Origin of the sequence: Falseniella ignava (assembly GCF_002847645.1) — a bacterium.
Classification (GTDB): Bacteria; Bacillota; Bacilli; order Lactobacillales; family Aerococcaceae; genus Falseniella; species Falseniella ignava.
Window position 1 is genome coordinate 1 of the sequence record NZ_PKHE01000008.1, and the last position, 57,671, is coordinate 57,671.

40 protein-coding genes and 1 pseudogene (1 of these 41 running past the window's edge) are annotated in these 57,671 nt (G+C 40.0%); 35 read left to right on the plus strand and 6 right to left on the minus strand.

The annotated features are described in order from the left end of the window. The first annotated feature begins 572 nt into the window (after nt 1-572). From CYJ57_RS04070 to CYJ57_RS04130, 13 genes are all read left to right on the plus strand, one after another. On the plus strand, nt 573-1,505 hold the full coding sequence (locus CYJ57_RS04070; RefSeq protein ID WP_101954179.1) for a nuclease-related domain-containing protein: 933 nt from the start codon (nt 573-575) through the stop codon (nt 1,503-1,505). A gap of 270 nt (nt 1,506-1,775) precedes the next feature. Then, on the plus strand, nt 1,776-9,254 hold the full coding sequence (locus CYJ57_RS04075; RefSeq protein ID WP_101954180.1) for a G5 domain-containing protein: 7,479 nt from the start codon (nt 1,776-1,778) through the stop codon (nt 9,252-9,254). A gap of 582 nt (nt 9,255-9,836) precedes the next feature. Then, the gene (locus CYJ57_RS04080) at nt 9,837-11,747 is read left to right on the plus strand and encodes an ABC-F family ATP-binding cassette domain-containing protein (protein WP_101954181.1); all 1,911 of its coding nucleotides are present in this window, start codon (nt 9,837-9,839) and stop codon (nt 11,745-11,747) included. Between the two features lie 11 nt (nt 11,748-11,758). After that, complete coding sequence (locus CYJ57_RS04085; protein ID WP_101954182.1) at nt 11,759-12,247, plus strand: dihydrofolate reductase; 489 nt, start codon at nt 11,759-11,761, stop codon at nt 12,245-12,247. A 72-nt stretch (nt 12,248-12,319) separates the two neighbouring features. Next, nucleotides 12,320-12,532, plus strand: a complete 213-nt coding sequence (locus tag CYJ57_RS04090) for a YozE family protein (RefSeq protein WP_006701207.1) — start codon at nt 12,320-12,322, stop codon at nt 12,530-12,532. 14 nt (nt 12,533-12,546) lie between these two features. Then, on the plus strand, nt 12,547-13,272 hold the full coding sequence (deoD, locus tag CYJ57_RS04095) for a purine-nucleoside phosphorylase (RefSeq protein ID WP_101954183.1): 726 nt from the start codon (nt 12,547-12,549) through the stop codon (nt 13,270-13,272). A 14-nt stretch (nt 13,273-13,286) separates the two neighbouring features. Continuing rightward, nucleotides 13,287-14,738 carry a S41 family peptidase gene (locus CYJ57_RS04100; RefSeq protein WP_101954184.1) on the plus strand — a complete coding sequence of 484 codons (1,452 nt, stop codon included), beginning with the start codon at nt 13,287-13,289 and terminating at the stop codon, nt 14,736-14,738. A gap of 59 nt (nt 14,739-14,797) precedes the next feature. Beyond that, entirely contained in the window at nt 14,798-15,670 is an 873-nt protein-coding gene (gene ylqF, locus CYJ57_RS04105) for a ribosome biogenesis GTPase YlqF (protein WP_101954185.1), read from the plus strand. Further along, a complete protein-coding gene (locus tag CYJ57_RS04110) occupies nt 15,660-16,457 on the plus strand; it encodes a ribonuclease HII (RefSeq protein WP_101954186.1) in 798 nt (265 codons plus the stop codon). Before ylqF ends, CYJ57_RS04110 begins: the two co-directional genes overlap by 11 nt. A gap of 107 nt (nt 16,458-16,564) precedes the next feature. Beyond that, nucleotides 16,565-17,479: a DNA-processing protein DprA gene (dprA, locus tag CYJ57_RS04115; protein WP_101954187.1), complete on the plus strand. Its 915-nt coding sequence runs from the start codon at nt 16,565-16,567 to the stop codon at nt 17,477-17,479. A 93-nt stretch (nt 17,480-17,572) separates the two neighbouring features. Continuing rightward, nucleotides 17,573-19,636 (plus strand): type I DNA topoisomerase, encoded by a 2,064-nt coding sequence (gene topA, locus CYJ57_RS04120; RefSeq protein ID WP_101954188.1) that lies wholly within the window; start codon nt 17,573-17,575, stop codon nt 19,634-19,636. A 223-nt stretch (nt 19,637-19,859) separates the two neighbouring features. Then, a complete protein-coding gene (locus CYJ57_RS04125; protein ID WP_002311824.1) occupies nt 19,860-20,156 on the plus strand; it encodes a hypothetical protein in 297 nt (98 codons plus the stop codon). 6 nt (nt 20,157-20,162) lie between these two features. Beyond that, nucleotides 20,163-22,115, plus strand: a complete 1,953-nt coding sequence (locus tag CYJ57_RS04130) for a hypothetical protein (RefSeq protein ID WP_000163792.1) — start codon at nt 20,163-20,165, stop codon at nt 22,113-22,115. A gap of 71 nt (nt 22,116-22,186) precedes the next feature. On the opposite strand, the gene dfrG is transcribed toward CYJ57_RS04130, so the two are convergent. Next, nucleotides 22,187-22,684 (minus strand): trimethoprim-resistant dihydrofolate reductase DfrG, encoded by a 498-nt coding sequence (gene dfrG, locus CYJ57_RS04135; protein WP_000868795.1) that lies wholly within the window; start codon nt 22,682-22,684, stop codon nt 22,187-22,189. 435 nt (nt 22,685-23,119) lie between these two features. On the opposite strand from dfrG, the gene xerC reads away from it, so the two are divergent. The 5 genes from xerC to CYJ57_RS04165 all read left to right on the plus strand — a co-directional run bounded on the left by xerC (nt 23,120) and on the right by CYJ57_RS04165 (nt 28,044). Then, complete coding sequence (xerC, locus tag CYJ57_RS04145) at nt 23,120-24,028, plus strand: tyrosine recombinase XerC (RefSeq protein WP_101954189.1); 909 nt, start codon at nt 23,120-23,122, stop codon at nt 24,026-24,028. A gap of 2 nt (nt 24,029-24,030) precedes the next feature. Beyond that, the gene (gene hslV, locus CYJ57_RS04150) at nt 24,031-24,561 is read left to right on the plus strand and encodes an HslVU peptidase proteolytic subunit (RefSeq protein ID WP_101954190.1); all 531 of its coding nucleotides are present in this window, start codon (nt 24,031-24,033) and stop codon (nt 24,559-24,561) included. Nucleotides 24,562-24,569: 8 nt separating this feature from the next. Next, nucleotides 24,570-25,976 (plus strand): ATP-dependent protease ATPase subunit HslU, encoded by a 1,407-nt coding sequence (hslU, locus tag CYJ57_RS04155; protein WP_101954191.1) that lies wholly within the window; start codon nt 24,570-24,572, stop codon nt 25,974-25,976. A gap of 165 nt (nt 25,977-26,141) precedes the next feature. Beyond that, a complete protein-coding gene (locus CYJ57_RS04160) occupies nt 26,142-27,239 on the plus strand; it encodes an alpha/beta fold hydrolase (protein WP_006701217.1) in 1,098 nt (365 codons plus the stop codon). A 10-nt stretch (nt 27,240-27,249) separates the two neighbouring features. Continuing rightward, nucleotides 27,250-28,044 (plus strand): glutaminyl-peptide cyclotransferase, encoded by a 795-nt coding sequence (locus CYJ57_RS04165; RefSeq protein ID WP_101954192.1) that lies wholly within the window; start codon nt 27,250-27,252, stop codon nt 28,042-28,044. A 67-nt stretch (nt 28,045-28,111) separates the two neighbouring features. Here the strand turns inward: CYJ57_RS04165 and plsY are convergent, their stop codons facing one another. After that, a complete protein-coding gene (gene plsY / locus CYJ57_RS04170) occupies nt 28,112-28,732 on the minus strand; it encodes a glycerol-3-phosphate 1-O-acyltransferase PlsY (RefSeq protein ID WP_180764384.1) in 621 nt (206 codons plus the stop codon). Nucleotides 28,733-28,828: 96 nt separating this feature from the next. Between plsY and parE the strand changes: the two genes are divergently transcribed. The 3 genes from parE to CYJ57_RS04185 are packed head-to-tail and all read left to right on the plus strand — an operon-like array spanning nt 28,829 to nt 34,375. Then, on the plus strand, nt 28,829-30,895 hold the full coding sequence (parE, locus tag CYJ57_RS04175) for a DNA topoisomerase IV subunit B (RefSeq protein ID WP_101954194.1): 2,067 nt from the start codon (nt 28,829-28,831) through the stop codon (nt 30,893-30,895). Nucleotides 30,896-30,899: 4 nt separating this feature from the next. Continuing rightward, nucleotides 30,900-33,401 (plus strand): DNA topoisomerase IV subunit A, encoded by a 2,502-nt coding sequence (gene parC / locus CYJ57_RS04180; RefSeq protein WP_101954195.1) that lies wholly within the window; start codon nt 30,900-30,902, stop codon nt 33,399-33,401. Between the two features lie 44 nt (nt 33,402-33,445). Beyond that, nucleotides 33,446-34,375: a manganese-dependent inorganic pyrophosphatase gene (locus CYJ57_RS04185; protein ID WP_101954196.1), complete on the plus strand. Its 930-nt coding sequence runs from the start codon at nt 33,446-33,448 to the stop codon at nt 34,373-34,375. An 865-nt stretch (nt 34,376-35,240) separates the two neighbouring features. Here the strand turns inward: CYJ57_RS04185 and CYJ57_RS04195 are convergent. Next, on the minus strand, nt 35,241-36,944 hold the full coding sequence (locus CYJ57_RS04195; protein ID WP_101954198.1) for an Rqc2 family fibronectin-binding protein: 1,704 nt from the start codon (nt 36,942-36,944) through the stop codon (nt 35,241-35,243). A gap of 30 nt (nt 36,945-36,974) precedes the next feature. Then, complete coding sequence (locus tag CYJ57_RS04200) at nt 36,975-38,138, minus strand: helix-turn-helix domain-containing protein (protein ID WP_101954199.1); 1,164 nt, start codon at nt 38,136-38,138, stop codon at nt 36,975-36,977. A 186-nt stretch (nt 38,139-38,324) separates the two neighbouring features. On the opposite strand from CYJ57_RS04200, the gene CYJ57_RS04205 reads away from it, so the two are divergent. The 7 genes from CYJ57_RS04205 to CYJ57_RS04235 all read left to right on the plus strand — a co-directional run bounded on the left by CYJ57_RS04205 (nt 38,325) and on the right by CYJ57_RS04235 (nt 45,742). Next, entirely contained in the window at nt 38,325-39,602 is a 1,278-nt protein-coding gene (locus CYJ57_RS04205; protein ID WP_180764385.1) for a Y-family DNA polymerase, read from the plus strand. Between the two features lie 94 nt (nt 39,603-39,696). Continuing rightward, on the plus strand, nt 39,697-40,842 hold the full coding sequence (locus CYJ57_RS04210) for a CapA family protein (protein ID WP_101954201.1): 1,146 nt from the start codon (nt 39,697-39,699) through the stop codon (nt 40,840-40,842). A 76-nt stretch (nt 40,843-40,918) separates the two neighbouring features. Continuing rightward, on the plus strand, nt 40,919-42,490 hold the full coding sequence (locus tag CYJ57_RS04215; RefSeq protein ID WP_101954202.1) for a hypothetical protein: 1,572 nt from the start codon (nt 40,919-40,921) through the stop codon (nt 42,488-42,490). A 96-nt stretch (nt 42,491-42,586) separates the two neighbouring features. After that, nucleotides 42,587-43,918, plus strand: coding sequence for a MurT ligase domain-containing protein (locus CYJ57_RS04220; RefSeq protein WP_180764386.1), 1,332 nt, complete (start codon nt 42,587-42,589; stop codon nt 43,916-43,918). Continuing rightward, nucleotides 43,911-44,537 carry a class I SAM-dependent methyltransferase gene (locus CYJ57_RS04225; protein ID WP_219525565.1) on the plus strand — a complete coding sequence of 209 codons (627 nt, stop codon included), beginning with the start codon at nt 43,911-43,913 and terminating at the stop codon, nt 44,535-44,537. The genes CYJ57_RS04220 and CYJ57_RS04225 overlap by 8 nt, the downstream gene beginning before the upstream one ends. 2 nt (nt 44,538-44,539) lie before the next feature. After that, on the plus strand, nt 44,540-45,211 hold the full coding sequence (locus tag CYJ57_RS04230; RefSeq protein ID WP_006701231.1) for a uracil-DNA glycosylase: 672 nt from the start codon (nt 44,540-44,542) through the stop codon (nt 45,209-45,211). A 72-nt stretch (nt 45,212-45,283) separates the two neighbouring features. After that, complete coding sequence (locus CYJ57_RS04235) at nt 45,284-45,742, plus strand: hypothetical protein (RefSeq protein ID WP_006701232.1); 459 nt, start codon at nt 45,284-45,286, stop codon at nt 45,740-45,742. A 570-nt stretch (nt 45,743-46,312) separates the two neighbouring features. Here the strand turns inward: CYJ57_RS04235 and sdaAB are convergent. Together sdaAB and sdaAA are read right to left on the minus strand one after the other, a co-directional pair. After that, nucleotides 46,313-47,020: an L-serine ammonia-lyase, iron-sulfur-dependent subunit beta gene (gene sdaAB / locus CYJ57_RS07975; RefSeq protein ID WP_280522418.1), complete on the minus strand. Its 708-nt coding sequence runs from the start codon at nt 47,018-47,020 to the stop codon at nt 46,313-46,315. Further along, nucleotides 46,997-47,875 (minus strand): annotated as a pseudogene (gene sdaAA / locus CYJ57_RS07980) (L-serine ammonia-lyase, iron-sulfur-dependent, subunit alpha); the annotation flags it as partial. The pseudogene sdaAA and the gene sdaAB, both read right to left, overlap by 24 nt. Before the next feature lie 262 nt (nt 47,876-48,137). Here sdaAA and lpdA point away from each other — a divergent pair. From lpdA to CYJ57_RS04275, 7 genes are all read left to right on the plus strand, one after another. Next, the gene (lpdA, locus tag CYJ57_RS04245; protein ID WP_006701238.1) at nt 48,138-49,535 is read left to right on the plus strand and encodes a dihydrolipoyl dehydrogenase; all 1,398 of its coding nucleotides are present in this window, start codon (nt 48,138-48,140) and stop codon (nt 49,533-49,535) included. Between the two features lie 9 nt (nt 49,536-49,544). After that, nucleotides 49,545-50,285: an alpha/beta hydrolase gene (locus CYJ57_RS04250; protein ID WP_101954206.1), complete on the plus strand. Its 741-nt coding sequence runs from the start codon at nt 49,545-49,547 to the stop codon at nt 50,283-50,285. Between the two features lie 231 nt (nt 50,286-50,516). Then, complete coding sequence (locus CYJ57_RS04255) at nt 50,517-51,716, plus strand: TIGR04086 family membrane protein (protein ID WP_006701240.1); 1,200 nt, start codon at nt 50,517-50,519, stop codon at nt 51,714-51,716. A 220-nt stretch (nt 51,717-51,936) separates the two neighbouring features. After that, complete coding sequence (locus CYJ57_RS04260; protein WP_180764387.1) at nt 51,937-54,018, plus strand: 5'-nucleotidase C-terminal domain-containing protein; 2,082 nt, start codon at nt 51,937-51,939, stop codon at nt 54,016-54,018. A gap of 171 nt (nt 54,019-54,189) precedes the next feature. Continuing rightward, complete coding sequence (argF, locus tag CYJ57_RS04265; RefSeq protein WP_006701242.1) at nt 54,190-55,182, plus strand: ornithine carbamoyltransferase; 993 nt, start codon at nt 54,190-54,192, stop codon at nt 55,180-55,182. Between the two features lie 206 nt (nt 55,183-55,388). Beyond that, complete coding sequence (locus CYJ57_RS04270; protein ID WP_101954208.1) at nt 55,389-56,549, plus strand: CD0519/CD1768 family membrane protein; 1,161 nt, start codon at nt 55,389-55,391, stop codon at nt 56,547-56,549. A 2-nt stretch (nt 56,550-56,551) separates the two neighbouring features. After that, on the plus strand, nt 56,552-57,671 hold the start of the coding sequence (locus CYJ57_RS04275; RefSeq protein ID WP_101954209.1) for an ATP-dependent Clp protease ATP-binding subunit. Its footprint extends 1,397 nt past the window's final position; the window shows 1,120 of its 2,517 coding nt (coding positions 1-1,120); the start codon lies at nt 56,552-56,554; its stop codon lies off the right edge, out of view.

A 57,671-nucleotide genomic window follows, 5' to 3' on the forward strand; every position in this document is an offset into this window, starting at 1 on the left:
CCCAGTTGGCAGAGCAAGTGTACTTACATTATTGAACCGCCGTATACGAGAACCGTACGTACGGTGGTGTGAGAGGACGACTAATCAACTAATGATTAGTCTCCTACTCGATTGTGTAGGGTGTAGCGTGGTTTAAGTTGGTTTGGCGATGCAGTTTTGGTGGGCTCCGGCTTAGCTTCGACGGGATTTCGACGCGTTTTCTGTTTGTGTCGGCTCATAAACAGAAACCTGTGTTGCTTTTCAGTTTATGGTGACTCATAAACAGAAACCTGTGTTGCTTTTCAGTTTGTGGTGACTCATAAACAGAAACCTGTGTTGCTTTTCAGTTTATGGGAACTCATAAACAGAAACTTTTGCGTGTTTTCAGTTTATGGCGACTCATAAACAGAATCTTTTGTGGGTTTTCAGTTTATGGCATCTCATAAACAGAAAGCGTCGGTTGGGTCTCTCTGTTTGCGAACCCAGTCACAATCTCAATCAACGTATTCCTTTTCACAAAATCATCAAAAAATCAAAATCGTACAAAGATTTTAGGAGATTTGGTGTATTTATTATGAGAAGGAGGGAAAATTATGTCTGAGTTAAACTATTTACTCTATCGCATGTTTCGTGGTGACGAGGTCAGCAAGCTGGACAACTTAGTGAAGGGATACAGAGGTGAACAGGACTTCGCGCAGATTGTGCAGCAGTTCCTGCCATCAAACTCACTCTACATGCAAGACTTTATCTTTGAAATGCCGGGTTACGCACAAATCGACGGCTTACTAATCACACCGACGGAGATTCATTTATATGAAATCAAGAATTACGACGCGCACTGTTCCATTCAAAACAACCGGCTCTATTATAACGAGCACCATCTGCAACACAACCCAATGATCCAACTGATGAGAGCGACGGATTCGTTCAACAATATCTTAATAAAGGAACAAATCCCAATCACAGTACACCCGCACCTTGTACTCATCCATCCATATGGAACCTTTGAAACGGATGGTTCATCGGAAATTTCCGTCCTCACGCGACACCAGTTGCGCCACCACTTCCAACAAATCGGGCAACGCGCCAACGCAAAATGGATTATCAATCCTAACAAACTAGCACAAATCTTAGCCGATTACAGAATCGTCGACTGGCACGATTATCACACAGACTTACCACTTGACCCAACCAAGTTGAAACGTGGAATCTACTGTCTGCACTGTGGTAGTTACAGAATACAAGCCAGCAAACATAACTTAAGGTGCGAGCATTGTAAGAGTCAGACCCCCAAAAAAGAAGTGTTGAAATACTTAATCCACGAGTGCTCCACACTGACATCGGGTGAGATACTTAGACCAGACATCCTATTCGATTTATCTGAAGATATCTTCAATCGAAAGTGGGTCTACAAAATCCTTAGCGAGACACTACCTAAACACCATCGAGGGCAGTATCACAAACCCACTGCAACCCCATACCTGCCCATCATGCTAGACCTGTACGATAGGTTAGGAAAGAATTGAAAAAGCAGCCCGTAAAAATTCGTTTAGTGGAAGCTTCATAACACGATAACTTGCTATTTTTTCGGTTTGCGACACCTCATAACACGAAAATCACGGTCAAAGAGATTAAAGGTTAATGATTCATTCACATATGAAAACAGAATCATTAAAAATATAAATTACACAAAAAACATGGATTGAATATGCTAAATAGTTGGTAGCGGTGATATTATGTGTTATAATTAATTACATTTATAACGTAATTAAAAATATAAGTAAGAGGTAGGATATATGGACAAACAATACAGATATACATTACGTAAGTCAACCTTAGGGTTAGCGAGCGTGGCGATTGCTGCGTTTCTAGCCGGGCAAGCGCCAACCGTTTTAGGCGCGGAGGAAGCGGAGCACGTCGTTAACGAAACCGTACTTCCCCCAGAAGAAGCGGATGCTTCCTTAACGTTAGAAGAAACAGCAGTATCTGCTAATTCTGACGCGCACTCACTTGAGAAAGCGGAAGCATCAAATGATGAAATTACGCCAATGTCTGATGCGACCGAGATGCTTGAAAACGATACGGCGGAAGATGTTTTCAATTACGCAAACGATGAAGCGGAAATTAAAGATTTTAACGAAGAAGAACGCTATCGCTCCACGCAATTAGAACAAGGTGGGGGAACTAGAAAAGATTTTAGAGACACACCCAGTCTCGATAAACATGTAGACGGTTTCAAATATAATACCGCAGAACCAAGTGTAACCTCTCCTGATAAAACCCGATGGGGTGTTCAAATTGAGTTTGATAAAGAAAAAGGGCAACGAACCTATACTGATTTCTACTTTACTAACGGAGGTAAGCTTGGCCATGTATTAGATACCGGAAGCGTTTCAGCCAATGAAGTAGGCGATAAAATACTTGATAACTCTGAAGCGCCGAATTATAAGGCTAAGACTGAAATAAATATAAACGGATCTAGAGATCAGAGAAATATAAATCTTTATGCTACCGAAGAAGATTTAAAGTACTTAAATGACAAAGATAATAGTAAAGTCATCATGGCTTGGGAGAGTCATTATAGAAAAGACAACCCGAATGGTTTAAAAGCCACCCAGGGAGAATCCTCTGCCTTCGGATTCTCAGTCAACCCATGGCCAAATGAAAATGACCAGCTTTCACTGATAACTTTAAGTGGTAGCCATGATGAAAAAGTATATGTCAACGGTCAGACTTTCACAACCGGCGTAACTGTATCAAACCTTGATGCCAACGCTAGAGAAAGACTAGTCGGCCAAGTCTACCATCCAGAAACAGGCCAAGTTGTCCCAGGTGCTAGAGCCTACATCAATGACCAAGACAAAGTTGTCATTGAAATGCCACAAGGTGCCGTAAATGCCGATGGGACTGTCAACGAAGACTCTATCTTCTACAAGGATAAAAACTATAAGGGCCTTCAAAGCCTTAAGGTAAAATTCTTTGCCCGCCCAAGAACAGCTGAAGAATTTAAAACTATTGCTGAGTCAAATGAAGGAATCTACACAGAAACTGGTGCAGGCACAGCTACAATCAGCCACAAAGGCCAAGATGTAGTTATCAACAAGCAAGGTATAGCTCGTTACGACCACTACAATAAAGTAGGAGAATTCACTCTAAACCTTGACGATACCAAACACCATGACCAAGACTATGTTGACCAAGATGGAGATCTCACAGAATCTGAATCTGCATCATATGTTAAACCAGGTGTCCCTTATAAGGTAAACAACAACAATGATGATTCAATAAAAGATATTACAGAAGCAGTAAATAAAGGCCATGCTCATGCTGCTCTTGACCTTAGCCTTATAGAAAAAATAAACGCAGGTAAAGATCCAGAGGATCAATGGCAGGTAAAAGGTACTGATGGAGCCTTAACTGAAATTATCATTACTGCACCTAAAAGTGCAAAAGCTGGGGACTTTGTGTCATTTTCTGTCAAATACACCTATACAAATGGTTCTGTAGACACTCATAAGATGGTATTTGTCGTAAAAGAATCTGGCAACAATATACCACAGTACTATTCACAAGTCTTATATCCGACAGAATCAGCAACATCTCTGCCTCATCTTTCTATTGAAGCAAACGACCAAGATAAGAGGAAACCAGTTAAATATTCAATAGAGAAAAGCCCATATACTGATGACCACGGAAACGAATGGACTGCTTCAATCGATCCTGAAACAGGAATGGTTACTGCAACGCCGAAGGTTGCAAAAGATTTTATCGGTGGTGAAAAGCTAGTTGTCCCTGTCACAGCCCATTATGAAGAAGAAGGAAATCCAGAAATAACATTCACTGAGCAGGCAAGGGCAGCATTCATTATAAAACAAAAAGATAATCTACCACCAAGATATGATGCCAAAAATGGTAAGGCTGGCGATACTTTAACTTCTACTCCTATCGTAAAACAAGATGGCGGTATCGATACTAGAACGCCAGTAAGTTATTCAATAGATAAAACAGAGTACACAGATAACAAGGGTAATACTTGGACAGTGTCAATTGATGAAAAAACAGGTGTGGTAACAGCAAATATCCCTAATATAAAAGATGGAGATAAGCTAGACGGGACTATCATCTCCGTGCCAGTCACAGCTCACTACGTAGAAAATGGGCAAGATGTTGGGACTGAAGTAGCAAACGCTCAATTCTTAGCCTCTGGGACAAATAATATAATAGAACACGTAGAAAAAATCCCATTTGAAGTAAAAGTTGAAGAAAACAAAGAACTAGCAAAAGGCGAATGGAGATATAAAAAAGTTGACGGTGTAGAACAAACAGGTCAAGAAGGTGAAATTAAAACTACTTGGACAATAGAAAACTCTAAAGTAGTAGATACAAAGGTTGAGAGAACAGAACCAGTTGCTGCTATCATTGAAGTCGGTAGCAAAGACTTTGAAGGCACCCTTGAATACGTCGACAAGGACCCAATTCCATTTGAAACTGAAGTAATTGTCGATCCAAGCCTTGCACCAAATGTAATCGTAGAAGATCAAAAGGGTGAACTTGGGGAAAAACAAACGCCAGTAACCAGAGAAATCAAAAATGGAGTGGCTGGAGAAGAAAAACGTGGAGAAGCAACAGTTACTAAGGAACCTGTTAAAAGAAAGATAAGAGTTGGTTCCAATACTAAAGGCCAATACAAGGAAACAGAAATCATTCCATTTAAAACGGAAGTCAAAAAAGATCCAACGCTTAAAAAAGGTGAGTGGAAATACGCTGAAGTTGATGGTGTTCCTCAAACTGGTGAAAATGGTCTGAAAGAAAGAATTGTTACTATAGAAAATTCTCAGGTAACTAATGAGTCAGAATATAAGACAATTAAAGAACCTAAGAATGCTGTTATCCTAGTAGGTGACGAAGACTTCACTGGCAAGGTTGAATATGTAGACAAAGACCCAGTACCATTTGAAACTGAAGTAACAATTGATCCTAGCTTAGAACCAAACCAAATTGTGGAAGACCAAGCCGGAGTTCTTGGTGAACAAGAAACCAAGGTTACAAGAGAAATCAAGAATGGGGAAGCTGGAGAAGAAGTACGTGGAGAAACCACACAAACTAGACTACCAGTAAACAGAAAAATCAGAATAGGTGCCAAATCTAATGGTACACACACAATTGAAGAAAAAGTAGAAGTACCATTTGAAGTTGAAATCCAATTTGACGACAGACTAAAACCAGGAGAACAAAAAGTAACTCAAGAAGGTATACCTGGAGAAAAAACCAGAACTACTACTCTAACAATAGTAAACGGTGAGGTAACTAAAACTCAATCAGGTGAATTTACTGAAACCAAGGCTCCTACAAAGAAAATTATTAAAGTAGGTAGAAATACTGAAGGGGAAGTAAAACACGTAGAAGAAATACCATTTAAATACGAAGTTAAAGAAGTAGACACTCTCAAAAAAGGTGAATATAAGATTGAAAAACCTGGTAAAGTTGGAACAAAAATAACAACATGGACCATCAAAAACTCTCAAGTAGATGGTGAACCTAAGGTAGAAATAGTAGAGCCAGAAGATGCTCTAATCTACGTAGGTAAGGGGACAAATAGCGGTACTCACGACGTAGTAGAAAAAGTTCCAGTACCATTTGAAACCATTATCGAATTTGATGACAGTCTTGCACCAGGTGAAACAAAAGTAGTAACTGAAGGTTCACTTGGAGAGAAAACAAGGACAAACACTCTAACTATTGAAGATGGTAAAGTTACAGAAACCAAAGAAGGAACATTTGAACAAAATATAGCTCCTGTAAATAGAGTTATAAAAGTTGGTAGAAACACTGACGGAGAAGTAGTCCACAAGGAAGAAATACCATTTAAATACACTGTAGAATATGATCCTAGCGTTGAAGCAGGAAAATATGTAGAAGAAACTCCAGGTAAAGTCGGCCAAAGAATTACCACTTGGACGATTAAAAATTCTAAAGTTGTTGGCGAGCCATCTGTAGTAGAAACTAAGCCAGTTGATGCAGTAATCAAAGTTGGTAGCAAAGACTACACAGGTACTTTCACAACAACAAAGACAGAAGCTGTTCAATTTGAAACAGAATATGTTGTTAACACTGAATTAAAGCCAGGCGAAGTAAATGTAAAACAAGAAGGACAACTTGGTCAAAAAGAAACACAAGTTACTCATACCATCGTGAATGGTGAAGTAACCGAATCAAAAGAAGGCGAAACAAAACAATCTATAGCTCCAATTAAGAGGATTGTAGAAATTGGTCCTGGAAAAACAGATGGAACTCACACTTATACAAGCAAAAAGCCATTTGAAGTAGAAGTAAGAGTAAACCCAGAGCTTCCAAAAGGTGAATACAAGGTAGTTCAAAAAGGTGTTGAAGGTGAAGAAGAATATACCATTACGATTGAAAACTCAAAAGTAACCAACACTTCAGAACCAAGAGAAACTAAAGCACCAGTTAACGAAATTATCGAAGTGGGTAGCCAAGACTTCACGGGTACTCATGAAACCAAGAAGACAAGACCTATTGAGTATGAAACAGAATACGTTGTAGATAATTCACTAGAACCAGGTACAACTGTAGTTGAACAAGAAGGATCATTAGGTGAAGAAACAATCACGGTTACTCATACAATCGTAAATGGTCAAGTTACAGAGTCAAAAGAAAGCGATCCTGTACAAATCAAAGCTCCAGTTAAGAGAATCGTAAAAGTTGGAGCAGCTAAGACTGATGGAACTCATGAATACACAAATAAGATTCCTTATGAAGTGGAAATTAGAGTAAATCCTAATCTTAAGAAGGGTGAACGTAATGTCATCCAAAAAGGTGAAGTTGGTGAAGAAAAATATACTCTAACGATTGAAAACTCTAAGGTAACCAATACGACTGGCCCAGTTAGAACAAAAGAACCTAAGCCAGAAATCATCGAAGTTGGTAGTGCAGACTACACAGGTGAGTTTGAATATATTGATAAGGAAGTGATTCCATTTGATACCAAGGTTACTATCAATCCAAACCTTGCACCAAATGAAATCAAAGAAATTACACCAGGTGAAGTTGGTTCTAAAGAAAGAAAAGTAACTCAAAAGTACACTAATGGTGAAAAAGGTGAATTAGTTGTTGGTGAATACGAAACAACTAAAGAACCTGTAACTAGAGTTATAGAAGTTGGATCTAAGACTGATGGTCAATACAAGGAAACTCATGTAATTCCGTTTGAAACAGAAGTTAGAACAGATTCTTCAATTCCAAAAGGAGAGTGGAGATATGCTATAGTTGAGGGTGTTCCTCAAACAGGTGAATCTGGACTTAAAGAAAGAACTCTTGCAATTGTCAACTCAAAAGTAACAGAAGAATCTGAATTTAAGACTACTAGAGAGCCTAAGAATGCTGTAATTCTTGTTGGTGAAGGCTCTACTGACGGCCAAGTAAAACACACAGAAGAAATTCCATTTGGATATAAAGTAGAAGAATCAGACGAACTTAAACCAGGTGAATACAAGATTGTAAAACCAGGCAAGGTTGGAACAATAACTACAACATGGACTATCAAAGATTCTAAAGTTGTTGGCGAACCTCACGTAGAAAGAGTAGAAGCAGAAGATGCTCTTATCCAAGTAGGCAAGGGAACTCCTGATGGTACTCACGATTTCAAAGAAAAGAAAGAACTTCCTTTCGAAACAATTATAGAATATGATGATTCCTTAGAGCCAGGCGAAGAAAAAGTTGTTCAAGAAGGTAAGCCAGGTGAACAAGAAAGAACTAATACTATCGTTATAAAAGATGGTAAGGTTGTTGAAATCAAAGAAGGCGAGTTCAAGACAACTACAGAACCTGTTAATAAGATTATTAAAATTGGTAGAAAAAAACCTGAAGGTGAAACTACTAAAGAAGTTGAAAGAGAAATTCCTTTTGAAACAAAGGTAATCTATGATGAAACTCTAGAAGCTGGATTTCAAGAAATAGAAAAAGAAGGTAAACCAGGCAAGGAAAAAGTAACTATCACTACAAAACTTGTTGATGGTAAGCTTGAAACTACTGAATCAACTGAAAAAATTGAAGATAAAGAAGATAGGGTAGTAAGGATTGGTATCAAGCCAGTTGTGAAAGAAACAGAACTTGGTCACGATACTGAATACAGACACAACCCAGAGCTTAAAGAAGGCGAAACAAGAGTCATCGAAGAAGGTTCTAAGGGATCTGTGAAATACACAACAACCTTCAATAAGGAAACTGGCAAGCTTGAAGTCAAAGAAGAAAGAGTTGAACCTAAGAATAAGGTCGTAGAATATGGTTCTAAGACGGATGGCGAGTTCACTTACGAAAGTGAAAAAGCATATGATATTATCATTCAAGAAAATCCTAACCTTGAAGCTGGTAAGACTAACGTTATCCAAGAAGGAATAGTAGGAAAAACTGAAACTACTGTTAAGATAGAAAACAGCAAGGAAGTATCTAGGGATACTAAAACAATCACAGAAAAACAAGATAAGATTATAGAAATCGGAACTAAAGACGTCTGTGAAATTCCTCCGTTACCAAAACCAGATATTCCAGACAAGCCTGAAAATCCAGATAAGCCTGAAAATCCAGACAAACCAGGTGAAGAAGATCCGAAAGATCCAAGCAAACCAGGTGAGGAAGATCCGAAAGATCCAAGCAAACCAGGTGAGGAAGATCCAAAAGATCCGGAAAAACCAGGTAAAGAAGATCCAAAAGATCCAGAAACACCAGGTGAAGAAGATCCGAAAGATCCAGAAACACCAGGAGAAGAAGATCCGAAAGATCCAGAAACACCAGGAGAAGAAGATTCGAAAGATCCAGAAAAACCAGGAGAAGAAGATCCAAAAGATCCAAGTAAACCAGGTGAAGAGGATTCAAAAGATCCAGAAACACCAGGTGAAGAAGATTCGAAAGATCCAGAAAAACCAGGTGAAGAAAATCCGAAAGATCCAGAAACACCAGGCGAGAAAGATCCGAAAGATCCAGAAACACCAGGTGAAGAAGATTCGAAAGATCCAGAACAACCAGGTGAACAAGATCCAGAAAATCCAACTAAACCGGGTACTGATCAACCAGGTTCAAATAACTCAACAGAAAAACCAGATACTCTAAGCACTGAATCAGCAACTCAAGTAAATAAAGCAGGTGCGCTACCTGAAACAGGTGAAGAGATGGCAGCTCATATCTTTGGTGCTGCAGCCCTCTCAATCTTATCAGGATTAGGACTTGTTGCTACAAAAGGTCGCAAAGAAGAAGAGTAATAGATTAGGTATCTAATGAGTTATTCAGGATACACTTATAAGCTAAGCAACGATGTTGCTTAGCTTTTTTGCTATGTTTTGTTTTCTGATAACTAAGATGGTTAAATATGAGTGTAGGTTGGTCTGGCTGTGTGTCCACCAAAACCAAAGTAGGAGAGTTATTGGTCTGGCACTCGCACCACCAAACCAAAGTAAATGGAAGATTGGTCTGGCTTGGGCTCCACCAAACCAATTGGAGTGGGTGATTAGTCTGGCTCGGTGTTCACCAAACCAATCAGAGTAGTTTATTGGTCTGGCTCCTGATCCACTAAACCAAAACAAGCGGTTTATTAGTCTGGTTCGGTGTTCGCCAAACCAAAGCAAGTGACTTATTGGTCTGGCTTAGGGGCCGCCAAACCAAAGTAGCTTGGTAATTAGTCTGGCACCCACCCCACCAAACCAATCCGCCCAGAAAATTAATCTATCCCAACAAAACTTTCCTCCTCCCACCGCACCAAAATACCAATGCGGGGCTGGGTGTGGTATGATGAGAGAGCATGAATATGAGGATACCAATCTGTGTGAGGGGAATGAGGTAGCACGATGAAAGAGCTGCGAGTAGAGAATTTATCGAAGACTTACGGCATCAAAAATTTGTTGGATCAAGTGGATTTTTCGATTCGAACGGGAGACCGGGTGGGTCTGATTGGAGCGAACGGTGCTGGAAAGAGTTCTTTTTTGAAGATTTTGAGTGGGGAGGATCCGTATGATAGCGGGGAGATTATTAAGCCCAACGATTATACGATTCGCCTGCTGAACCAGCAGCCTGACTTAAATGAAGATGACACGTTGTTGCAAGCAATCTTTGCGAGTCCGTCACCGTTAGTCAAGTTAGTCTTGCGCTACGAAGAGGTTGTGACGGCACTTCAGAACCATCCCGAAGACGAACGGCTTTTAGATCAGTTCAACCAAGTGAGCGAGCAGATGAATGTGCAAAATGGCTGGGACTTGGAAGTGCAAGCGAAAACGATCTTGCATAAGATGGGGCTTAAGGATTTGCAACGGAAAATCTCAGCGTGTTCTGGAGGAGAGCGTAAGCGCGTGGGGCTGGCGCAAGTACTTATTAGCCAAAGTGATTTGTTAATCTTAGACGAGCCGACCAACCATCTGGATATTGAGTCGATTCGTTGGTTGGAAGATTATTTGGCATCGTATTCTGGCGCGCTGTTAGTGGTCACCCATGACCGATACTTCTTAGAGCGTGTGACCAATAAAATTGTCGAGTTGCGCCAAGGGAAATTTTACGAATATATCGGGAATTATTCAACGTATCTTACAAAAAAACAAGAAGAGTTGGACCGCCTAGCACGGATGGAAGAGAAGCAAGATCGCCTTTTCCAACAAGAGTTAGCTTGGATGCGTAAAGGGGCGAAAGCTCGGACAACCAAACAACAAGCGCGGATTCAACGCTTTGAAAACTTGAAAGACCAAGTAGAATCGCGTGTCAGTGATCAAGAAGCATTGGAAATGAATTTTGATCAAGCACGGATTGGCAATCAAATTATTGAGGCGTCTGACTTGTCGGTTCAAATCGGAGACCATTCAGTGATCCAGGCCTTTACTAAGACGTTTGTAAAAGGAGATCGACTCGGAATTATTGGGCCTAATGGCGTTGGCAAGACAACCTTGCTAAACGCTTTTGCCGGATTCCAGCCGCTCGCTGGAGGACAGCTTTTAGTCGGACAGACAGTGCGCTTAGCGTATTACCGTCAGTTAGATGAAGACTTACCAGGTGACATGCGCGTCTTAAATTATTTAACCCAAGTTGCCGATGAATTTAAGGTGGGGACCGGGCACAGTATTTCCGCTTCGCAAATGTTAGAACGGTTTAACTTTGAACGGTCGACTCATGGGATGCTGATTAGTCAATTATCAGGAGGCGAGCGTCGTCGTTTATACCTGTTGACACTCCTCATCCAAGAGCCAAATGTGTTATTACTGGATGAGCCGACCAACGACTTGGATATTCAGACGCTGCAAGTACTCGAAGATTATTTACTTGAATTCAATGGAGTGGTGATGATCGTTTCGCACGACCGTTACTTCCTCGATAAGACCGTCAACCAAATTCTTCAAATTCAAGGCGATGGGACTTATCAATTCGATTATGGGAATTATTCTGAGTTTCAAGCGAAATACCCAAGCTTGAAAGCCGACGCACCAAGCCCATCGGAGACCGCAACGAACGAATCAAAAACTACGACAAGTTCTAAGCCAACCGAAGCGTCAGCGCAACCGAAGCGCATGACCTATCAAGAGAAGAAAGAATGGGATCAATTGGAGGAACATATCTTACTTCTTGAAGAGAAAATTGATACAATTAAACAAGAAATGGTAGCCAACGGAAGTGATGCAGGCTTACTGATGGACCTGCAAGCCGAATTAGAAGAGACGGAAGCGGCACTGCTTCACGGCTACGAGCGCTACGATTACTTAAGTGAATTAAAACGTTAAGGAGTGAGAAGATGATTCGCTTTGTCTATGCACAAGATGAAAATGGCGGCATCGGCTATCAAAACGAATTGCCGTGGCATTTGCCAAATGACTTGAAATTCTTCAAAGAAACGACGATGGGCCATACGCTCTTAATGGGCCGTAAAACCTTTGAATCAATGAATCGTCGCTTATTACCAGGTCGTAAGACGGTTGTTTTAACGACCAATCCTAATTACTGTCAGGATATTGAAGACTTGACAGTGGTTACCTCTAAAGAAGAAGCGTTAGCCTTAGCTGAAGAGACGGATTTAATGATTGTTGGGGGAGCCGGTGTCTTTTTATCTTTCTTCGATGAAGTCGACGAAATTACTCGGACGGTCATCCATGCGTCATTTAAACATGATGTTTCGATGCCACAAATTGACGCGACACAATTTGAATTGGTGAAACAGCAACACGTTGAAGCGGACGCGGAAAATCCATACCCGCATACGTTTGAGTGGTGGCGTCGTAAATAAAAGATTGCAAACAATCTATTCAACCCTTATGATTAATTGAATAAGAAACTAGATTAAAGGAGTGGGTAATCGTTGACCTTTTACCAATTTATGATGAAATTTGTCGATCCCGAGGCGAATGATCCAATCAGCCGATTGGCGAATCAAATGCACGAAGATATTGATTTCCCGAAACAAAGTCAAGATTTCCATGAAATTTCCGATTATATCGAAGGAAGTTTAGCGTATACACGATTAGTTGCTATATTTGACCAAGCTTGGTTAAATTATCAAAATCATATATAGAAAGAGGAGTAATGATGACCGTTCATATTGGAGCAAAAGTTGGAGATATCGCAAAAGTCGTTCTATTTCCTGGCGACCCATTGCGCGCAAAATATATTGCTGATAATTACTTAGAAGATGTCACTCAATATAATACCATTCGAAATATGTTTGGCTATACGGGGACGTATCAAGGCGTTCGTATTTCTGTTCAAGGGTCTGGGATGGGGATCCCTTCAGCCATGATCTATGCGGAAGAATTATATACTGAATACGGCGTGGAATTAATTATGCGTATTGGTTCCGCAGGTGCAATGAAATCTGAAGTAAAAGTACGTGACTTAGTCTTCGGTCAAGGCGCTACGACGGATTCAGGTATTTTACATCATATTTTCGAAGGACAAGTGCATTATTCAGCGATTGCTAGCTTTGATGCGCTTGATGCAGCGTATCATATTGCAACGGAAGTAATGCGTCCTGAAAAAATTCATGTTGGGAATATTTTATCGAGCGATCGTTTCTATAATGAAGAGATGGATAAAGCAAAACTGGCTCGTTACGGTGTCCTAGCGGTAGAGATGGAAGCAGCGGGTCTATATGCTGTCGCCGCAAAACATAATAAACGTGCTTTAGCGATGTGTACCATTAGCGATCATTTGATTACGGGTGAAGAGACAACCGCTGAAGAACGTCAAAATTCATTTACTGAAATGATGGAAATTGCTTTAAAAACAGCTGTAAAGATGAATGATCAATTATAGGAAGAAGTGAGATCATGACAGACAAACGTCTGAAAAGACCCCTAATTTGGCTAATGGTGAGTGTAGTAACCTTAATCACCCTCTGTCTGCCGCTACAAACGGCAGAAGGATTCAATTGGTTTACCGGTCAAGAGATTGAAGAACCCTTAACAGAAAAAGATTTACAAAAGTTGATTGAAGTCTACAACACCATTCAGACTGATTATATTGAGGAAGTTGATAAGAAGCAGTTGCTTGAAGGTGCCCTAAAAGGGATGGTTCAAGCTTTAGAGGATCCGTATTCTGAGTATTTAAATACGGATGAATCCGACAGTCTGAACGAGACGGTAGAGGGAGAATTTACCGGAATTGGTGTGCAATTTATGATGGAAAATGGCCAAGTCAAGGTCGTGACACCGATTGAAGGGACACCGGCGGCTGAAGTGGGGATTCAACCGAACGATGTAATTTTGGAAGCGGATGGCACTGAACTTTCTGGGATGGATACCAATGAGGTCGTACGAATTATTCGCGGAGAAGAGGGCACAACAATCAAGTTGAAAGTCCAACGCGGTTCATCTGTGATTGACTTGGAGATAACTCGTGCGCGGATTCCAATTATTACCGTGACGGGTGAAGTTGCCGAAGCAGATCCGTCAGCAGGCGTGGTAAAAATTACCCAATTTAACGGCACAACTTATGATGAATTGCTCGAAGTAATTGACGATTTGCGCCAACAAAATGTCACATCCTTTGTCTTTGATTTGCGAAATAATCCGGGAGGCTTGTTGGATCAAGCATTACGAATCTGCAATCTCTTCTTAGAAGATGGTCAAATGATTATGCATATTGAAGAAGGAACCGGCCCGGTCTATGATTATCCAGCGAGCGATAAAGAATATGGTGAAAGCCAAGTAACCGAACCGTATGTCGTCTTAGTAAATAAAGGAAGTGCGAGTGCCAGTGAAATTTTTGCGGCAGCCATTCAAGAAAATACTGATGCACTGGTCCTTGGTAATCAGACCTTTGGTAAAGGAACGGTCCAAACCATCACCAACGCATCAGAATTGGGTGAGTTGAAATTAACTTCCGCACGTTGGTTAACACCCAATAAGCATTGGATTCACGGTGAAGGGGTTGCGGTTGATGAAGAAATTGAAGTCCACCCAATTTATCAATCTCTTGTGATGCAAGCAGACGAAATTTTAAACTTTGGTATGCGTAATGAATTTGTAGCGTCACTACGGGCTGTCCTTAATCAACTCGATTATGATGTTGAACTGGGAGATCTATATGATGAGTCAGTTGTTGAAGCCGTTAAAGCATTTCAAACAGACCATCAACTTGACCCAACTGGTGAAGTAACGGGTGAGACGGCTGAGAAAATTAACCAATTAGCGCGTGAATATATTCAAACGCACGATGAACAATTAGATGCTGCCATTGAGCGATTACTCGAGTTAACAGAGCAAGATCAAGCAGCATAGTACAATGGATTCCTGGCACTTTGCCAGGAATTTTTAATCAAAATAAGGAGGTTATGACGATGACAATTCAATGGTATCCCGGCCATATGGCTAAGGCCAAGCGACTGGCCATTGAAAAATTATCGATGGTTGATATTGTTGTAGAACTGATTGATGCGCGGATTCCACAGTCGAGCCGCAATCCAGTGATTGATGAGATTATTGGATCAAAACGACGAGTCATTGCAATGAATAAAGCGGATTTAGCAGATCCAGTTGCCACGCGAGAGTGGGTTCAAACTTTCCAATCCCAAGGGCATGCGGCGATCGCGATTGATGCGCAACACCAAAAAGGCATTCGTCAGTTAAAAGAATTGATTCGAAAAGAGATGGCACCAGTATTCGAAGAACAAGCTGCCAAAGGCATTTTATCTAAAAATATTCGTTTGATGATTTTAGGAATTCCGAATGTGGGTAAATCTACTTTGATTAATCGATTTGTCGGCAAAAATCAAGCGATTACGGGGAATAAACCGGGTGTGACGAAAGCACAACGCTGGTTGAAGATAGACCGCGACTTTGAATTGCTGGATACACCAGGGATTTTGTGGCCAAAATTCGAAGATCAAACCATTGGCATGAAATTGGCCATTACAGGCGCGATTAAAGACGATTTGCTGCATATGGATGACTTAGCCTTATGGTTATTAGAGTATCTATTAGAACGCCAACCAGAGCGGTTATTTGAACGCTATCGAATTAACGCAGCCGAGATTGAACAAATGACGTATCCGGAAGTATTATTGTTGATGACGGAGCGAATGAATTTTGGCGATGACTTCGATGCATTTAGTGAGCGTATGATTCATGATTATCGTAAGGGAATTTTAGGTCAATATACGTTAGATGAACCCGATGGAGATCAAGCGACGGGAGAAGTCGATGGAAAATAAATTAAGTATAGTGGAAATTAAAGCCCGCATGGAAGCTGAAACATTTACTGAGGCGGAGTGGCAAGATTGGCAAGCCGATTCGCGTAAAGGGGTTCAACAATTAATCCAACGCCACAAGCGACGACTCGAAAAGCATCAAGCCAAGTTGGAAGCCTTTGAAGCGCGACTCACTTATGAACGACAACTTCACCAAGCTGGATATTCATTGATTGCAGGCGTTGATGAGGTGGGGCGGGGTCCAATTGCGGGGCCTGTCGTGGCTGCCGCGGTGATTCTGCCGACGGATTTGAGTGCCAAAGAATGGATTGAGATAAATGATTCTAAGACCTTGTCGTTTGCGCAACGCGAACAGTATGCTCAATTTATTCAGTCCGAAGCATTAGCTTATCAAATTGTCGAAGTATCGAATAAACAAATCGATCAACTCAATATCTTAAATGCCACCAAACTTGCAATGCAACAAGCTCTAGCAGAACTGACTCCAAAGCCAGATTATGCGTTAATTGATGCAGTCACTGTGCCTAATTTGGCAATATCTCAACAAGCAATCATCAAAGGAGATCAGCGTTCGCTATCCATTGCAGCCGCCAGTATTATTGCTAAAGTCCATCGAGACGATTGGATGATTCAATTGGCAGAACGCTACCCAGAGTTCCAATTTGAACAAAATATGGGGTATGGGACCGCCGCTCATATCGAAGCGTTGCACCATTACGGAGTGACACCATATCACCGCCAAAGCTTCGCTCCTGTTCCGTCGATTCAAAAGCGTTATACTGAAAAGTAACAGAGTTTCACTAATTAAGTTAACTTTTTATTAATTAAGACACGTTTATAACTAATTATAAAACAGTAAAATGATCGCCCGAGGGTATTTATTATCGAGGTGATCGAATGGAATTATCATTAAAAGAACAAATTATTTATTATCAATTGTTGGAATTCAATTATCAAGAATTAGTGAACTTTGTAATGGACTACCAATCACAAGTGGGCTTCGATAATAGAATAACTTTTGCCGAAAGCTATCGAATCATGCGAGAACATATAGTCCCTCAATCAAAAGGGAGCAAAAATTATGCGATCGTCACTTCGCATCAATGGTCCAATTACCAAAAATGGGTTCACTATTTATTGCCACGCAGTGTGATGCTCCATGAGCCAGCCTATCCAACGAACTGGTATCATATTTACCGTCCTCCGGTTATTGTGTATTATTTAGGGGATGGATTCCGACTAGGGAATAAGCCGATTTCAATCGTGGGTACACGAAAAATCACCCCCTACGGTCAACAGATGGTCGATCTAATTGTCCAACAATTAGCGGTCAGAGGTTATACGACGGTTTCAGGTCTGGCGCTTGGGGTGGATGCCGCAGTGCACCGAGCAAGCTTGAACTATCAAGCTCAAACGGTGGCAATTTTGCCGTGTGGCTTTCATACGATATACCCGAAGCAACACAATGCACTCTATCAAAAAATCGAACAACACGGTTGTTTAATCAGCGAATATTTGCCTTGGCAACCGCCAAAGAAGCATCATTTTATTCTACGTAATCGGCTCGTTGCGGGATTATCGCCAGCTACCTTGGTGATTGAAGCTGCGCAACGAAGTGGCAGTCTGATCACCGCTAATTATGCTTTACAATATAATCGGGAAGTCATGGTCTTACCAGGTCGTGTTACTGATTCGCAGTCTGCCGGTTGCAATGAATTAATTGCTGCCGGTGCGCTCCCGATTATTTCGATGACACAATTAATGGAAGAGTTAGCGTTACTTTACTCCACCCATCAACATAATAATATTTGACAAAGTGTGAGGGATACATTAAGATGTGTAACGATTTTATTGCATGAACAAGTAACACATTAATAGATTGAATAATAAAGGAATGATCAGACTGTGGTAAAAAATTTAGTCATTGTCGAATCTCCGACAAAAGCTAAGACCATTGATCGCTATTTAGGGAAAAATTATACGGTCGTAGCTAGTAAAGGCCATTTGCGCGACTTACCTAAGAGCAAGATGGGCGTGGATTTGGAGAATAACTTTGAGCCGCATTATATTACGATTCGTGGACGCGGTGATACGGTCAAAGAATTGAAGTCGCTTGCGAAAAAAGCCGATCATGTCTATTTGGCAGCCGACCCGGACCGCGAAGGAGAGGCGATTGCTTGGCATTTGAGTAAGCTTTTAGGTTTAGAAGAAGGCGCTAATAATCGGGTTGTCTTTAACGAAGTTACCAAGGATGCGGTGAAAGAAGCTTTCAAACATCCGCGAACGATTAATCAAGATTTAGTCGATGCCCAACAAGCACGTCGTATTTTAGACCGAGTAGTCGGTTACTCGATTTCACCAATTTTATGGAAGAAAATTAAAGGAGGATTGAGTGCAGGACGCGTCCAATCGACCGCTCTAAAGATTATAATTGATCGAGAGAAAGAAATTCGTGACTTTAAACCTGAAGAATATTGGAAGATTGCAGCAAAAGTTCAAAAAGATAAAGATAAGTTTGAATCGCAATTTTACGGGTATCAAGGAAAGAAAGTTGATTTGTCAAGTCAAGATGATGTGACTCAAATGATGGATCGCATCAATACTAAAGATGACTTTGTAGTGCAAGATGTTGTCGAAAACGAGCGCCAACGTAAAGCGCCGCTACCATTCACAACCAGTACGTTGCAACAAGAAGCATCAAACCGCTTGAATTATCGTGCTGGGAAGACGATGCAAATTGCGCAACAACTCTATGAAGGGGTTAAAATCAAACGCAGCCATGTTGGTTTAATTACCTACATGCGTACCGATTCTACTCGGATTTCACCTTTAGCGCAAAAATCTGCCAGCGATTATATCGAAGCAGAATATGGGAAAGCTTATCTCGGCAAATCAGGCGGGAGAGTAGCTTCTAAAAATAAGAACACGCAAGATGCGCACGAAGCAATCCGTCCAAGTGATGTGACGTTAACGCCAAAATCGATCGAATCGTATTTGAGTAAAGATCAATTAAAGTTGTACTCGCTAATTTGGGCGCGATTTGTCGCGAGTCAAATGGCCCCAGCCATTTTTGATACCATTCGACTCGATATTGAACAAAATGACGTTCGATTCCGTTCGACCGGTTCACGTATTAAGTTCAAAGGTTTCTTAGAAGTTTATCCTTCTTCAACGGATAAGGATAATTACTTGCCTGTCTTACAAAAAGGGGACAAGGTCAAAATAACCAAGCTATCGCCGACCCAACATTTTACCCAACCGCCGGCTCGTTATACCGAAGCTGCGTTGGTTAAGACATTGGAGGAACTTGGCATTGGGCGCCCGTCAACTTATGCGCCAACGCTTGAGACGTTGCGTAAACGTTACTACGTTAAGATGACTGCGAAACGCTTTGAACCGACTGAGCTGGGGGAGATTGTGACTTCCGTCTTGGAAGAATTCTTCCCAGAGATTGTCAATACGGACTTTACCGCTTCACTTGAAGAAGAGCTTGACCAAATTGAAGAAGGACGCCATCAATGGGTGGAAGTTTTAGATGAATTTTACCAACCGTTCAAAGTGAAGTTGGAAAAAGCTGAAGAAAATATGGCTGAGATTGAAATTAAAGATGAACCAGCAGGATTTGACTGTGAAAAATGCGGTCATCCGATGGTAATTAAAATCGGACGTTACGGGAAATTTTACGCTTGTAGTAACTTCCCAGATTGTCGCAATACCAAACCGATTGTTAAGAAAATTGGGGTGACCTGTCCTAAATGTAAAAAAGGCGAAGTCGTCGAGCGTAAATCGAAGAAAAATCGTATTTTCTACGGTTGCGAACGTTATCCGGACTGCGACTTTGTCTCATGGGATAAGTTGGTTGGTCGTGACTGTCCGAAATGTCATCACTACTTAGTGGAGAAGAGTAAACGAGGACAAACCCAAGTGGTCTGCAGTCATTGTGACTATCAAGAACAAGTTGTCAAATAACGACTGAAATATAAATGAACGATGTTTCAAGCCAAGCTGTTTTTAGTAAGTAGTTCAGTTTTGGAGTACAAAAAGTGAAAATGTAAACCTAAATGAGTATCAAATTGCAACTGAATTTGATACTCGTTTTTTATTGTTAAATCAACGTTTGTTGTTAATTTACACCACAAAATGTAAGTTAAAATGTATATAAAAATGCGAACGTGAAATAATTATTGTAGGAATGCAAATTGGTGTGTTAAAATGGTTACAATTTACTAAGCAAAAAGGGGTGCATTTTCCTATGCAATTTCTTGAGCCAAAAAATAAGAACGCTAAGTCTGTGGATTGGGAAATATCAGAGCAAGTAAGGGTGATAGTTAAGCAATACGCTGAATATGCAGAGCGTACTGAAAGCGAAGCAGTGGATGAATTCTTATTGAACATTTTAGACGATAAGAAGTTTATTGAATGGATTGCCAACAAGCGAAGTAATAAGCGGATTGTTGAAAAAATGGGTATCAAAGATAGAGTGGGTTGATAGACAATGACCAAGCTTAAAAGATTAGCCACGAAGGAAGATGAAATTGTAGATGTTAAAATTCCGATTTCAAACGAAGAATTAAAAGATAGGGCTAAACAATATGATTTATTAACTCCAAAACGATTTGCAACAAGGTATAACAAAATGTTGTTCTTGCCAACGTCTTTTAAATGGAACGGTTCTGAATATCCCATTCAATATAATTACTGCATCAATCCGTTTTGTTGTAATTTTGGGAAAGAACAGCACAAATTCAAAGATGTAAAAGGGAAACCAAGTCGATATAAAATGACTGGTAGTTCCAAAGATAAAGGTCATAAAGGTATGTACTGCAATGACAATCCTATTGGCAGAGGTGTATCGCAAAACTGTACAGTAACCCCTTTATCTAATTGGTCTGTTGTTGAAGAAATTAAACGCCTTATAGAAATCAATAGCATCCAAGATGTTGAGCCAGATTATCAATTTCATAAAGAAGGCTGCTCGGAAGAAGAATCAACCCCATTCAATGAGCCGAAGCAATTTTACAAAAGGGGGAAAAGTAGGGGCAAATCTCAACGCTATCAATGTAAGGCGTGTAAGAAGTTCACTAATGTTCTACCAAAAAGAGAAGAAACCACTACTTATCACCAACAAAAGAACACCATTCTTCCAATGTTCGCTAAGATGGTTGTTGGAAGGGTTTCAGTCAGTCGTACTTGTGATATTTTAGGAATTGGAGTTGGAACCTACTATCATAAGCTGGAGTGGCTGTATAGGCGTTGTTTGGAGTTTTTAGAACGATATGAGACACAACCCCTTCAAACAAAGAAATTTAACGAGATGTGGCTTAATACGGACAAGATGCACTACTACCTAAATAACGTCCGTAAGAAAGGACAAGGTTCAAAGAAATATACGGGGTTTGAAGACCTTAATATGCAAACATATATAGTTGTATCTGCTGAGGTCTTATCAAGATATGTGTTCCGTTCTGATGTTGCCTATGATTGGAATATTTCAATGGATGAATTAAATGAAGATACAAGAAAATTCAAAGAAGACCATCTCAATACTTTTAGTCGTAAAAATGATAGGTTAGATTGGTCTTATTATCCACAAGAACCATCCGCTAACGATAGCGAAAATAGGAATGCTTATCTTCACGAATTAGGGAAAATTACTAATAGGAGTAGATTTGTCGATGGTTTAAATGTTGATGCTCCTTATACTACAACTGCTCACTATTGGTTAATTAAACAAATGGTTAATGCCGACGAATGGCGAATGATTAGTGATGATGACTTCTCTATTAGAAACGCCTTTTATAGAGTATTCACGAAAGAATTAAGGTTGAGCGATGCACATCATTTTATTTGCCAAGTTAACAAGACGAAAAGCAGAAAACAATGCTTAAAAGAATTCGGACAAGCAAAAGCAGAACTGCTCGATTGGGGAGATATCAGAGGATTCAAAACAAAGTTTCTACGGACTTTGGCATCTCATTATCTAACTGAATTACTAACAAGTCATCAATTCCACGAAGAGGCTATTAGTAAAGATGGAGAAAGATATCGCAAATATGCCGATAACCCTATCAAACATCCATTAGCCACTAAGGATAAAGGATTTTATTCAGTTGATTGTAGAACGGATTTATCTGCTCTGGAACCAAACGAAATCGCAAAGATGCTATTAAATGTTAATGACCATTCGACCAATAGCTTTATTCAACAGATAAGACGTTATATATCATCTCTTGAAAGACCATTAACAACAGCTCGTGGTGATAAGAAGAGCTATATTTACGCTAACTTCAATCCGAAGTATGCTCAATTTGCGATTACAATTCTAAGAACTTACTACAACTTTTGTCGCCCTTTTAAATCAGCGGATAAAAAGGTTTTGACACCTGCTCAAAGATTAGGGATTACAGATAAACAATTTGATTGGAAAGATATAATTTATTTCAAATGACAAAAAGAGCTTGGAGTAATCCCAAGCTCTTGTGCTTTATCTTTACTGTTCTTCTTCAATTAACGCACCCGTTAACTCAATAAGTTTTTTCTTTCATATACATGAAAATAGTAGTTATACGGATTTTTATCATTCTTTATCCCTTTTTGGGCAAATACCTCATTCCATTCCTCATAATTCACTTCTGGAAAAAAAGTATCTCCTTCGAATTCATGATGTATTTTTGTGATGTACATTTTCTCAACATAAGGGAAAAACAAATTATAAATCTGTTCTCCTCCGAAAATAAAAATTTCTTCTTCGTTTTTACATAACTCAAAAACATCTTCTATTGAATGAACAATTTCACAACCATTAAAGGTAAACCCCTTATCTCTCGTCAGAATAATATTTCTTCTGTCAGGTAAGGCTCTTCCGATTGATTCAAGGTTCTTCCTACCTAATATTATCGGATGTCCCTTTGTAGTATTTTTAACATATTCCCAGTCCTTGGGAATCCTCCAAGGAATGTCATTCTCTTTGCCAATCACTCTATTCTTATCCATCGCAGCAATCAAAGAAACTTTCATTTATAACACAGCCTTTTTAACTAATTTACCATCTAATTTCTTATTTCTATCAAAAAACCTTTTCTCATTATCCTGCCCGTTAGTTGAATAAGCAATTTTTTCTATAAGTTATATTATCATAATACCACAAAATCACAAATTTTCATTCAATTATCATTTTCAATTGCATTTTATAAATCATTTTGTATGTAATTTGGTATGTAAGTTAAAATGAAAAAAGTAGTCCATTTTGAAGTACATTTTGTCATTTTGTACTCCAAAACTGAACTACTTATGTTTTTAGCTTGGCTTTTTTATGTTTGGGACGTCTAGTGCATATTATTAGGATAGATTGTACTCCGACAAGAAAGGTTGGAAAACTTGCAATGAATTCAGCATATCTAGTACAATGGTTAGGATTGGTTAGAGATTTTATCGGAGAGGAGATGAACGCGTATGCATCAGACCATCGATTTATTTATACAATATTTGATCAACGAGCGACGCTATTCACCGGAAACAGCAAGAGCTTATGACAATGATTTAAAAGAATTTGCTGATTTTATTGAAAGCACCGGCGAAACTCATTACGATGCGATTACTTATCAAGATATTCGCTATTTTATTGGGCATTTAAGTGAACGCAATCTATCAAGACGCACGATTGCCCGGAAACTATCCTCGCTCCGCGCCTTTTATAAGTATTTAACTCGGATGGGATGGATCGAATCGAATCCGATGAATTTAGTGCAATACTCCGTAAAGGAAAATGTCCTACCCGATTTCTTCTATGAAGATGAGCTAAATCAACTGCTTGATGCGGTTGCTCACTCTACCTCTCCACAACAACCCTTGCAACGCGCCGTGCTAGAGACGCTCTATGCAACGGGGATGCGGGTTAGTGAGCTGAGTAATTTGACGTTAGACCAAGTTGAATTTGACTGGGGCATTATTCGCGTAATTGGAAAAGGGGACAAAGAACGCATCGTTCCTCTTGGAGATATTGCGAGCGAAGCACTGCAGACCTATATTCATGGGATGCGGCAAGAGACGAATATTCAACAACTGCCGAATGTATTTGTTTCGGTAACAGGTAAGGTCTTAAGTCCGACGACAATCCGCAAATTATTAGATACGATAGTAGAAGAGTCAGGGCTCAACTTGTCAATTCATCCACATAAGTTACGCCACTCACTCGCCACTCACTTATTAAATAATGGGGCAGATCTTCGCAGTGTGCAAGAACTTCTGGGACATGAAGACTTAAGTTCGACTCAAATTTATACCCACGTAACGAAAGATAAGTTACGTCAACAATATCTGAATGTTTTTCCAAGGGCGAACCGACAATCAAAGGAGGAATAAAAATGACAACAATTTGTGCTGTAAAGAAAAATAATCAATTAGCGATGGCTGGTGACGGTCAAATTACATTTGGTGAATCAGTGATTATGAAAGGCAGTGCCCGAAAATTACGCCGCATCTACGATAATCAAGTGATTGTCGGATTTGCCGGTTCAGTTGCGGATGCGATTACGCTATCTGAAATGTTCGAAGAGAAGTTACGCACGCATAACGGACAATTGACTCGAGCTGCGGTAGAAGTAGCGAAGCAGTGGCGTACCGACCGAACACTTCAAAAACTTGAAGCACTCTTAATTGTGATGAATGAAGAACAATTATTGCTGGTGAGTGGAACTGGAGAAGTGATTGAACCAGACGATGGGGTGCTGACGATTGGTTCGGGTGGCAACTATGCCTTAGCTGCAGCGCGTGCATTAGTGCGTCAAGATGCGCCATTGACGGCGGCTGAAATTGCGAAAGAAGCCTTGACCATTGCCAGTCAAATTGATGTCTATACGAACGACCAAATTATTGTTGAGTCATTTGAAGGGTAGGGATTGCAATGACAGAATTGACACCAAAACAAATTGTCAACGAATTGGATCAATATATTATCGGGCAAGCTGAAGCAAAACGTGCGGTAGCAGTGGCCTTACGTAACCGAATCCGTCGTTTGAAATTAACTGGCGAGATGCAACAAGAAGTGAAGCCGAAGAATCTTTTAATGATTGGGCCTACCGGGGTTGGTAAGACTGAAATCGCTCGCCGCTTAGCCGACATTGCGCAAGCGCCATTTATTAAAGTGGAAGCGACGAAATATACCGAAGTAGGGTATGTCGGACGCGATGTGGAATCAATGGTACGGGACCTCGTTGAGAGTGCGATTCGACTGATTAAGCGTCAAAAACAAGCAGAAGTCAAAGATGAAGCAGAAGCAAAAGCAATCGAGCGAATTGCGAAAGCCTTAAAACCGGGGATTAAAGTCGAAAAGAAATCGTCGTCGGCTTCGAATCCATTTGGTAATTTAGGTGATTTACTCGGACAATTCAATCCGGCGATGCTCAATGAGGAAGAAGAAGCCGAAGAAGTCACGGAAGAAATTGCATCAACTCGCCGTCAAATTGCGGAACAAATTCGTCAAGGTAAATTGAATGATTATGAAGTGACCATTCAATTAGAAGAGAAAAAATTGCAATTGAATTCCTTAAATCCCGCGATGGAACAAATGATGGATATGCAGGAAAGTCTTAATGCACTAAAACCGAAGAAGAAAATTGAACGGACGGTCACAGTTAAAGAAGCGTTAGAATTATTAACCGAAGAAGAAGCGGATAAATTAATTAATCAAGACGATATCAATCAAAAAGCGCTTGAACTGGCGGCCGATAAGGGGATTATCTTTATCGATGAGATTGATAAGATTGCGATTGATGATAAAGGCTCAGGTCAAGTGAGCCGTCAAGGTGTCCAACGCGACATCTTGCCAATTGTTGAAGGAAGCCAAGTTCAGACGAAATACGGCATTATCGAAACCGACCATATTCTATTTATTGGAAGTGGTGCTTTCCATCAAGCCAAACCATCGGATTTAATTCCAGAACTTCAAGGACGCTTCCCAATTCGAGTGCACTTAGATGATCTCACTCAAGCGGACTTTAAGCGAATCTTAACTGAACCGAAAAATGCCTTATTGAAGCAATATCAAGCGCTGCTCTTAACAGACGGTGTTGAAATTCAATTTACCGAAGGTGCGATCGACCAACTAGCAGCCTATGCAGAGCGCCTCAATCGGGATACCGATAATATTGGGGCTCGACGTCTACATACGATCTTAGAGACGGTCTTGGAGGAATTATTATTCGATGCAGCTGAGATGCAGATGGGGCAAGTTGAAATTACTGAACAGTATGTCACACAACGCCTCGATGCAATTGTTGAAGACCAAGATTTAAGTCATTATATTCTGTAAGCAATAGTATCCTGTTGACAAGATTTGTCAGCAGGATTTTTTATTAAGGTATACCTATTCAAATTTTATTCATACGAATTCATACATTCTCCATATTTTATTTATTTTTTATTCACGGATGGTGGTTATACTAAGAGTCATCAAATATGAGAAAGGAATTTTTCAATGAAAAAATTTAATTCAAAATCAATGAAGTCAGGCATGATTGCCTTATTATTATCAAGTCAAGCTTTAATGACACCATTTGTCGCTTATGCGGAAGAAACAACTGCTGCAGAAGTTCAAAGTGAAATGGCACAAGAAAATGAAGCGGAAGAAAATGAAGTAGCTGAGTCAGCTGAAGCAGTAGAATCTGGTGAAGTAGCTGAATCTGGTGAAGCAAGTACGACACCAAAATTAAGTGAAGAAGAATTACGAAGTCAAATTAAAGATTACGGTACAAAAATTACTGTTAAGGGTAAACAAATGAACGTTTTAGAATTAGGTAAAGAACATCAAGGTCAAAATAAAACCTTAGTCTTTATGCCAGGTTTAGGTGAAGCGTCTCAGCCTTTAACGCAAAAAAATCTACTAGACCGTTTAGCTGAAAACTTCCATATTTTAGTCGTTGAACCCTTCGGTTATGGTCTAAGTGATAATACCGATGAACCGCGTACAAGCGAAAATATTATTAATGAATTACACGAAGCATTGCAACAATTTGATGTTTCAGAGTATGTCTTAGTGGCACATTCTCTATCAGGTATTTATGCGATGGAATATGCTAAACAATTCCCTGAAGAAGTTAAGGGGATCGTAGGTATGGATACGAGTACACCAATGATGAACGGTTACATGGATATGGGACATATGGAAGCACCGGTGGATGAAGAAGGGAATGCACTTTACTTACCAGAAATTCCAGATGTCGATGATGAAGTGAATGAACAATATAAATTGATTGCGCAACTTAATTTAAATAATACTGCGACAACCGACGAAGCAGAGCGTTCTAACCAAGTCTTATTAGATGCTAAAGACGAAAAAATTCCAGCAGGTATCCCAGCGCTATACTTATTAGCTCAAGATTCGTATGATGATATTGAAATGCGCCGTGAATTTATGGATCAAATTACGATGGACTGGGAAGAACAACACGTTGATATGTCAGAAAATCCAGATGAAGTCGAAACTCATGTTTTAGATGGTGACCATTTACTTTACTTCACACAATATGAAGAAATGGCTAAATTAATTACAGAATTCGTAATGAATTTGAAATAGGAAGATTCCAATGAAACCAACCAACAACCTCCCATCTCGTTGTGCTAAATGGGTCTGCGGTGTAATGCTGGCAGCCCATTTAGGCGCACAAATTCCCACCGCTTTAGCTGGTGAAGTGGAACTGATTAAACAGTATCCCATTGAAGAGCCACTTTTTACCCAAGGTCTTGAACTTAATTCTAAACAAGAATTGATACTAGGGACAGGGCTTAAAGGTGAATCGAAACTAGGTATCTTTAACCTGGAAACGGGTGAATTAGACTCCGCAGTTGATTTACCAGCTGATTATTTCGGGGAAGGATTGACCCATACCGATCACTATTTATGGCAAATGACTTGGCGTGAGAAAATCGCGCTAAAACGTGACCCTGAGACATTTGAAGTACTTGAAGAAGTACCGATGGAGACCGAAGGGTGGGGGCTTTGCTATGATAAAGTAAACCAATGTTTATGGCGTTCGGATGGGACCAATAAATTATATAAACACGACCCCGAAACATTTGAACAATTAGACGTGATTGAGATTACGCGTGACGGTAAAAAATTCAGTAAATTGAACGAATTAGAATGGGTTGATGGCGTGCTCTATGCTAATCGCCTATATGACGATTATATTTATAAGATCGATCTCGAAAAAGCTGAAGTCATCGACCGATATGATTTACGTCCGATTGTCGAAGAAACGTTAACCGATGAGCAAATTGCCCAAATAGATAGTTTAAATGGGATTGCCCATGTCGAGGGAGATCGTTTCTATGTTACGGGCAAATTATACCCTTATCTTTATGAAGTCACTCTAAAATAACCTCCCAATTAAAAAATCTCAAAGCATGTATTGCTTTGAGATTTTTTGCATCGATGATTAAATGATTTTATTTTGAATTTTTACGCAATCCCCAACGAATACTAGGCTCTTGACCTTGTCTTAAGCGTTGGATATTATCTTTATGGCGATATAAGACGAAGAGCCATAGTAGGATAAATCCGATGCGTACAACGAGAATCGGGGAAGTCCATACGTAATAGCAAGTAATGATTGTATAACTTAACATTGACGATAGACTGACGATACTGGTCAAATATAAAATAATGACGAAAGCTAAAATGACTAGGATAGCGATCTTGTAGTCATAAGCTAGAAAAGCTCCCATCGAGGTTGCGACAATCTTGCCGCCCTTGAAATTCGCAAAAATCGGGTAGGCGTGTCCAATGACCGCGGCTAACATGGTTGCCATAATAATTGCTGGCTCGTTGAAAAAATGTAGTGCCAGTAAAACTGGAATAAATCCTTTCAGTGCGTCACAGAAAGCGACGATAACTGCCGCTCGAAATCCAAAATTACGCCCGATATTGGTGGCACCTGTTCCTCCGCTTCCATAATGACGAACATCGCGTTGATGGTGCATTTGACTATAGATTACACCGGATGGAATTGAGCCGATTAAATATGTTAGAATAATAAAGGCAATCGTGCCTATGTTAAAATAGGTCAAAATTATTACTCCTTTACGCTATAATTATTGAAATACTCTATTAATTATAATGGAATCTGATAAAATTATAAAGCTAGAAATGAAAGAGGTGACGAATTGTCTGAAATAAACTTAAATCAGTATGATGATCAAGCAATCCAAATTTTAGAAGGGTTAGATGCGGTGCGAAAGCGTCCAGGGATGTATATTGGCTCGACTGACCAACGTGGCTTGCATCATTTAATCTATGAAATTGTAGACAACTCGGTTGATGAGGCACTGTCAGACTTTGCCGATCGAATCCAGGTTGAATTATTGGCAGACGGTAGCGTCAAAGTGATGGATAACGGCCGGGGGATGCCAACCGGTCTGCATGAAAGTGGCGTGCCAACCATTCAAGTTATTTTCACCGTACTTCATGCCGGTGGGAAATTCGGCCAAGGTGGTTATAAGTCAGCGGGAGGTCTTCACGGTGTGGGGGCGAGTGTTGTTAACGCACTTTCGAGTCGCTTAACTGTCACCGTTTGGCGTGACAATCAATCCTTTACCATGCACTTCAAAGATGGCGGACACCCTCAAGGTGAGATGGAAGTGAAGTCGTGTCGCCATGCGAATGGAACGATGGTCCATTTTCTACCAGATCCAGCGGTATTTGGTTCAGCGCGTATTGATGCCAAGGTGATTGCCGAGCGACTGCGGGAGTCAGCTTTTTTACTTAAAGGCTTAGAAATCACTTTAATCGATCATGTTCATGAGACGGAAGATGTCTTCAAATACGATAACGGTCTGATTGATTTTATTCATTATTTAAATGAAGACAAAGATACGATTGGCGATGTTATTGCGGGCTCCAGTCGTAATCAAGATTTTGAAGTGGACTTTGCGATGCAGTACAATGACGGTTACTCGGAAACGGTGCTGTCCTTTGCCAATAATGTGCGGACTTATGGTGGGGGAACCCACGAGACTGGCTTAAAGACTGGGATGACCAAAGCCTTCAATGAATACGGTCGTCGCGTCGGTCTGATTAAGGAAAAAGATAAAAACTTAGAAGGGTCCGATATTCGGGAAGGATTGGTCTCAATCGTCTCAGTTCGGATTCCAGAGCAATATTTGCAGTTTGAAGGACAAACGAAGGATAAGCTCGGAACGCCAACGGCGCGACAAATTGTAGATAATTTTGTCTATGGCTATTTAGTGGCCTTCTTAAATGAAAATGGCGCCTTCTCCCAAAATATCTTACGTAAGGCGCTAAAAGCTCGAGAAACACGCGAAGCGGCTCGTAAAGCACGTGATGCGGCTCGTAGTGGTACGAAGAAAAATCAACGCGAAAAACTTATTTCTGGCAAATTAGCTAAAGCCCAATCGAAAAATGCAGCCAAAAATGAACTCTATATTGTTGAGGGGGATTCCGCTGGGGGATCAGCTAAACTTGGCCGTGACCGAAAATATCAGGCGATTTTGCCACTGCGTGGTAAGGTAATTAATACCGAAAAAGCATCGCTCGAAGATATTATGAAAAATGAAGAGATTAATACGTTAATTTATACGATCGGCGCTGGAGTTGGAAATGATTTTAATTTGGATGAAATCAACTATGACAAAATCATTATTATGACCGACGCGGATACCGATGGAGCGCATATTCAAGTGCTACTCTTGACCTTCTTCTATCGTTATATGAAGCCGCTATTGGAAGCTGGCAAGGTTTATTTAGCCATGCCACCCCTTTACAAAGTTTCAAAGGGACGCGGGAAAAAAGAAGTCATCGAATACACTTGGACGGACGAAGAATTAGCTGAAGTGACCCAAAAAATGGGACGTGGCTATGTGATTCAACGTTATAAAGGTCTCGGGGAGATGAATGCCGATCAATTGTGGGATACGACAATGAATCCTAAGACGCGATTATTAATCCGAGTTAATGTGGAAGATGATACGTTATCCGAGCGTCGTTTAACGACTTTAATGGGGAATAAAGTCGCTCCGCGTCGTAAATGGATTGAAGAAAATGTGCAATTTACCTTAGACGAAGAAGATACGTTATTAAATGATTCGCAACCAAGTACGGTTGATCCAACATTATTGAAAGAAAGATCTGAACAAAATTCAACAGAAACAACTGCCATTTCTCAAGCGGATGATTTTGCAGATCAATTGAATTTATTTGGAGAGGAGGATTAAGTGAATGGGAACGATCCACGAACAAATTGAAGATTTAACGTTTACCAATATTATTGAAGACCGATTTGGCCGGTATTCCAAATATATTATTCAAGACCGTGCGTTACCGGATATTCGCGATGGCTTGAAGCCGGTTCAGCGTCGAATTCTCTATGCGATGTATCAAGACCGTAATACGTCTAATCAACCTTACCGTAAATCAGCGAAAACGGTCGGGAATGTTATTGGAAATTTTCATCCGCATGGGGATATTCCGGTCTATGAAGCGATGGTTCGAATGGGACAAGACTGGAAATTCCGTGAGCCGTTGATTGATATGCATGGGAATAAAGGGAGTATGGATGGGGACCCACCAGCAGCAATGCGGTATACCGAAGCCCGTCTTGCTAAAATATCCGATGCGTTACTCCAAGATATTAATCATGAGACGGTAGACTATGCGCTAAACTTTGACGATACGTTGGAAGAACCGGTTGTGTTACCGGCTCGCTTCCCTAATTTATTAGTTAATGGGGCGACTGGGATTTCAGCTGGTTATGCGACAGATATTCCACCGCATAATTTAGCGGAAGTGATTGATGCGGTCATTCATTTGATTCAACATCCAAACTGTACCGTAGAGGATTTATTAACGCATATTCAAGGGCCTGACTTTCCGACCGGAGGGATTATTTACGGTCAAGATGAATTGAAAGAAGCTTATCGGACCGGGCAAGGTAAGATTGTAGTTCGAGGCAAAACAGAAATTGAAAAGTTAAAGGCGGGTAAAAGCCAAATTGTGATTACTGAATTGCCATATGAGGTAAATAAGTCGAAGTTAGTTCAAAAACTCGATGAAATTCGACTCGATAGCCAGTTGGAAGGGATTGTCGAAGTACGAGACGAGTCCGATCGTAATGGAGTCCGTGTTGTGGTTGAATTGAAACGCGATGTCAATCCACAAGATGTCTTGAACTATCTCATCAAACATTCCGAGATTGAAGTGAATTATCACTTCAATATGGTGGCAATCTATCATCGTCAACCGGTTTTAGCGAATTTGAAGACGATGATTGAAGCGTATGTCGAGCACCAACAAGAAGTCATCGAACGTCGGACACATCATTTGTTAACGCAAGATCAAGACCGACTGCATATTGTCGATGGTTTGATTCATTTAATGTCGATTTTGGATGAAGTGATTCATGTGATTCGCGCCAGCGAGAATAAAGCGGACGCGAAAAGTAATATTATGAAGCAATTTGACTTTACCGAACCTCAAGCGGAGTCGATTGTTTCGTTGCAACTTTATCGTCTGACTAATACAGATATTGTGGCACTGCAAAATGAACGCCTTGAATTAAATGAGCGCATTGCGATGTACCACAATATTTTAAATAATTCCGAGATTTTAGATAAAGTAGTTATTCAAGAATTAAAAGAAATTAAAAAAACGCATGCGACACCAAGACTGACGCAAGTTGAAGCAGAGATTAAAGAAGTCACGATTGATGCGACCTTATTGATTCCAGAAGAGCAAGTAATCGTCTCGGTAACGAATGAGGGCTACATCAAGCGAACGAGCCGTCGAAGCTTCCAATCATCGGATACGTATGATTTAGCATTGCGTGAGATGGATTATACACTCTTCTTGGAGTCGATGAGTACCTACGATACGTTGATTTTACTGACAAGTCATGGAAATTACCTCTATATTCCAGTCCATGAATTACCAGATATTCGATGGAAGGATATGGGTGTTCACTTATCTCAGCATTATCAACTTGAAGCAGATGAACGTATTTTGAGTGTTTATCGCGGAGCTTATCATTTGGATCAAGCTGAAAGTCGTGATGAAACGACTGCTATTTTGATGTTGACTCAACAAGGTATGATTAAGCAGACGCTATTGAAAGATTTTGTACAATTTAGAAGTTACCGTTCGCGTTCATCGATGGCGATGAAATTGAAGTCGGGTGACCAAATAGTTGCGACGATGTTAACGCAGCAAAATGAACCGCAGCAACTATTGGTTACAACTTATGATAGTTACTGTGTACGATACCCAGTCAGCGAAGTTTCAACACTTGGGTTGAAAGCCCAAGGGGTGATTGCCGTGAACTTACGCGATGATGATTATGTGGTGAGTGGCAATACATTTGTGGATGATACGCAACAATTTGTGGTCTTGACTCAACGTGGCAATATTAAACGCTTCAAGGCTGACGAAATTCCTCTAACGAGTCGGGCTGCTCGAGGATTAACCTTGCTGAAAGAATTGAAATCACAACCGCACCGTATTATCGATGTACTGGCGGTAGACGAGACGACACCGGTCGTTGTTCAAGGCGATACCGGCCACTTTGTTGAGCTAACCAGTGAGGAGATTCCACTTTCCGCTCGTTTGACCAACGGTTCAGCGGTACAAGAGTTAGATCAATTAGGACGTGTTGTGGCGCTCCATCCAGCTAATTTAACTTTAGCAGATCAAGAAGATACAAGTGATTCAGCTAATACTTCGTTATAATTTATGGTATACTGAATTCGCAAAGTAGGATTAAGGAGGAAGTTATGAGCAAATTATTAGTTTTTGGACATTTAAATCCTGATACTGACGCAATTGGTGCAGCAATTGCTTATGCACATTTTTTAAATCAAATCGGTGAGGAAACTGAAGCCGTCGCCTTAGGTACGCCAAACGACGAGACGCGTTTTGCATTGGAGCAATTCAATGTGCCGGTGCCTCGAGTGATCGATCAAGCCGCTCCAGAGGTTGAGCGTGTGGCGTTAGTTGACCATAATGAGTTTGCCCAATCTGTCGCGGATATTCGTGACGTTCAAATCGACTACGTCGTGGATCACCACCGAATTGCAAACTTTGAGACAGCTGGCCCACTATACTATCGTGCAGAACCCATCGGTAGTACGTCGAGTGTGCTTTTCAAACTTTATCAAGAAAAGGGAATTGAGATTCCAACTGACGTTGCGGGTATGATGTTATCGGCAATTATTTCAGATACATTGTTATTCAAATCCCCAACTTGCACACCAGAAGATGTGAAGATTGCACAGCAGTTGGCTGAAATTGCTCAAGTTGATGTAAATGAGTATGGCATCCAAATGTTGAAAGCAGGGGCAGATGTGTCTGCTCGTTCAGCGATGGATATTGTTGATGGCGATGCGAAGACGTTTGATATGAACGGGCATAAAGTTCGAATCGGTCAAGTTAATACCGTAGGATTCGTAGATATTTTGAAGCGCAAAGCTGAATTCCTTGACGTGATGCAGTCTGAATTGAGCAAGCATGACTATGCGATATTCTTATTAGTGATTACTGATATTTTGGAAAATGACTCGATTGGTCTCGTCGCAGGTGGCGACACAACGCCTGTCACCAAAGCATTTGGCCAGGCTATTACTGACAATCAGTTGAATTTACCACAAATTGTATCGCGTAAGAAACAAGTGGTCCCACCGCTAACTGACGCTTATATGAGCTAATGAAGGTTGATAGGGTAGAGTTGAATTAAAACAGCGCGAAAGTCTGGAGAAAGGTCACTTCTCCAGGCTTTTTTGCGTTGAAGTGAGGAGAGTAGTTACGATTGAAAGGAGTAGTGTGAGATTTGTATGCTTGCTTATTTGGGATTGTTTGTCGGTGTTGTTCAGCTTGTAGGGTTGAGTTGAACAAAGTGGGTGAGATTGTTCAGTTTGTGGGGTTGAGTTGAACAAAGTAGGCGGGGTTGTTCAGTTTGAGGGGGTTGAGTTGAACAAAGTAAGCGAGATTGTTCAGTTTGTAGGGTTGAGTTGAACAAAGTAGGTGAGATTGTTCAGTTTGTGGGATTGAGTTGAACAAATAAAGTGCGAAACTTCATCTGCGCCTGCTGAGCTGGAGTTAGTTGCACCGGAACACCAGCTGGAAATGGCTGAGTTGGAGTTAGTCGTGTTGTGTAACTCCATCTGAAGGTGGCTAAGCTGGAGTTAGTTGTGCCGGAACTCCATCTGAAGGTGGCTAAGCTGGAGTTAGTTGCACCGGAACACCAGCTGAAAATGGCTGAGTTGGAGTTAGTCGTGTTGTGTAACTCCATCTGAAGGTGGCTGAGCTGGAGTTAGTTGTGCCGGAACTCCATCTGAAGATGACTGAGTTGGAGTTGTTTGTGCCGGAACTCCATCTGAGGGATGCTGAGCTGGAGTTTCTCACACCGCAACTTCATCTCAGGGTGGTTGAGCTGAAGTTCACCCTGCGAGTGCCAACAGCTCAGGCTCGCCCTAGGCAGAAGCTCAAGCCCCACTGATTTCACAATCCCACCCCCACACAAAAATCCCTCATCCAAATTTGATGAGGGATTTCTCTAACAGGGTGTTACTACTAGTCTTGCACCTGCTCCTTCGATTTGATTTCTTCTTCCACTGGGGTAACGAACAATGTTTCTTGACCTTCGTAGATGACAAAGCCAGGTTTGGCACCGTTGGGCTTGCGCAAGGCTTTGAGTTGCACTAAGTCGACGGGAACGTTGGCTGAATGGGAAGATTTTGAGTGGTAGGCAGCAATTTCTGCGGCTTCTTGGATCGTCTCCGGACTAGGGTCTACTGATTCAATCACAACGTGAGCCCCTGGGATATCTTTAGCATGGAGCCACCAATAGTTTTTGTGAGAGTTGCGGACACTCAATTGGTCATTTTGATGATTATTACGCCCAACTAAGATGCGCGTCTCGTCTTTTGCAACATATACCCGAGGGCGTGATTTGGAAGTGGCGCGCTTTTTGATTTGTTTCTTATGTTGAGCCATATAACCCTCTTGACGCAACTCGTCTTTGATATCTTCGATATCGGCTACAGTGGCTTGCGAAATTTGGACGAGCACACTTTCGAGGTATTGATTTTCCTGCTGAGTTAGCTGTTCTTGCTGATCAATATATTTTAGGGAGTCACGGTATTTTGAATATTTACGAAAATAAGCTTGGCTATTATCAATGGCTGAAAGTTGTGGATCTAATTCAATCGTTATCGGTTCGTTGGTATAATAGTTGGTTACCGTGGCTTGAGTTTGACCGCGCTGAATGCTTGAAGCAAAGGCACTGAGCAGTTCACCTTTTAATTTATATTCATCGGACTTTTGTGCGACCACTCGATCACGTTGCAGCTCCGTTAATTTCTTGTCGTTGCGTTTCAAAATACGTTGGATATGTTGTGACAAATCCCCTGAGAGCTGCTTGATGTGGTCTAAGCGTGCTTTTTCAGTGTAGTAGTAGTCTAAAGAAACTCCAAGCAATCTAAAATATTGTCGCTCACCTTCAATAACGGGTAGATCCGCAGAATAAAATTGTACCGGGTCCGGTTGGTTGAAAACGACCGGTTGCTTCTCGCTAAAGAGGCCCAACAAACGTTCGAGGGCAACTTCAACCGTATCACCTTGTTCAAGCCAACTTAAAAGTTGTTGGTTCGTTATCTTCGACAAACCTTGAATCACGCGGTGTGCCTGACCAGATTCAATCGTTTCCCGATTTATTTTTGCAAATTCTGACCTTGCCTCATCCGATAATTTAAAGAGATTTACTTGTTGTTCTTGTTGAGGAGGTAGACGATATTCTGCTCCGGCTTGTAATGTGCGGTACGTATTTTGGCTAGCAGGGACATGCTTAATACAATCAATAATAGTTTGTGTCGCAGGATTAATTAAAACAATATTACTGTGGCGTCCCATCAGTTCAAAAATCAATTGATAGTGGAGGTTATCCCCCAGTTCGTTCCGGCTCGATAAATCAAAAATCAGGATGCGATCATTTTCCAGTTGTGTAATATTTTGAATGACGGCATTTTCAATATGTTTACGCAACAACATACAAAACATTGGCGCTTGCTTAGGATTATTTGACCGTTCTTCGGTTAAATGAATCCGATAATAGACTGGATGAATTGAAGCTGTTAAGCGGTGATTTTGACCATTGGACCGGATGACGAGTTGAATATCTTGTAAAAAAGGTTGATAAATTTTATTAATTTTTCCGCCGATTAAGTGATCAGCGAGTTCTTGTTGCATCATATGTGTATAGAAACCATCAAAAGACATAAGAACCTCCTTAAGTTGGATAGCGAAAGACTACTGGATCATCGATTTTGCATATTGAGACGGGCTCATGCCAAAAGCTTGGTTAAAGGCACGTGAGAAATATTGAATCGATCCGTACCCGAGATAGTCGGCAATTTGTGATAACGTCATTTGAGTATTACGAATCATATGCTTACTACGATCCAGTCTAACTTGATTGATATAATTTTTGGGTGTCATATTCAAATATTTTTTAAATAAATTTTGAAGTGTTGAACGTGATAAGGCAAAGTGTTCCACTAAGTCATTCACTTGATTATGCGTGGCGATATTTTGATCTAAGAAATCTAAAATCGATTGGAACAAATCATTTTCATAATTTTCACGCATTGATGTGATTGGCTCTTCAGCGGATGGCGTTTGCCCTTGAATCAGTTGCAAGATTAAAGTTGCTAATTTTAGTTTGATCTCATCGTTTGGATAGACAAATTGTTCTGGGTACTCAGCTAACTTGATAATCCGCTCGATCATTTGACGATTGGCGGTGCCAAGATTCATCGGTTGCGCAAGTGCGGACTCAGGAATGCCACTGGCTTCAAATAAGATCGAAATATAGGCGACCATCTCAGAACTTCCTTGCTGCTTCTGATAAGGTTGATCCGATCGGAGAATTAGACAATCGTTTTTCTTAATATGTTGATGATCTGAATCAATGATGACGTCCAATTCGCCTTGATCGATAACTAGTAATTCATAGTAAGGACCTAGGTGAAATGGAATCGATTCGGAGTGAGATTTCATTTGGTAAATAATGCCATAAATATGGTCTACCGATAATTGTGTCTCAAATTCTCCACTTGTCAGAAGTTGAGCAGAAGAAAACATCTTCGGTGCGGCTTGTGATGTTGGCTGCATATAGACCGTACAATCACGTGTCACCGTCAAAGTATTAAAGTAGACCCCTGGATTCACTTGAATATGATCCGCTAAAATATAAGATTGGTAGGTTGATGGATCTGACGGGTCTTTGGCAAATACTACCAAGGCAAGTCCTTCGAACGGTTTTAAGTGTACTTTTTTAGTAAAACGAAGAAAAACTTGCGAATCGTGCTTATTGATTGTCACTTTCTTTTTCAAGCTAATCTGATTCGATTGATTTGCAGATACGAACGAGAAAAACTCGGTTGATTTTTCGGATGTTGTTTTAAAAAACATAACTTTTTGTCACCTCCTGTTGATTTTTTTAGTAGAATTGTTATCTAAATTATACATGATATCAATTCTGAATCGCAAGGGGCAATCGTCTGCGCCGATTGATTCTTCATTAATTATGAGTGAAAAACTTCTTGCAAAAACGAACGTATGTTCGTATACTAGAAAATGACGAGGAGGGTGGATGACATGGATTTGAAATCACTTCAATTGCCGCAAGAAGACGTCTTCTGTATTGATTGTAAGAGTTTCTTTGCTTCGGTAGAATCTTTAAAGCGTTGTTTACACCCACTCGAATCGCGATTATGTGTGGTGAGTCGAGATGATCATCGCAGTGGATTAGTCTTAGCGAGTTCCATGTCAATGAAGCAGCAATATGGCATTAAGACCGGGACACGAACGTATGAGATACCACAAGGACTTGATGATATTTTATTAGTACCACCAAGAATGGCGACTTATATCGAAGAAAATCGTAAATTGAATGAGATTTTATTACGTTTTGTTTCAGCGGAAGATTGGCATCCTTATAGTATTGATGAAGGTTTTATCAATGTTACAGCGAGCCGTCTACTTTATGGCTCCCCAATGCAGCTTGCTCAACTTATTCAACAAACGATTTGGCAAGAGTTAAATTTGGTCGTTTCGATTGGGATTGGGCGCAATCCACTGATGGCCAAATTAGCGCTAGATTTAGATGCGAAACATCAAGCACCGACGTATATTTCCCAGTGGGATTATAACACTATTCCTGAAAAATTATGGCCGATCGATGATTTAAATTCAGTTTGGGGGATTGGTAAGCGCACTGAGCGCCGCCTGAATCAACTGAATATTTATTCGATGGAGGACTTAGCGCAGGCGGATCTTGCTTTACTTAAAAAAGAATTTGGTATCATTGGCGAACAACTCTATTATCATGCGTATGGTATTGATTTTAGTGACTTTTCAGAACGTTATATTCCACAGAGCAAAGGATTTGGCAAGTCACAAGTTTTGACCAAAGATTACCGAAGCCGCGCTGAAATCGAACGGGTAATTAGTGAGATGACCGATCAAGTTGCAGCTCGGTTAAGAAAACACCACTTTCAAGCGCGTAAAATTCATCTATCACTCGGTTTTTCAAGGTCGTGTTATGCGCCTCGCTTTTCTCATCAAATGACGGTGGATGGTACAGCATCATCATTCGATTTGATCGAAGCAATGTTGCAGCTGTTTCGTCAACATTATCGAGGACATCCGGTTCGGAGTATTGCGGTTCAACTCGGCGACATTCAAGTGGAAAGTGGTATGCAGTTGAATCTTTTTGAGGATCCAGCGGTAAGAGAACGTCGATTTTGCTTGGAACGCACGATTGATCAGTTGCGGGATCATTACGGTTACCAAAGTGTAGTGCGAACTAGCAGTTTAATGCCGGGAGCAACAGCTATTGCGAGATCAAAGTTGGTAGGAGGGCATTTGGGTTAATTTTTTTGAGGATGCTTTATTCATCTAAATATAGTAAAATCATGCTAAGTAATATCAATTAACGATAATGATAAATAGAAGTAAGGAGAAATCAATGAAATTCAAAAAGCGCTGTGGATGGTTAATCCCATTAATTTTCCTCGCGGGTTGTGTCAATCCAGAAGTACAGCAACATATGCAAAATGAATCTCCGACACCCGCGACGACCCTCGAAGAAACCACGATCGAATCAGCTGCTTCGGAAATTGTAAGTACCGTTGTGATTCGGTCGATTGGCGATATTTTAATTCACGATACGGTGTTTTATGATGCAGCAACTGAAGATGGCTATAATTTTGATCATATGTTTGCGCCAGTGAAGCCGTACCTTGAGAATGCGGATATTACGACAGCTAACTTAGAAGTGATTGCAGCTGGAGAAGATTATGGCATCTCAACCTATCCTTTCTTCAATGCTCCTGAGGAAATTATTCCTGCGCTGCAAAATGTCGGGGTCGATATTGTTAGTAACGCGACCAATCATACCATGGATTTAGGTGGACCTGGCGCTTACGCTTCCATTGCGAATTTACAAAAATATGGTTTAGAATATGTGGGGAGCTATGAATCATGGGAAGATTACCGCCGACCACGCATTATTGAGAAAAATGGGATGAAATTCGGCTTCCTATCTTATTCCTATGGAACAAATGGTAACGCAATTCCCGAAGGAGAGGAACATTTAATCACTTTGATTGATAAGGACGTGATTCGTGAAGAAGTTCAAGCACTTAATGAACTAGTTGATGTTTCAATTGTGGTCTTCCAAATGGGTGAGGAGTATGAGTTTCTGCCAGTGGAAAATCAATATCATATCGCACAAGTGACGCGTGATGCGGGAGCCTCCTTTATTTTAGGCGGACATCCACACATTGTTCAGCCATTTATCCGTTACAATGCGCATCAAGGTGGCTGGTTCTCCCACGGAAACTTCTTATCTGGACAATATGAAGAACATACCCGAATTGGCGGAATTGGTGAATATTGTTTCCATAAATTGGCCAATGGTGAAGTGATCTTAGGAAAGATTCGCTTTATGCCAACATATAATATCGGAATGCCTGAAACGACAGAATATTATGTGGTTCCGTTAGCGGATGCCAGTGAGTATGGATTCTATAACTCGGACTATTGGATGGAAGAGTTGCGCGACCGGATGAGCTACTTTACCGACGTTGAAGTGGTCGATTACTTAGATTAAATTAAAATTTGATTAAAACACGGAATCATGCAAGATTTCGTGTTTTTTTGTGTACTTATTAATGGAGGTGTAAATTATGAAAAAATTCTATTGTCTCTTAAGTATTGTTTTATCGTTGTTTAGTTCGTGTTTTACGACTGCTTTAGAAATACCCGAGCCGTATATTTTGGCTCAAACGATTCCCAATGTTCCAGTAAGCTGCGATGAATGTATTATTCAATTGAGGCAAGGCGAGGCGCCAGTAGTCCCTCAAGCTGACCCGCGACAATCAATGCATCAGGTGATTCAAGAACTTTCAGCTCGGTACGATCAAATCAATGAACAGATTTATCAACTTGAATCAGGTTCCAGCGAATCTGTTACTTGGGCACAAGAAGAATTAAGCAATTTGTTGGAAGAATTATATATTTGGTATCAACAAAATGATGAGGAGTTTAATTCATTGGACCAGGCAGTACAGTCAGATAAAATTTCACAAGATGAATCAGTAATGCAATGGGTCCATTATATCGAACAATTGAATCAGCAAATCAATCAATTAAAGGTAGAGCAGTCTGATATTGAAGTGGAGCATCAACAATTGTTGAATCAACTGAATGAAGTAACGCAAGCGGAAATAACACAAGATGATACGCAAACGATATACAATCAATGTTTGCTTTATCCATATTCGGTCAAAGCGTATCCATTAGAGGGTGTGATGTTGAATTCTCAAGTTCCCCTCGATCAGTATTTAAGTCAAATAGATGCAATTTTAAAAGAAATTGTGCCCAAAGCGTATCAAGTCGTAACCTATGAACAAATTTATCAAGCATTTAATACTTTGATTGATGAGTCAGAATTAAAGTTGCGCTTGCACGGAAAAACTAATATGTCGATTGATCCTACAGCATATGAACCTTATCGATACGCTAAAGAATTGAGTTTAGCTGATATTCAAACGGTCGCAGAATTTGGTCAAAAAGATTATTATCGTACGCAACAGCTGGCAGATTACCAAGCGCTCTATCAACGTATTGTTCAACTTAAAGGAGAGCAATGGGATTATTTTCATCAGATTAATCAAGAAATCTTCCAAGCATTAAAGGAACAGCTCGTTAATTACTTAAATGATCAATCACTGAATAAAGATATAGATATTGAACAAGTGCGAAAATTACATCAAAAATATCAGTTGCAATTAGCTATCTATGATGAAAATAACCAACAATGGCAAAGTGTCGAAGCGGGGAATGGCTATACAACACGTTTTGCATCTCGACAAGTTTTGATTGATACTCCCGTTAATTCTAATGATATCTCATCAACAACGACCGTTGAATCAACTTCTCAATCTCCGATGGAGAATCACTTAGATCAAATAAAAGAACGAATCTTAAAAGAGCAGGCTTTAAGTAACCCAGAAAAACCTTCGACCAGCCAAAAACCGAAACCTCAACGTAATGCCCCGGAGGTGAAACAAAATGCTACGCAGGAAACAACCCAGCGTTTAAAGAATGATCAAGTCTCACTGCCTTCAACTGGAGAATTATTAAGCTATACGTTGATCGGTTTAGCAATTTGCCTTGTTGGTGGGGGCATCGTTGCGATAAATTATTCAAAGCGAAAAGCTTACCGAAAAAAAATAGATGAAATTGAACTTGATTAATTAAAAAGTCATTTTCATTAAGAAGGAAATAATGCACTGAAAAAAGGAGATATGCTATAATAGACAAGTATTTTAATGATGAAGGAGAACAAAAATATGAATTTGAAGACAAGAATCATTCGAATGCTTGCGAACGGATCACGGGAAGTATTGAGCCGATTAACTCAGGGGGGAAGTAGCTTCCCAGGGAAGTTGGCTTTGACGTTAGACCCGCATATTTTAGCTTCTCTAACAAAAAATTATCAAATTGCTGTGATTACAGGAACCAATGGAAAGACGATGACTACGGCACTATGCGCACAGATGGCGCGACAAAAAGGTTATCAAATTGTGACGAATGCATCCGGTTCGAATATGATTCAAGGGATTGTGGGTGCTTTTCTTGCTGCCGAGCCGCTTAAAGCAGGGGAGCAGGGACTGGCCATTCTAGAAATTGATGAAGGCTCCTTAAATAAAATTCTCCAATATTTTCAACCAGATGTATTCATCCATACTAATTTATTTGAAGACCAAATGGATCGATATGGTAGCGTTCAGGCGGTAGCGAATCTATTAGAAGAAGCAGCTCGTCGCTCTCCTGAAGCACAGGTTATTGCGAACGGTGATTCCCCATACTTGCATATGCCAGATTTAGAGAACGAACGACTGTATTTCGGTTTTGATTATTCGTCACAATCGGTTAATCACTTTGAATCGGTATTAGTGAATGAATCGTGTCCAAAGTGCCAACATACTCTCACGTATAAATATCTTAGCTACGGTAATTTAGGAGATTATTTATGTCCGTCTTGTGGCTTAAGTCATCCCTCATTAGATTATCGTATGATGGACATTATTGAACTTGATGCGGATTACGCGAAAGTCGCTTTTGACGAAGTAGAATATGAATTACCAATGGGCGGCATGTACAATGTATATAATGCTTTAGCTGCTTATGCTTTCGGTCGCTATCTAGAGTGTACGCCTGAGCAGATTCAAGCTGCCTTTTCAGGTGCTCCTCGTATTTCAGGACGCCAAGAAGTCGTTGAATACCAAGGTAAGGAAATTCATTTGAATTTAATCAAAAATACAGTTGGGATGGAGCAGACGCTGGATTTAATTGGCTTAACGAACGAACCGATGAGTATGGTCTTTATAATTAATAACCAACCTGCGGATGGCGAAGATATTGGTTGGTTACAACAAGTTGATTTCGATCGGATGGCCTCATATCCGATAAAAAAAATTGTTACAAGTGGGATGTGTCAGCAAGCCATCACTGAGGAGCTCGAACGCAGTGCGCTATCCGTTCCAATCCAACCAATGAGTGTTGGCGACGTTGTACAATGGATACAACAGACTGATGAAACAACGATTCATATTGTTGCTTCATATACTGCAATGATGGCATTTCGTAAGGTGTTGACTGACCAAGGAATCATTGACTAAAAGAGAGGTGAGCGCGTTGGATCAGCCACTGGAGATCGATGATCAATTCTTAAATATCCAAACTCAATCGATTATTTATTGGGGTTCTGAACAACCGATGCATTATGAAAGTGAGCCAACAAGTTATTCGATTTTACAATATTTATTGGATTATTTGACAATAAGCTCGCAAGATGTACTGGTAGATTTTGGTTGTGGAACAGGGCGTGTCTTGTGCTTTATGAATTATCAATTGAATTTGGTGGTGCGAGGCGTAGAATCCCACCCGACGACATTAAAGTTATTGAAGCAAAATACTTCGGATTATTTTAAAGCACATCCTAACCAGCCGCCGATTGAATTGTATCCAGTGAGTGCCCAAGATTATTTGATGCAAGCCGATGAGACGTTGTATTACTTCTTCAATCCATTTGCATTACCGATTTTCAAACAAGTGGTACGAAACATTGAAAAATCCATCGAGCAATTTCCACGGACAGTGCGATTAATCTGTTATTATCCTTACCACTTTAAAAAGTTTCTAGAGACGGAATCGATTTTTGAACCTGTTCAGGAAATAACTGTTCCGACGGGAGATTGGACCGATTATTTTATTATTTATCAAAATAAGGAGCGATAACTTTGGATTTTGTAGCAAATGGTTGGCAACCTTTCTTTAAACAGGCAGCCAAGCAAGAGAGTTTTCATCATTTAACACACTTTCTTGAAAAGGAATTGCAGGAACATACCGTGTATCCACCACAAGCAGAGTGGTTTCAAGCCTTTGAGATAACACCTTTTAATCAAGTCAAAGTCGTGATTTTAGGACAAGACCCATATCACGGTGAACAACAAGCCAATGGATTGAGTTTTTCAGTGAAGCGAGGCGTTGTGATTCCACCGTCTTTAAGAAATATTTATCAAGAGCTTGAACAAGATTTAGGAATCAAACCTGCTTCTCACGGTGATTTATCTGCTTGGGCTCGTCAAGGAGTGTTACTGATGAATACGGTATTGACGGTGAGGGCGCATCAAGCGCATTCGCATCGCGGTCAAGGTTGGGAAGAGTTGACGGACTATTTAATCGAAACACTCAATCGTTCACCGCATCCGATTGTCTATATCTTATGGGGAAGGGCAGCGCAACAGAAAGCGGCGCTCATTGATACGACACGTCATCATATTATTACTTCTGCGCACCCGAGTCCGTTGTCCGCTTATCGAGGTTTTTTCGGTTCTCGTCCATTTTCGAAAGCAAATCAATTTTTGATTGAGACAGGCCAACAACCTATTCATTGGGAATTACCTCAATAATTATCAAAACGAATGACAAATCCATTTGAAAGCGTTACAATAAATGTGAACTATAAAAAAGGAGGATATCTGATGAGTCATACTGTCTATACCGTATATTGGGAAAATCGTCTTGCTGAAAAACGAAAAGAGCATGGTAGTTATCCATCTGAAGAAGCCGCCCGAAGTGCCATCGAAACATGGTGGGAAATCCATAAAGAAAAATATCATGATGTTGAAGAGCATCGTACAAATAGTGGAGCACTAGAAATCAGTTATGGCGATCCGAATTATGTTTATCGAATTGAAGCTCGTCAGAGTGAGCATCCTTTACCTAAGTCAAATTATAAGTTAATGCCTGCCGGTCAAGTTGACTCGCTTCGTCAACAGCTTCATCTTGATGAAGACCAACTATTATTCGATCAATTGGCAGAGCCGTATCGTGATCGCCTCATTAAAGTCATGGTCACGGGTGAAAAAGCGCGCGAATATATCTACAATTCGCATGGTGAACCGATTATTAAAGTTAAAGACTTAAATAAAACAAACTAACAATATGATTACAAAAAATCCTGCAATGCATTGAGTCATTGTAGGATTTTTGTTGTGAAATATTATTGGATTTGAGAATGATATTCGACGAACTTACTTGGATTTGTAAATCCAAATAGGTTTGCAGTCTGAATCATCTTGGATTTGTAAATCCAAATAGGTTTACATTCTGAATCATCTTGGATTTGTAAATCCAAATAGGTTTGCAGTCTGAATCATCTTGGATTTGTAAATCTAAATAGGTTTACAGTCTGAATCATCTTGGATTTGTAAATCCAAATAGGTTTGCAGTCTGAATCATCTTGGATTTGTAAATCCAAATAGGTTTGCAGTCTGAATCATCTTAGATTTGTAAATCCAAATAGGTTTACATTCTGAATCATCTTGGATTTGTAAATCCAAATAGGTTTACAGTCTGAATCATCTTGGATTTGTAAATCTAAATAGATTTGTCACTTGAATCTATTTAGAATCGAAAATCCAGATAGGTTCATCGTCAAAATATGTCATCATTCAACAACAAAACCGAGCACATTATGATGCTCGGTTATTTGATGACTTGCTAGTTAATTATTGAACGTAAACCATGGCGCCATCTTCGATAAATGGAAACTGTTGTTTCAACGATTCGATATCATCATCAATTAAGTTCATGTCTAGCTCATAAATTGAGACGGATGGCCCATTGATTTTAGAGCGACGGTTGGTTAATGCGGAAATATTAATTGCGTGACGTGATAGATACTCGGTAATCGCATTGATAAAGCCGACACGGTCAGGATGTAGTAATACAAGTGTAGGTCGTTCGCCACTGAATTTAACGTCATAGCCGTTAAATTCTTTAATCTCGATTTTACCGCCCCCGATAGAACTTCCGATGATTTCAACGTGTTTGGTTGGTCCCCATAAGTTAATTCGAACGGTGTTCGGGTGATAATTGCCTAAATCCGCTTCTAAAAAGTTATATCTAAGACCCGCTTCTTCTGCACGTTCCTTTGCCAGAGAAACATCTGAATCTTTAGTAGTGAAACCTAAGACACCGGCAATGAGTGCTAAGTCGGTTCCGTGACCTTGGTAAGTTTTAGCGAAAGATTCCATCAACGAGAAGACGACTTCTTCAGGTTCTTCTCCTAATAATTGACGTGCAACGTTACCAATTCGAACCGCGCCGGCAGTATGAGAAGATGAAGGTCCTACCATAATTGGCCCGATAATTTCATAAGCACTCTTGTAATTTGCAATTTCTAACGTCGTATCGCCAAAAACTTGGTGTTTAATTTCTTTACCCGTCTCGGTTCCCGCTAATCCACCAATTCCTGTTTCGCGTAGGGAAGGTGGTAAATCCTTACCGATGGATTCCATTGTATCGATGACTTCATCCGGTGGGATAATACTTACAACGCCAGCTAATGCCATATCCGCTGCAGCCATGGCCGTTAAAGCGTGAAGACCGTTTCGCGTAATACAAGGTATTTCAACTAAACCAGCCACCGGGTCGCAGACAAGTCCGAGTGAATTTTTTAAAGCTAACCCAACAGCGTTACCTACTTGCTCAGGTGTTCCGCCGTGTAATTCCACTAAAGCTCCAGCAGCCATTGCTGTTGCAGAGCCAATCTCAGCTTGGCAGCCACCTTGTGCGCCTGAGATTGAAGCTCGGTTCGCAATGACAAGTCCAAGAGCAGAAGAAGTAAACATCGCTTGAATAATCTCATCTTCGCTAAATTCATTTCGTTCAACCATAGCGGTTAATACTGCCGGTAAAATTCCTGCTGAACCCGCGGTAGGTGTTGCGACAATGCGTCCCATTGAAGCATTCACTTCGTTGACAGCCATTGCATTGGCAACCACTTGCAAGCTAATGGGGTTGACAATTGTTTTACCTTCTTTAATATATTCTGTCACACGAAACCCATCTCCGCCGGTAATCCCCGTTTTAGACATCGTTAAGTTTTCAGTTCCAATCTTAACGGATTCCATCATTACGTGGAATTGTTCACGCATAATGTTAATTAATTCTTCCCGATTGAGATCACCACCGTGAAATTGTAGTTCACTCTCAATCATCATCTCAGAAATTTTGCAATCTTGTGTTTTGGCTAAGTAGACCAATTCTTTCAAACTTGTAAATGACATAGCTAGCTCCTTTCTATTAAATAGATACCATCAATATAATAATGGTCTTTTAAAGTATAATCAATCATTTTAGGAAAATAAACAATAAATAGTAATCAAGTATAACTCTGCTCGTTCAATCCCCCCGAACAACCTATGTGAAATCTAATAAAATATCGATGGGTATTGGGATTTGATTCACAAATATGATAAAATAGATGTAACATTTTTCTTTGCTCTTCACTTGATGAAGGGTAAGCATATTTAAGGAGGGCAATTGTAAATGACAATTGAAACAGAAGTAGTTGTAATTGGTTCAGGTCCTGGGGGATATGTTGCTGCTATTCGTGCGGCTCAACTTGGTAAGAAAGTCGCAATTATTGAGAAAGAATATATTGGGGGCGTCTGCTTAAACGTGGGATGTATCCCATCGAAAGCGATGATTACAGCCGCTCATAAATACAACGATGTGAAAGAATATGAACAATTTGGATTGAATGTTCCGGAAATTACGTTTGACTGGGATAAAGTTCAAGCATTCCGTGCTAATGCGGTTGAACAATTAACGGATGGTGTTGAATACCTTCTAAATGGAAATAACATTGAAATTGTTCGCGGTACAGCACGCTTTGAAGACGAACATACGTTAAGTATTGAAAGTGAAGAAGGTCAAAAAACGCTGAAGTTTGAAGACTGTATTATTGCGACAGGATCTCGTCCACGTGATATTCCACCGGTACGATTCTCTGACCGAATTGTTTCTTCAACAGAAGTATTAAGCTTCCCAGAACGTCCAGATAGCTTAATTGTTATTGGAGGGGGCGTTATCGGTATCGAGTTAGCAACGGTTTATGCAAACTTTGGCACAAAAGTAACGGTTCTTGAAGGACAAAAGAACATTTTACCGGGAACGAACCGTAAGTTAACGAATGTTGTTCAACGTAAACTAAAAGAAAAAGGCGTTGAAATTGTTACAAATGCGATGGTTAATGGAAGCCAAGAAGAAGCAGATGGTGTGACAGTTACTGCGGAAGTTAAAGGAAAAACAGAAGAGTACAAAGCAGACTATGTAATGCTAAGTATCGGTCGTGTGGTTAATACTGACGATATTGGTATTGAAAAAGCAGGCGTAGAATTAGATGAATACGGTCTTGTTAAAGTTGACGAACAAGCACGTACGAACAAGCCACATATTTATGCAATTGGGGATATTATTGCAGGTCCACAACTTGCACATAAAGCAAGTTATGAAGCTAAAATTGCTGCTGAAGCAATTGCAGGCATGGATTCTACTATTGCATACAAATGTATGCCATCCGTCGTATATTCTGAACCTGAAATTGCGGTAACGGGTGTAACGTCGGATGAAGTAAAGGCACAAAAATTAGATGCGATTCAATCTTCATTCCAATATGCTGGAAATGGCCGTGCAATCGCGATGGCAGAAACAGCCGGTTATGTAAACTTAATTTCTGATAAAGCGACAGGTAAAGTAATTGGTTGTGAGATTGTAGGAGCGAATGCATCAGACTTAATCAACGAGTTGTCTCTGGCAATTGAGAAAGAATTAACGGTTGAAGATATCGCGATGACTGTTCACCCACATCCAACTTTAGGTGAAATTATAATGGAAACGGCTGAAATTGCAGCAGATAAGCCAATTCACGTTGTTAAAAAATAATCGATATTTATGAGTACAACAGACCGATCATTTTTTTATCAAACAGGTGAAGTTGCGATATTATTATTACATTCATACACTTCATCTCCGATTGATTTCCGAACTTTTGCGAGATTATTGTCCAAAGCGGGATTCAGTGTCTATGGGCCAGTATTAACACATCATGGCGGCGCCATTGAAGAAACAATTGCTAACCCAGATGTTTGGATTGAAGATGGTTACCAAGCAGTCGAACATTTAAAATCATTAGGGTACAAAAAAATTATTGCCTTTGGCGTTTCGCTAGGTGGGTTGATTGCAATGCATCTTATTGCAAATTCAGAAGATGTTCTTGGTGGTGGTGCGTTTTGTGCTCCCCTCATTCCTGAAAGTTCAAATAAAGTTGCGGAGAGTTTTGTTAAACGTTTTGTTCAAGAAAAGAAAAAATTAGGTTGGACACCGCAAGAGATTGGACAGGCTACTCAAGGGATGGAACAAGAAGTTAGTAAGGTCGTTTTAGAGCCATTAGGAGAAATCTCATATGCGCTACTCAAACAATTTGCAGAACTTGATAAGCCAGTCTTAATTGCTCAAGGTGGCCAGGATACAATGATTGACCCTCAACAGAGCCGAGATTTATTGGATTATTTCCATAAAAGAAAACCTGAACTAATCTGGTATGAAGAGGGTTTGCACGTTTTAACGATTGGTCGGACAAAGCAACAGCTGGCTGATGAAGTGATAAGATTTGTAAATAGTCATTTTGTGTAAACGATTTATGTATAGGAGCAAAAGATAATTTGTATTTTCTTTTGCTCTATTTTTTATTTTTTTGCAAACGGTTGCCAAATAAACGTTGATATTATCGCAACTTTTTGTAAATCATAAGTGCTTTTATTAGCAATTACTTTATTTATGTAGTATACTATTAATGTAGTGAATGATAAAAATATCATTAATAGAAACACTATAATTTATCGTAAAGATAGAAAGGGTGTTATTATGACAGAACATAATCATAATAATGTAGACAAAGTATACACAGAAGCAGCAGTACGCGACGGAGAATCTGTTGAGTATACATCAACCACCACTTACGGTGGAGTAGTTAAAGAAGATAAAGCAGGGGCCAACATTTCTTGGTCAGCTGTTATTGCAGGGGCCATTACATTTATCGCTTTAAGTATTTTACTTTCATTAATCGGATCAGCCATTGGATTTGGTGTTCCTAACTTTACAGCGAATGAGCCATTTGCTGGTTTAACGGTTAGCATGGTAATCTGGTTTGTTGTTTCACTTATTGTTTCATTAGGTGGAGCAGGCTATGTTGCCGGTGTAGCTGCTGGTCGTGGTGGTTTAGTTCACGGTTTCTTAACTTGGGCAGTGAGTTTATTCTTATCAACTTGGTTAGCATTCTCAGCATTATCAGGAGTTTTCGGACTTGTTGGTAACGTTGTAGGCGGCACACTTGGTGCAGCAGGTAATGCTGTATCAACCGTAGCAACTACTGCAGGTGATGCAATTGGTTCTGTTGCTTCAACAGCAGGTTCAGCAGTGGGTAATTTAACTCAAGAAGCATTTGATTCAATTGCTGCTGAAATCAATATTGAAGATACAGCTGATGTTGAAGAAGAAGTTCTAAAAGCTTTAGAAAATTCAGATGTTCCTCAATTCCAACCTAATTTCTTACAAAGTCAAATTGATTTAACAATCGATGAGATTAAAGACGCAGGACGTCGTATCGTCATTGACGGAGAAGATGCACAAGCTGTAGTAAGTGAAGTAGGTCAATCAATTGAAGACCGTATTACAGACATTGCAGCAGATGTTGACCGTGATGATCTAGAAAAAGTAATCTCAGAAAACACAGACTTATCTAAACAAGAAGTTGAGAAAGCTGTTGATAATTTAATTGAATCTTACAATGAATCTGCAGAAAAAGTTCAAACTGCTTTAGCAGATGCAGATACTCGTCTACAAGAATTATCTACTCAAGCAAGCGAAAAAGCTGAAGAAGTTTCTGAACAAGCTGACGAGATTGTAAGCCAAGCAGTTGAAGTAAGTGAAGATGTTTCAAACGAAGTTTCTAAATACTCACTTTACTTATTCTTAGGCTTAGTTCTAGGATGTGTATTTACAACGATGATGGGTAAAGCAGGGGTTAAATCTTCTGACAAATACTTTGAAATTGTAAATAAATAGTTTAATTTTTAAACCAGCACTACATTCGGTGCTGGTTTTTTAAATTTGTAAAATTCCATCTTTTTAGTATGTATCTAGATAACACGATCATTCCTTAAATAATTTTAACATTCATCAGATGTTTGATTGACTTCTACTTTTTATTATGCAATATTAAAGTTACCACATATTTTGGGAAATTATGTGGATAATATATTCAAAGATTGAAAGGAGACAATCTGTGAGAAATCATAAGTTTTATCATTATTTTTGGGCGGTATTTGCATCATTGATGCTATTTACAACACCAATGTCCGTTCAAGCTGAAAATGCTCAAACGGAACCTGTTGTTGCTTCTGAAGAGGTTGCAATTCCTGAAATGGAAGGAGAAGATCTGACGCCTGCTGAAAGTTCATCAGATGAAGCTGATGAAAAAGTAGTAGAGGAGCGAGAAATTCAAGATCCAGATGTTACTATTGTTCATACTAACGATATGCACGGACGAATCGAAAGTACAGATCGTGAAATTGGGATTGGTAAAGTAAAAACTTATGTTGAAGAAACGAAGCCAGATTTAGTCCTGGATGGTGGAGATGCTTTCCAAGGATTACCGATTTCAAACTCTGATAATGGAAAAACCATGGCAGAGCTTATGAATGAAGTCGGTTATGACGCAATGGTAGTAGGGAATCACGAGTTCGACTTTGGTTATGAAAATGCATTAGCTTATCAAGAACTATTGAAATTCCCAATTCTTTCTGCCAATGTCTATAAAGATGGAGAGCGTGTATTTCAACCCTATACTGTGATTGAAAAGAACAATCGCAAATATGGAATTATTGGTTTAACGACACCTGAAACAGCGACTAAAACACATCCTAAAAATGTGGAAGGCGTTGAATTTAGAAATCCTATTGCAGAAGGGTTAGAGCAATTTAGTGAACTTACAGAAAAAATGGTAGATACCTATATTTATTTGGTGCATTTAGGGATTGATGATGAAACTAATCCGCAATGGCGGGGAGATTCTCTGGCAAAAGTACTGGCAGAGCGCCATAGCGATGCACAAATTATGGTAATTGATGGGCACTCACATACAAAAAAAGCGACGCGCTTTGGCAATGTATTGTACAGTCAAACAGGTTCACACTTAGCTAATATTGGTAACATTGCTTTAAAAGGTAAAGACGCTGACTATCAAGCTGAAGCTTATTATGTCTCTGCAGAAGAATTGAAAGATTTAGAAGTAAATTCAAAAGTAAAAGAAATCATTGAAGCTGCTCGCGAAGAGTATGACCGTGTCAATGCTGAAGTGATTGTTGAAAATAACCCAGTGAAATTTGTTGGTGAGCGTGATGATGTTCGTCGTCGTGAAACAAATCTCGGTAATATTATTTCTGACTTATTATATGAATATGGACAAACAGGCTTCACAAATCCAACTGATTTAGCAGTAATCAATGGTGGAGGCGTACGTGTAAGCGTTGAAGAAGGTCCGATTACACGTGGTAATATTATTTCAGTTTTACCATTTGGTAATACAATGTCTCAAATTCAAGTGACAGGTAAACAATTATATGCGATGTTTGAACATTCTCTTCGTACTGATGTTGAAAAGAATAAAGCAGGCGAAATTGTTAAAGATTCAAATGATCTTCCTCGATTAGGTTCGAATGGTGGATTTTTACAAGTATCTCATTCGGTTCAAGTTTATTTCGATGCGATGAAAGAAGCAGGAAAACGCGTATGGGATCTTAAGATTTTGAACCCTGTAACGAAAACATTTGAGAAAGTATTAGAAGATAAAGTGTATAACCTCGCTACGAATGATTTCTTAGCGGCAGGTGGCGATGGCTATGATATGTTAGGTGGATTACGTGAAGAAGGTCCATCAATGGATGAAGTGGTGATGGAATATCTTAAGAAGATGACTGCAGAACAATTAGAAAAATATGCAGAAGCGTTCCCGAATACACGCATCATGCAACAAGTTCAAGCAGCTGAAGAGCCAACTGAACCCGAAGAAGAAGTTCCAGTAACACCTGCTGAGCCCGAAGAAGAGACGCCAACAGTTCCTGCTGAACCTGAAGAAGAGAAGCCAGTAAATCCTACAGAACCTGAGACTGAATCCGAAGAAGTCCCAGCTCAAGAGGAGCTTTCTAAAGAGGTTGAACATCAAACTTATGTGGCAGAAACGCGTGTCGCAAGTGTAAATCAATTACCAGAGACAGGTGAAGCTATTGGCTTTAGTTTCGGAATTGGATTACTATTCTTAGCGGTTGGTTTATGGTCAATCAAACGTAAAAAAGAGTCAAGTAACTAAATTTTTAAATATTATTTGATCCAAAAGACTAATCTTTGAGTAAAGATTAGTCTTTTTTAATATTTTAGCGTTTTTTCATTTAATTATAGTCTACCTTAATGAATGAAAGCGTGTTACAATAGAACTGTAAAAACGTTACCATTTTTACGATTATTCGATAGGAGTGATACAATGGCAAAAAACTTTAGAGGTAAATCGTTTCTTAAATTACTAGATTTTTCATCGGATGATATTCGTTATTTGTTGGAATTATCAAAAGATTTTAAATCGATGAAACGTGCAGGTGTTCCGCATCGCTATTTAGAAGGGAAAAACATCGCGATTATTTTTGAAAAAACTTCAACTCGGACTCGTTGTGCTTTTGAGGTCGCAGGCTATGACTTAGGAATGGGCGTGACATACTTAGATCCAACCGGCTCTCAAATGGGTCATAAAGAATCTGTGGCTGATACAGCACGTGTGCTTGGTCGGATGTACGATGGAATTGAATTCCGTGGATTTAAGCAAGAGCACGTTGAAGCTTTAGCAAAATACGCTGGGGTTCCAGTATGGAACGGTTTAACTGACCAATGGCATCCAACTCAAATGTTAGCAGATGTGTTAACGATTGAAGAACACTTTGGTTATTCTAAAGGCTTGAAGTTTGTTTACTTTGGTGATGCAAGAAATAATATGGCAAACTCTTTAATGGTCGTTTGTGCAAAATTAGGTATTAACTTTGTTGCTTGTGCGCCAAAAGAGTTATTCCCTGAAGAATCTTTAGTGGAAACTGCTAAAGAAATTGCGGCTGAAAACTTCTCTACTATCGAATTAATTGAAGATGTTGAAGAAGCAGCGAAAGATGCGAATGTGATTTATACGGACGTCTGGGTATCAATGGGTGAGCCAGAGGAAGAATGGGAACGCCGCATCAAATTACTTAAACCTTACCAAGTGACGAAAGATGTCATGAAATTAGCTGATAAGGAAGCCATCTTCTTACATTGCCTACCTGCTTTCCATGACAAAGAAACAACTGTCGGTCAAGAAATTTTTGAAAAATTTGGCTTAGAATCAATTGAAGTAACGGATGAAGTCTTTGAATCAAAACAATCTTACGTCTTTGATCAAGCTGAAAATCGTATGCATACCATTAAAGCGGTGATGTACGCAACACTTTGCTAATAAAGTCATCAAAGATTTTAGAGGCTGAGAGACGACATTGTTTTAGCACCAAAAACAGGGTGCCCCAAGATGCAATCTGTTTCCGCGGGTTAACAAATCAATCAATCCGGGAGAAATCCCGGATTTTTATGATTAGTTTGCTTTCAGTTCTCATAATTTGGGCTTAGACAAAGCGACGCTACGTTATCACCAATTGGAGGAAACCAATGGAGAATAATTTACGTAATCATAATTTGAAGAAAGAAATTAGCATTGAACCTTTGATATTTTTAGTGCTATTCTTTTCATTATTTATTTATATGGGACGCATTATGGGTGGTACTAATATGTTTAAAACCATGATGTTAACCGCCTATGATTTATTGATAAATGTTTGTTTATATTTAATGGCTGTAGCCGTTATTGCAGGAGGAATTTCAGCGATATTTTCTGAATTTGGTGTAATTGCTCTTGTAAATAAAGCTGTATCCTTCTTTATGAAGCCTATTTATGATTTGCCGGGAGCGAGTTCATTAGGGATGCTGAACTGTTTTATGTCTGATAATCCGGCAATTTTAACGTTAGCTTTCGACGATAATTTTAGAAAATACTTTAAAAAATATCAAATGCCCGCTTTGACGAACTTAGGAACATCATTTGGGATGGGATTAATTACGGTTACTTCGATGATGGCATTGCCAATCGATGGAGCATTAAAAGGAGCGTTAGTAGGCTTTGTTGGCGCGATTATCGGATCTATTATTTCCGTTCGACTGATGATTATGCGAACGAAGGCCTATTATGGAACCACTGAAATGGTTGAGACCAAAAGAGCGGACGAGATTCCAATAGGCTATCGTAAAATTCGTGAAGGTTCTGCTGGAGCTCGCTTTATTACGGCCTTCCTAGATGGTGGTAAAGTGGGTGTTGATATGGGACTTGCGATTATTCCGGGAGTTTGTTTAATTTGTTCGATCGTTTTACTTCTTACGAATGGTCCCGGAGAAGGTGGTGTTTATACCGGAGCTGCGAATGAAGGGATTGCATTATTGCCACTTTTAGGTGAGAAAATTTCATTTATTATTAATCCATTATTCGGCTTTTCAAGTCCTGATGCGATTGCGGTGCCAATTACAGCATTAGGTTCTGCAGGGGCAGCGATTGGGATGGTCACTGATATGGCTAATAAAGGAATTGTCAATGGAAATGATATCGCAGTCTTTACATCCATTTGTATGTGTTGGTCCGGTTATTTATCGACTCATATTGCGATGATGGATGCTTTAGATACGAAGGAAATGACTGGGAATGCGATCTTCTGTCATACGATTGGAGGAATAGGTGCCGGTATCGCATCTCATTTAATTTGGCTACTTATAGGAGGATAGAGATGGATTTAGCAAAATATTCGCAAGCTGCGCTGAATGTCATTAAAACAGCCAATCAGTTGGCCATTAAATACAGTAATGCTGAAGTGACAGATTTGCATTTATTTTGTGCACTTTTAAGACTTCCTGAGGGACTTATCCGTGATGACTTAAAAATATTAAAAATCGATGTTCAATCTCTTGAAGATGCGACGGATTTAGCGATTCAAAAATTAAGATCGGCGAAGGGATTGACTTCTCTATACACGTCAAGGTCATACCAACGTGCCTTATTAATCAGTGAAGAGGTTGCTAGAAATCAATATGAAGATCAAATTAAAGTTGAGCATCTATTATTAGCACTTCTACGTGAAGAGGATATGCCCACAGCAAAATTAGCTCAACAATACGGTCTTACTTATACAACGTATTATCAGTTGAAGGGTCAACAATTCAATGAGAATTTATTAAGTGGCTTAAACCAAGAAACCTTACAAACTTTGAAAAAATATGGGAGAGTTTTAACTCAAGAAGCGATGGAAGGGTTATTAGATCCAGTTATCGGACGAGAAGAAGAAACTCGAGATACGATTCGGATTCTATCGAGACGTATTAAAAATAATCCGGTCTTAATCGGAGAAGCTGGAGTAGGGAAGACAGCCATTGTAGAAGGACTTGTTCAGCGTATTGCTAAAGGGGATGTTCCCGATGCGTTAAAAGATAAAGTTGTCTTTTCGTTGGATATGACTGCACTCGTAGCAGGGGCAAAATACCGAGGGGATTTTGAAGAACGATTAAAAAAGATTTTGGAGTTAATTCGTGACTCAGAGGGTCAAATTATTTTATTTATTGATGAAATTCATAATATAATTGGCAGTGGTTCGAGTTCAGGAGCTATGGATACAGCCAATATGTTGAAACCAATGCTAGCTCGAGGCGAGATACTAACGATTGGCGCGACCACCATTGAAGAATATCGCCAGTTTATCGAGGTTGACCGGGCATTGGACCGACGTTTTCAAAAAATATTAGTTGAAGAACCGAGTTTAGAGACGACGATTGCAATTTTGCGAGGGATTAAGTTCAAATACGAGGCTTATCATCAAGTTGAAATTTCGGATTTGGCGCTTACAGAAGCTGCTA

What these genes read in the sequence shown, in the direction of transcription:
- CYJ57_RS04085 (WP_101954182.1), top strand. Translation starts at nt 11,759, where the DNA reads ATGATTCGCTTTGTCTATGCACAAGATGAAAATGGCGGCATCGGCTAT.
- CYJ57_RS04215 (WP_101954202.1), top strand. Translation starts at nt 40,919, where the DNA reads ATGAAAAAATTCTATTGTCTCTTAAGTATTGTTTTATCGTTGTTTAGT.
- dfrG (WP_000868795.1), bottom strand. Translation starts at nt 22,684, where the DNA reads ATGAAAGTTTCTTTGATTGCTGCGATGGATAAGAATAGAGTGATTGGC.
- CYJ57_RS04200 (WP_101954199.1), bottom strand. Translation starts at nt 38,138, where the DNA reads ATGTTTTTTAAAACAACATCCGAAAAATCAACCGAGTTTTTCTCGTTC.
- CYJ57_RS04185 (WP_101954196.1), top strand. Translation starts at nt 33,446, where the DNA reads ATGAGCAAATTATTAGTTTTTGGACATTTAAATCCTGATACTGACGCA.
- deoD (WP_101954183.1), top strand. Translation starts at nt 12,547, where the DNA reads ATGACCGTTCATATTGGAGCAAAAGTTGGAGATATCGCAAAAGTCGTT.
- CYJ57_RS04195 (WP_101954198.1), bottom strand. Translation starts at nt 36,944, where the DNA reads ATGTCTTTTGATGGTTTCTATACACATATGATGCAACAAGAACTCGCT.
- CYJ57_RS04210 (WP_101954201.1), top strand. Translation starts at nt 39,697, where the DNA reads ATGAAATTCAAAAAGCGCTGTGGATGGTTAATCCCATTAATTTTCCTC.
- parC (WP_101954195.1), top strand. Translation starts at nt 30,900, where the DNA reads ATGGGAACGATCCACGAACAAATTGAAGATTTAACGTTTACCAATATT.
- CYJ57_RS04255 (WP_006701240.1), top strand. Translation starts at nt 50,517, where the DNA reads ATGACAGAACATAATCATAATAATGTAGACAAAGTATACACAGAAGCA.
- CYJ57_RS04070 (WP_101954179.1), top strand. Translation starts at nt 573, where the DNA reads ATGTCTGAGTTAAACTATTTACTCTATCGCATGTTTCGTGGTGACGAG.
- CYJ57_RS04130 (WP_000163792.1), top strand. Translation starts at nt 20,163, where the DNA reads ATGACCAAGCTTAAAAGATTAGCCACGAAGGAAGATGAAATTGTAGAT.
- CYJ57_RS04235 (WP_006701232.1), top strand. Translation starts at nt 45,284, where the DNA reads ATGAGTCATACTGTCTATACCGTATATTGGGAAAATCGTCTTGCTGAA.
- dprA (WP_101954187.1), top strand. Translation starts at nt 16,565, where the DNA reads ATGGAATTATCATTAAAAGAACAAATTATTTATTATCAATTGTTGGAA.
- ylqF (WP_101954185.1), top strand. Translation starts at nt 14,798, where the DNA reads ATGACAATTCAATGGTATCCCGGCCATATGGCTAAGGCCAAGCGACTG.
- lpdA (WP_006701238.1), top strand. Translation starts at nt 48,138, where the DNA reads ATGACAATTGAAACAGAAGTAGTTGTAATTGGTTCAGGTCCTGGGGGA.
- hslV (WP_101954190.1), top strand. Translation starts at nt 24,031, where the DNA reads ATGACAACAATTTGTGCTGTAAAGAAAAATAATCAATTAGCGATGGCT.
- CYJ57_RS04110 (WP_101954186.1), top strand. Translation starts at nt 15,660, where the DNA reads ATGGAAAATAAATTAAGTATAGTGGAAATTAAAGCCCGCATGGAAGCT.
- CYJ57_RS04270 (WP_101954208.1), top strand. Translation starts at nt 55,389, where the DNA reads ATGGAGAATAATTTACGTAATCATAATTTGAAGAAAGAAATTAGCATT.
- CYJ57_RS04165 (WP_101954192.1), top strand. Translation starts at nt 27,250, where the DNA reads ATGAAACCAACCAACAACCTCCCATCTCGTTGTGCTAAATGGGTCTGC.
- CYJ57_RS04250 (WP_101954206.1), top strand. Translation starts at nt 49,545, where the DNA reads ATGAGTACAACAGACCGATCATTTTTTTATCAAACAGGTGAAGTTGCG.
- CYJ57_RS04100 (WP_101954184.1), top strand. Translation starts at nt 13,287, where the DNA reads ATGACAGACAAACGTCTGAAAAGACCCCTAATTTGGCTAATGGTGAGT.
- argF (WP_006701242.1), top strand. Translation starts at nt 54,190, where the DNA reads ATGGCAAAAAACTTTAGAGGTAAATCGTTTCTTAAATTACTAGATTTT.
- CYJ57_RS04125 (WP_002311824.1), top strand. Translation starts at nt 19,860, where the DNA reads ATGCAAATTGGTGTGTTAAAATGGTTACAATTTACTAAGCAAAAAGGG.
- CYJ57_RS04220 (WP_180764386.1), top strand. Translation starts at nt 42,587, where the DNA reads ATGAATTTGAAGACAAGAATCATTCGAATGCTTGCGAACGGATCACGG.
- CYJ57_RS04160 (WP_006701217.1), top strand. Translation starts at nt 26,142, where the DNA reads ATGAAAAAATTTAATTCAAAATCAATGAAGTCAGGCATGATTGCCTTA.
- CYJ57_RS04080 (WP_101954181.1), top strand. Translation starts at nt 9,837, where the DNA reads ATGAAAGAGCTGCGAGTAGAGAATTTATCGAAGACTTACGGCATCAAA.
- xerC (WP_101954189.1), top strand. Translation starts at nt 23,120, where the DNA reads ATGCATCAGACCATCGATTTATTTATACAATATTTGATCAACGAGCGA.
- CYJ57_RS04075 (WP_101954180.1), top strand. Translation starts at nt 1,776, where the DNA reads ATGGACAAACAATACAGATATACATTACGTAAGTCAACCTTAGGGTTA.
- CYJ57_RS04205 (WP_180764385.1), top strand. Translation starts at nt 38,325, where the DNA reads ATGGATTTGAAATCACTTCAATTGCCGCAAGAAGACGTCTTCTGTATT.
- hslU (WP_101954191.1), top strand. Translation starts at nt 24,570, where the DNA reads ATGACAGAATTGACACCAAAACAAATTGTCAACGAATTGGATCAATAT.